Source organism: Flavobacterium galactosi (assembly GCF_048158585.1).
Lineage (GTDB): Bacteria > Bacteroidota > Bacteroidia > Flavobacteriales > Flavobacteriaceae > Flavobacterium > Flavobacterium galactosi.
The window spans coordinates 173,015-230,685 of sequence record NZ_JBLNKV010000004.1; the positions used below are offsets into that span (position 1 = coordinate 173,015).

At 34.2% G+C, this 57,671-nt stretch carries 52 protein-coding genes (2 of these 52 running past the window's edge); 43 read left to right on the top strand and 9 right to left on the bottom strand.

Annotated features, from left to right (window positions below; genetic code table 11):
- The 3 genes in view from ACM55M_RS09895 to ACM55M_RS09905 are tightly spaced (at most 18 nt apart) and all read left to right on the top strand, a layout consistent with a single transcriptional unit that may run on beyond the window.
- A protein-coding gene (locus ACM55M_RS09895) for a SusC/RagA family TonB-linked outer membrane protein (protein WP_416857427.1) crosses the window boundary here: on the top strand, positions 1-840 show its final stretch. Its footprint begins 2,193 nt before the window's first position; 840 of the gene's 3,033 nt are visible here — the last part of the coding sequence; its start codon lies off the left edge, out of view; it ends in the stop codon at positions 838-840.
- A gap of 18 nt (positions 841-858) precedes the next feature.
- A complete protein-coding gene (locus tag ACM55M_RS09900; RefSeq protein ID WP_416857429.1) occupies positions 859-2,271 on the top strand; it encodes a RagB/SusD family nutrient uptake outer membrane protein in 1,413 nt (470 codons plus the stop codon).
- 1 nt (position 2,272) lies between these two features.
- Positions 2,273-4,888: a S9 family peptidase gene (locus ACM55M_RS09905; protein ID WP_416857430.1), complete on the top strand. Its 2,616-nt coding sequence runs from the start codon at positions 2,273-2,275 to the stop codon at positions 4,886-4,888.
- Positions 4,889-4,945: 57 nt separating this feature from the next.
- Here ACM55M_RS09905 and ACM55M_RS09910 read toward each other — a convergent pair whose 3' ends face one another.
- The 3 genes from ACM55M_RS09910 to ACM55M_RS09920 all read right to left on the bottom strand — a co-directional run bounded on the left by ACM55M_RS09910 (position 4,946) and on the right by ACM55M_RS09920 (position 7,720).
- Positions 4,946-5,209 carry a DUF6520 family protein gene (locus ACM55M_RS09910; protein ID WP_416857431.1) on the bottom strand — a complete coding sequence of 88 codons (264 nt, stop codon included), beginning with the start codon at positions 5,207-5,209 and terminating at the stop codon, positions 4,946-4,948.
- Positions 5,210-5,295: 86 nt separating this feature from the next.
- A complete protein-coding gene (locus tag ACM55M_RS09915; protein ID WP_416857432.1) occupies positions 5,296-6,768 on the bottom strand; it encodes a MauE/DoxX family redox-associated membrane protein in 1,473 nt (490 codons plus the stop codon).
- A gap of 112 nt (positions 6,769-6,880) precedes the next feature.
- Positions 6,881-7,720, bottom strand: a complete 840-nt coding sequence (locus tag ACM55M_RS09920) for a helix-turn-helix transcriptional regulator (RefSeq protein WP_416857433.1) — start codon at positions 7,718-7,720, stop codon at positions 6,881-6,883.
- Positions 7,721-8,651: 931 nt separating this feature from the next.
- Here ACM55M_RS09920 and ACM55M_RS09925 point away from each other — a divergent pair.
- The 37 genes from ACM55M_RS09925 (at position 8,652) to ACM55M_RS10105 (ending at position 49,283) form a co-directional block, all read left to right on the top strand.
- Positions 8,652-9,521, top strand: coding sequence for an ABC transporter permease (locus ACM55M_RS09925; protein WP_416857434.1), 870 nt, complete (start codon positions 8,652-8,654; stop codon positions 9,519-9,521).
- 81 nt (positions 9,522-9,602) lie between these two features.
- Positions 9,603-10,487: an FkbM family methyltransferase gene (locus ACM55M_RS09930; protein ID WP_416857436.1), complete on the top strand. Its 885-nt coding sequence runs from the start codon at positions 9,603-9,605 to the stop codon at positions 10,485-10,487.
- Between the two features lie 27 nt (positions 10,488-10,514).
- Positions 10,515-11,360, top strand: coding sequence for a glycosyltransferase family 2 protein (locus ACM55M_RS09935; protein ID WP_416857437.1), 846 nt, complete (start codon positions 10,515-10,517; stop codon positions 11,358-11,360).
- 168 nt (positions 11,361-11,528) lie between these two features.
- The gene (locus ACM55M_RS09940) at positions 11,529-12,800 is read left to right on the top strand and encodes an ABC transporter ATP-binding protein (protein WP_416857438.1); all 1,272 of its coding nucleotides are present in this window, start codon (positions 11,529-11,531) and stop codon (positions 12,798-12,800) included.
- Positions 12,801-12,807: 7 nt separating this feature from the next.
- Positions 12,808-13,773: an FkbM family methyltransferase gene (locus ACM55M_RS09945; RefSeq protein WP_416857440.1), complete on the top strand. Its 966-nt coding sequence runs from the start codon at positions 12,808-12,810 to the stop codon at positions 13,771-13,773.
- A 28-nt stretch (positions 13,774-13,801) separates the two neighbouring features.
- On the top strand, positions 13,802-15,037 hold the full coding sequence (locus tag ACM55M_RS09950) for a glycosyltransferase family 4 protein (RefSeq protein ID WP_416857441.1): 1,236 nt from the start codon (positions 13,802-13,804) through the stop codon (positions 15,035-15,037).
- Between the two features lies 1 nt (position 15,038).
- Positions 15,039-16,175 (top strand): glycosyltransferase WbsX family protein, encoded by a 1,137-nt coding sequence (locus ACM55M_RS09955; RefSeq protein ID WP_416857442.1) that lies wholly within the window; start codon positions 15,039-15,041, stop codon positions 16,173-16,175.
- A gap of 62 nt (positions 16,176-16,237) precedes the next feature.
- Positions 16,238-17,236 (top strand): hypothetical protein, encoded by a 999-nt coding sequence (locus ACM55M_RS09960; protein ID WP_416857443.1) that lies wholly within the window; start codon positions 16,238-16,240, stop codon positions 17,234-17,236.
- Between the two features lie 43 nt (positions 17,237-17,279).
- On the top strand, positions 17,280-18,095 hold the full coding sequence (locus ACM55M_RS09965) for a DUF5672 family protein (protein WP_416857444.1): 816 nt from the start codon (positions 17,280-17,282) through the stop codon (positions 18,093-18,095).
- 148 nt (positions 18,096-18,243) lie between these two features.
- Positions 18,244-19,077 (top strand): glycosyltransferase family 2 protein, encoded by an 834-nt coding sequence (locus ACM55M_RS09970; protein WP_416857445.1) that lies wholly within the window; start codon positions 18,244-18,246, stop codon positions 19,075-19,077.
- Between the two features lie 10 nt (positions 19,078-19,087).
- Positions 19,088-20,146 (top strand): glycosyltransferase family 4 protein, encoded by a 1,059-nt coding sequence (locus ACM55M_RS09975; RefSeq protein WP_416857446.1) that lies wholly within the window; start codon positions 19,088-19,090, stop codon positions 20,144-20,146.
- On the top strand, positions 20,139-20,987 hold the full coding sequence (locus ACM55M_RS09980; RefSeq protein WP_416857448.1) for a glycosyltransferase family 2 protein: 849 nt from the start codon (positions 20,139-20,141) through the stop codon (positions 20,985-20,987). Before ACM55M_RS09975 ends, ACM55M_RS09980 begins: the two co-directional genes overlap by 8 nt.
- Positions 20,987-21,868: a glycosyltransferase family 2 protein gene (locus tag ACM55M_RS09985; RefSeq protein WP_416857449.1), complete on the top strand. Its 882-nt coding sequence runs from the start codon at positions 20,987-20,989 to the stop codon at positions 21,866-21,868. The genes ACM55M_RS09980 and ACM55M_RS09985 overlap by 1 nt, the downstream gene beginning before the upstream one ends.
- A 121-nt stretch (positions 21,869-21,989) precedes the next feature.
- Positions 21,990-22,730, top strand: coding sequence for a class I SAM-dependent methyltransferase (locus ACM55M_RS09990; RefSeq protein WP_416857450.1), 741 nt, complete (start codon positions 21,990-21,992; stop codon positions 22,728-22,730).
- On the top strand, positions 22,727-23,668 hold the full coding sequence (locus tag ACM55M_RS09995) for a glycosyltransferase family 2 protein (protein ID WP_416857451.1): 942 nt from the start codon (positions 22,727-22,729) through the stop codon (positions 23,666-23,668). The genes ACM55M_RS09990 and ACM55M_RS09995 overlap by 4 nt, the downstream gene beginning before the upstream one ends.
- Before the next feature lie 43 nt (positions 23,669-23,711).
- Positions 23,712-24,923: a glycosyltransferase family protein gene (locus ACM55M_RS10000; RefSeq protein WP_416857452.1), complete on the top strand. Its 1,212-nt coding sequence runs from the start codon at positions 23,712-23,714 to the stop codon at positions 24,921-24,923.
- A 59-nt stretch (positions 24,924-24,982) separates the two neighbouring features.
- Positions 24,983-25,894: a glycosyltransferase family 2 protein gene (locus tag ACM55M_RS10005; protein ID WP_416857453.1), complete on the top strand. Its 912-nt coding sequence runs from the start codon at positions 24,983-24,985 to the stop codon at positions 25,892-25,894.
- A 26-nt stretch (positions 25,895-25,920) separates the two neighbouring features.
- Positions 25,921-26,595: an acylneuraminate cytidylyltransferase family protein gene (locus ACM55M_RS10010; RefSeq protein WP_416857454.1), complete on the top strand. Its 675-nt coding sequence runs from the start codon at positions 25,921-25,923 to the stop codon at positions 26,593-26,595.
- An 85-nt stretch (positions 26,596-26,680) separates the two neighbouring features.
- Positions 26,681-27,724, top strand: coding sequence for an N-acetylneuraminate synthase family protein (locus ACM55M_RS10015; protein WP_416857455.1), 1,044 nt, complete (start codon positions 26,681-26,683; stop codon positions 27,722-27,724).
- Between the two features lie 66 nt (positions 27,725-27,790).
- The gene (neuC, locus tag ACM55M_RS10020; protein WP_416857456.1) at positions 27,791-28,912 is read left to right on the top strand and encodes a UDP-N-acetylglucosamine 2-epimerase; all 1,122 of its coding nucleotides are present in this window, start codon (positions 27,791-27,793) and stop codon (positions 28,910-28,912) included.
- Entirely contained in the window at positions 28,912-30,348 is a 1,437-nt protein-coding gene (locus ACM55M_RS10025) for an MBOAT family O-acyltransferase (protein ID WP_416857457.1), read from the top strand. Before neuC ends, ACM55M_RS10025 begins: the two co-directional genes overlap by 1 nt.
- A 147-nt stretch (positions 30,349-30,495) precedes the next feature.
- Entirely contained in the window at positions 30,496-31,239 is a 744-nt protein-coding gene (locus ACM55M_RS10030) for a hypothetical protein (RefSeq protein ID WP_416857458.1), read from the top strand.
- 39 nt (positions 31,240-31,278) lie between these two features.
- Positions 31,279-32,676: a hypothetical protein gene (locus tag ACM55M_RS10035; RefSeq protein WP_416857459.1), complete on the top strand. Its 1,398-nt coding sequence runs from the start codon at positions 31,279-31,281 to the stop codon at positions 32,674-32,676.
- On the top strand, positions 32,669-33,748 hold the full coding sequence (locus ACM55M_RS10040; RefSeq protein WP_416857460.1) for a glycosyltransferase family 4 protein: 1,080 nt from the start codon (positions 32,669-32,671) through the stop codon (positions 33,746-33,748). The genes ACM55M_RS10035 and ACM55M_RS10040 overlap by 8 nt, the downstream gene beginning before the upstream one ends.
- A 31-nt stretch (positions 33,749-33,779) precedes the next feature.
- A complete protein-coding gene (locus tag ACM55M_RS10045; RefSeq protein ID WP_416857462.1) occupies positions 33,780-35,213 on the top strand; it encodes an MBOAT family O-acyltransferase in 1,434 nt (477 codons plus the stop codon).
- 96 nt (positions 35,214-35,309) lie between these two features.
- Positions 35,310-36,188, top strand: coding sequence for a hypothetical protein (locus tag ACM55M_RS10050; RefSeq protein WP_416857464.1), 879 nt, complete (start codon positions 35,310-35,312; stop codon positions 36,186-36,188).
- A gap of 3 nt (positions 36,189-36,191) precedes the next feature.
- On the top strand, positions 36,192-37,370 hold the full coding sequence (locus tag ACM55M_RS10055; RefSeq protein WP_416857466.1) for a glycosyltransferase family 4 protein: 1,179 nt from the start codon (positions 36,192-36,194) through the stop codon (positions 37,368-37,370).
- Positions 37,367-38,176 (top strand): FkbM family methyltransferase, encoded by an 810-nt coding sequence (locus tag ACM55M_RS10060; protein ID WP_416857467.1) that lies wholly within the window; start codon positions 37,367-37,369, stop codon positions 38,174-38,176. The genes ACM55M_RS10055 and ACM55M_RS10060 overlap by 4 nt, the downstream gene beginning before the upstream one ends.
- A 4-nt stretch (positions 38,177-38,180) precedes the next feature.
- A complete protein-coding gene (locus ACM55M_RS10065; RefSeq protein WP_416857469.1) occupies positions 38,181-39,716 on the top strand; it encodes a glycosyltransferase family 2 protein in 1,536 nt (511 codons plus the stop codon).
- Entirely contained in the window at positions 39,713-40,705 is a 993-nt protein-coding gene (locus ACM55M_RS10070; protein WP_416857470.1) for a glycosyltransferase family 2 protein, read from the top strand. The genes ACM55M_RS10065 and ACM55M_RS10070 overlap by 4 nt, the downstream gene beginning before the upstream one ends.
- A gap of 75 nt (positions 40,706-40,780) precedes the next feature.
- On the top strand, positions 40,781-42,142 hold the full coding sequence (locus ACM55M_RS10075) for a hypothetical protein (protein WP_416857471.1): 1,362 nt from the start codon (positions 40,781-40,783) through the stop codon (positions 42,140-42,142).
- Entirely contained in the window at positions 42,139-43,098 is a 960-nt protein-coding gene (locus ACM55M_RS10080) for a glycosyltransferase family 2 protein (protein ID WP_416857472.1), read from the top strand. The genes ACM55M_RS10075 and ACM55M_RS10080 overlap by 4 nt, the downstream gene beginning before the upstream one ends.
- Positions 43,099-43,125: 27 nt before the next feature.
- On the top strand, positions 43,126-43,854 hold the full coding sequence (locus ACM55M_RS10085) for a class I SAM-dependent methyltransferase (RefSeq protein WP_416857473.1): 729 nt from the start codon (positions 43,126-43,128) through the stop codon (positions 43,852-43,854).
- Between the two features lie 74 nt (positions 43,855-43,928).
- The gene (locus ACM55M_RS10090) at positions 43,929-45,068 is read left to right on the top strand and encodes a glycosyltransferase (RefSeq protein WP_416857475.1); all 1,140 of its coding nucleotides are present in this window, start codon (positions 43,929-43,931) and stop codon (positions 45,066-45,068) included.
- A 160-nt stretch (positions 45,069-45,228) separates the two neighbouring features.
- Positions 45,229-46,308, top strand: a complete 1,080-nt coding sequence (locus ACM55M_RS10095) for a glycosyltransferase family 4 protein (RefSeq protein WP_416857476.1) — start codon at positions 45,229-45,231, stop codon at positions 46,306-46,308.
- Complete coding sequence (locus tag ACM55M_RS10100; protein ID WP_416857477.1) at positions 46,305-47,651, top strand: O-antigen ligase family protein; 1,347 nt, start codon at positions 46,305-46,307, stop codon at positions 47,649-47,651. Before ACM55M_RS10095 ends, ACM55M_RS10100 begins: the two co-directional genes overlap by 4 nt.
- A 237-nt stretch (positions 47,652-47,888) precedes the next feature.
- Positions 47,889-49,283, top strand: a complete 1,395-nt coding sequence (locus ACM55M_RS10105) for an exopolysaccharide biosynthesis polyprenyl glycosylphosphotransferase (protein WP_416857478.1) — start codon at positions 47,889-47,891, stop codon at positions 49,281-49,283.
- Between the two features lie 47 nt (positions 49,284-49,330).
- On the opposite strand, the gene ACM55M_RS10110 is transcribed toward ACM55M_RS10105, so the two are convergent.
- Positions 49,331-50,470, bottom strand: a complete 1,140-nt coding sequence (locus ACM55M_RS10110) for a lipoprotein N-acyltransferase Lnb domain-containing protein (RefSeq protein ID WP_416857479.1) — start codon at positions 50,468-50,470, stop codon at positions 49,331-49,333.
- Between the two features lie 110 nt (positions 50,471-50,580).
- The gene (locus ACM55M_RS10115) at positions 50,581-51,651 is read right to left on the bottom strand and encodes a putative type IX sorting system protein PorV2 (protein ID WP_465245430.1); all 1,071 of its coding nucleotides are present in this window, start codon (positions 51,649-51,651) and stop codon (positions 50,581-50,583) included.
- Positions 51,652-51,843: 192 nt separating this feature from the next.
- Between ACM55M_RS10115 and ACM55M_RS10120 the strand changes: the two genes are divergently transcribed.
- Positions 51,844-52,560: a CDP-alcohol phosphatidyltransferase family protein gene (locus ACM55M_RS10120; protein ID WP_416857480.1), complete on the top strand. Its 717-nt coding sequence runs from the start codon at positions 51,844-51,846 to the stop codon at positions 52,558-52,560.
- Between the two features lie 8 nt (positions 52,561-52,568).
- Positions 52,569-53,432 (top strand): glycoside hydrolase family 25 protein, encoded by an 864-nt coding sequence (locus tag ACM55M_RS10125; protein WP_416857481.1) that lies wholly within the window; start codon positions 52,569-52,571, stop codon positions 53,430-53,432.
- Positions 53,433-53,503: 71 nt separating this feature from the next.
- Here the strand turns inward: ACM55M_RS10125 and lptB are convergent, their stop codons facing one another.
- The 4 genes from lptB to ACM55M_RS10145 all read right to left on the bottom strand — a co-directional run bounded on the left by lptB (position 53,504) and on the right by ACM55M_RS10145 (position 56,458).
- Positions 53,504-54,244 (bottom strand): LPS export ABC transporter ATP-binding protein, encoded by a 741-nt coding sequence (gene lptB, locus ACM55M_RS10130; RefSeq protein WP_416857482.1) that lies wholly within the window; start codon positions 54,242-54,244, stop codon positions 53,504-53,506.
- 87 nt (positions 54,245-54,331) lie between these two features.
- Positions 54,332-54,685, bottom strand: coding sequence for a carboxymuconolactone decarboxylase family protein (locus ACM55M_RS10135; RefSeq protein ID WP_416857484.1), 354 nt, complete (start codon positions 54,683-54,685; stop codon positions 54,332-54,334).
- Positions 54,678-55,493, bottom strand: a complete 816-nt coding sequence (tatC, locus tag ACM55M_RS10140) for a twin-arginine translocase subunit TatC (protein WP_416857486.1) — start codon at positions 55,491-55,493, stop codon at positions 54,678-54,680. Before tatC ends, ACM55M_RS10135 begins: the two co-directional genes overlap by 8 nt.
- Complete coding sequence (locus ACM55M_RS10145; RefSeq protein WP_416857487.1) at positions 55,493-56,458, bottom strand: KpsF/GutQ family sugar-phosphate isomerase; 966 nt, start codon at positions 56,456-56,458, stop codon at positions 55,493-55,495. Before ACM55M_RS10145 ends, tatC begins: the two co-directional genes overlap by 1 nt.
- Before the next feature lie 84 nt (positions 56,459-56,542).
- Between ACM55M_RS10145 and recQ the strand changes: the two genes are divergently transcribed.
- On the top strand, positions 56,543-57,671 hold the 5' portion of the coding sequence (gene recQ, locus ACM55M_RS10150; RefSeq protein ID WP_416857489.1) for a DNA helicase RecQ. The gene runs 1,067 nt beyond the window's last position; only the first 1,129 of its 2,196 coding nucleotides appear in the window; the start codon lies at positions 56,543-56,545; its stop codon lies off the right edge, out of view.

Below are 57,671 nucleotides of genomic sequence, written 5' to 3' on the forward strand. Positions count from 1 at the left end.
TCCAACCAGTTGGTCGGTATCCCACTGCCGGGTAGCACAGGTTTTACTTCTATACAAGCCAACCTTGATGCAACCGTAGCCAACTCTGGTACTGAACTGAGTTTGCGCACCGTCAATCTGCAAAAGAAGGATTTCTCCTGGACGACCGATTTCAATATTTCCTTTATGAAAAACAAATTGGTTTCGTTCCCAAACCTTGCCGCTTCCACCTATAGAAATCAGTTCGTCATAGGTAATCCGATAAACATAAAACTGTTGTACCACTATACCGGGGTCAATCCTGCAACAGGTGCTTATACTTTTGAAGATGTAAATGGCGACGGGGTGCTAACGGCAGAGCAGGATAAGAAAACTGTAGCCGACTTTAATCCGTCCTTTTACGGAGGGCTGCAAAACCAGTTGCGCTATCAACGCCTGCGGCTGGATTTTCTGTTCCAGTTTGTTAAGCAGCAAAATTACAGCAGCGATTACTTCTTTTCACGTCCGGGATTGTTGTCGAATCAACCGGTATCGGTGGCAGACCGCTGGCAGCAGGCAGGGGATGCCACATTATACCAGATGTATTCGACCAATTCCAATTCTGATGCCGGCAAGGCTTTCAATAACTTCCAGGCGAGTGACGGCGTGGTGACTGATGCCTCCTACATCAGGTTGAAAAACGTATCGCTCTCGTATGAGCTCCCGCAAAACTGGACCGGACAACTGCAGTGCCGCTTGTATGTAGAAGGGCAGAACCTGCTGACTTTTACGCCCTACAAAGGAACCGACCCCGAGTTTAAAACGACAGGATTTCTCCCACCGTTGCGGATGCTGAGTGCGGGACTACAGCTTACTTTTTAACCTTTAATGAATCGTATTATGAATCTATCGAATTATATAGCGGCAGGCTTTCAAAAGTCTGTCTCCAAAAGTTTTGTTTTTGTCCTATCGCTTCTGGCGGTTACCAGTTGTGATGATTATGTAACAGTGGATCTGCCTCCCTCACAACTGACTGCCGCTGCGGTTTTTGAGGATAAACTCAGTGCCAACGCTGCCATGATAGAGGTCTATGCTAAGATGCGCAAGGCAGGTATCTTCAGTGGTACTTCTTCGGGCGTTGGTGCCGCGATGGGTGCCTATGCAGATGAACTGAATTATTTTGGTGATGATACCAAAGGGATTTCCTTTTTCTATGGTAATGCGCTGCTACCTTCACTTACCGATATTCCTACGTTGTGGAATAACAGTTACAGTCAAATCTATGGAGCCAATGCGGTAATCGAGGGTGTGCAAAAATCTACTGCACTCTCTCAACCCGACAGGGACCAGTTTCGGGGTGAAGCATTGTTTGTGCGGGCGTTAGTGCATTTTTATCTACAGCAACTTTATGGTGACATTCCCTATATCACTACCACGGATTATAAGATAAACAGCGGAGTGGCAAGGATGTCGGCTATGGATTTATATCCAAAACTTATTGCTGACCTTGAAGAAGCTACCACATTGCTTCCGGAAGTCTATATTAGCGCCGAGCGCGTCCGCCCGAATCGTTTTGCGGCAAAAGCACTTTTGGCACGTATATACCTGTACAATGGTAAGTGGGCGGAAGCGGCCAACGAAGCCTCGGCCGTATTAAACCAAACAGAATTGTATAAACCGGCAGCGAATCTCGCTGCTACCTTTAAAAAGCAGTCCCCTACAACCCTATGGCAGTTTATGCCAGGCGTGGCAGGACAGAATACCGACGAAGCCACGACATTTATTTTTATTGCGGGTCCACCGCCATTGTTGGCACTGACGCCTTCGTTGATGGCTGCGTTTGAACCGGGAGATTTGCGAAAAAGCACTTGGACGAAGGCGGTTACTAATACAAAAGGCACTTGGTACCATGCTGATAAGTATAAGACCAAGGGTAATTCGGGGGCCTCGGTAGAGTATTCCATCGTGCTACGACTTGCTGAGCAGTACCTGATTCGTGCCGAAGCCCGAGCAAGGCAAGGCGACCTGATTGGAGCAAAAGAAGACCTGAACGTAATTCGTACTACCGCAGGTCTTGGTAATACCACTGCGGTAACCGCTACAGCAATTATCGATGCGGTATTGCAAGAACGAAGGGTGGAACTCTTTACCGAATACGGTCACCGTTTTTTCGACCTCAAACGCTCCGAGACTGTTAATGCGATACTATCATTGGTAAAACCCGGATGGGAGGTTACAGACAGTCTGTTGCCATTACCTGAAACCGAATTATTGGTTAACCCCAATCTTTTGCCTCAAAATCCCGGTTACTGATATGTGGCGGGGTGTTATTTTGGATTTCTGCCGCCTAGCGGTTTATTTTTTTTGTTTTAGTAGCTGCCTCGTAACGGGGCAGCATAAACAAAAGCAGGTGCTGCGTGCGGCAGATTATCCGTTTTGGGGGACGCTGTCTGTGGATAAACTTTCGGATAAAGGGGATTGGGTCAGTTTTTACATGCGTTATGAAAACGGTACCGATACCCTGTTTGTGACCAATACCAGCACGCGAAAGCGTTTCGCATTTCCTAAAGGAAAACAGGGGCAGTTTAATAGGGAACAGGTATTTGCCTGTCTTGATGCAGACAAGAACCTTAAATTGATTTACCTCCTAAATGGAGTGCCACAATCTTTTGCGGGAGTGTCCACTTATACGTTTACAGCTAACCAAAAGTACCTGGTTCTGGAACGCTATGATGAAACAAAACATAAGTATTTAGAAATACGGAAACCCACAGGTGAATGGGTGAAAACCATTGACAGGGTTAAACAATGGGAACTTTCTCCGTCGGGAAATAGCTTGCTTTATACCAAGAAAGACGAAAATACCAATTCTGTAGTTCTTCTGAATTTAGAAGATAAACCGATCAGTACCCTAATTACTCAAAGTGCTTCGTCTGTTTTTTTCGGTCTTGTTTGGCACGAAAAATCATTGTCGGCCGCATGGATGGCCGTTGCGCAGGGAAGGGAACCCCAAATTCAATTCTACAGTATCGGTAGTCGTGAACTTTTTACTCTTGAACCGGAAAAGATAGCAGGCTTTCCGAGATCAATGCAGGTCAATAGCAAATTGTTGCGTTCGTTACGGATTGCATCTGAAGGAAAATGTATCTTCTTTAACCTGCAAATGAAGGATATTCAGACAAGTCCTCCTTCAGTACAGGTATGGAATTCCGCTGATACCATGCTATATCCTTCGAGGGAAATGACAGGCGGTAATGATCATGTGGATAGGGTAGCGGTCTGGTTACCGGAGAAGGGGAGGTTTCTCCAGATCACTAACAAAGAACAATCACAATTGCTGTTGGCAGGAAATGGACGGTTCGCCGTCACTAACAACCCATGGGAAGAAGAGCCTCAATTTCGGCAGAATGCTGTTAGTGATTTTTATATCACGGACTTGGAGACCAATACAAAAGAATTGTTGCTGAAGGGACAATTGGGAGCCAACGGTCAGCTTTTGTCGTCTCCTGCTGGAAAACACATTGGTTATTTCAGGGATGGAGATTGGTGGACCTACAATCTGTTTACAAAGAAACATCGAAATGTAACAGGCAGTCTTGGCGTTTCGTTTTATGACAATGCTACAGGAGAACCCTTCGGACATCCGGGATGGGAAGACAAGGATTCTAGTATGCTTGTTTACGACCAATACGATATTTGGAAACTTGATCCCGACGGAAACGCACTTCGGCTGACTAGAGGCAGGGAAAGCGGCACTGTGTTTCGTGTGGTGGAAACTACAGATGAACAGTCCGTAAAATTGTATCAAAATGGATATACGGCAGGAAGATTCGATAGTAACACCGGTTGGGTTCTCAGCTCGCGTCATTTGGAGAGCGGTGCGACGGCATTTTATGAATACGATCAAGACAAAGGGATCCGGCTTCTGGACGGTGGTGCTTTTCGGGTGGTGCAATTGGTAAAGGCTGCAGGAGCGAAGGGATACTCTTATACTATAGAAAGCTACGATTGCTCTCCCTCTTTACATTATAAGAAAGTGGGTCGTGCAAAATCGGTTCCCTTGTTTGAAAGTAATCTTCAGCAAAAACATTTTGAATGGGGAAGTGAAAAATTGATATCCTATGATGCGCCCGATGGTCAGCAGTTACAGGGAATACTTTATTATCCAGCCGGATATGAGTCCACAAAGAAATATCCCATGGTTGTATCTATCTACCAAAAGCAGTCACACCACTTCCACCAGTATCTTAATCCTTCCCAAAAGAACAATAGGGGCTTTAATTTCACGGATTATACGGCACGTGGTTATTTCGTTTTGTTAGCCGATATTGTTTATCAAAAAGGAAAAGTGGGAATGTCGGCGGTTGCATGCGTCAGTTCAGCAGTGAAAGCTGCCCTAACAGAAAAAGCGATAGATACCAACCGTCTGGGGCTGATAGGTCATTCGTTCGGGGGCTATGAAACCAACTATATCATCACACAAACGAAACTCTTTGCCGCTGCAGTTTCGGGAGCAGGGATCAGTGACCTAGTGAGCAGTTACCTCTATTATAATCCCGACAGTGTTATGTCTAATATGTGGCGTCTGGAAAATTTTCCCTACTATATGGGTGGTTCGCTTCATGAAATTACCAACGTTTATTTGGAAAATTCACCTGTACTGCATGCCAAGGATATTACAACACCTTTGTTATCCTGGGCTGGCGAAGAAGACAGACAGGTAAGTGTATTTCAAAGTATCGAATTTTATAATGCGTTAAGAAGACTGGGGAAAAAACACATCATGCTCCTCTATCCCAAAGAAGGGCATGTACTAATGAATGCAGCCAATAAAAGGGATTTGAACACCAAAATAAGGGAATGGTTCGATTTTTACTTAAAAGCTGCTCCGGCTATCGACTGGATGAAGCCTGATTTTACAATCCGATAAACATAAAAAACAATGCAGTCCAAGTGGACTGCATTGCATTGCTCTAAAAGATACCGATTACTGGTTTTTATACAAACGTATGGTACATTTGTTTGCAGGGTTTTTACCAAAAACCTGTTCTGATCCGGTAGTACAAAGATCGCCTTCAATGTCAGAACACATGATGGATTCATCACAGTCATCTTCTGTCAACACATGAACATAGCCCTGTACCGGTGCGGCAACAGCTTTTTTATTCATTGCACTTGTTGACAAAGCAGAGCCAGTGGCAAGCAATACAACTGCTACTGGCATAATTAATTTTAAAAAATTTGTTTTCATAATAAATAGTATTAAAATTAGCGACCTACTCTTTTTTACAGGTTTTCGGTCTTCCCCTGGCGTCCGGCACGCAAAATTTAAGTTTGTTATTTAGCTTTAGAAATAATTTTATCACTAATCTTGTAACTGACGATATGACTCCCGATCATACCATACAATTTATTGCCTCGTACGATAAAGCTTCGGAGCTTGGATTCCTCTATATTATAGATATAAAAACTAGAAATGTAAGAGCGGTTCTTTACGTTGTACACATCAATAATACTGGCATCATTCCACATCGATTCCGGTTCGTAACGTCCAATAAGACCTGCATTTACATATAAAAGGCCATTGTCTACAGCACTTCCTTTATTGACTATCAGTGGTGGTTTTGACATCTTTTTCTCGCCCCGGCTTTTCACTTCTGCTATGGAAATCTGTGCCTTCGAAATAGTGTCAATGGTATTCCCACGGTATTTAATTTGCATCATGCTGTCGGCAACAGTATATTGGTTGCGGTAGCGATACAGGTATATGAATTCTTTTGTTTTTGGGTCATAATGTAGTGATCCGTCGCTGTCGAAATTTCCGTCTATCTGTTGTTGTAGTATCTTGTGTCCGTAAATGACCGCATCGGTCTTGAAATTAAGTATACCTACCGTGCTTTTTCCGGTATTGGTTTGAGATATGAATGCGATTGTTGCGGAATCTACGATTTGTGGATGTGAAAAATAGGTGTTGCCTTTCCATAGGAGCGAAGCTTTCCAATCAGCAGTATTTCCTTTAAAAATACAAGGAACAGTTCCATCGATAACATAAAAATGTGGGGCACTTATTTTTACGCTTACCGAACGAAAAGGGAGTGTGGTATCTGTTACTGTAATGCGGTTTATTTTACGGATTGTGAGGGTGCTGTCTAAACTAATTATTTTTAATGGATTGGTCGTATTGCCTAAATATATTGTACCATCTTCCTCTCCGGATATGTAATAGGAATTGTAAGTAAGTGGTGTCTCTTTAGTTAAAGATGCAGACTGAAAAAATTGCCGTATAAAACTATTGTGGTGCCGTGAAATATCATCTGAAATAACATAAAGTAGTGCAATGGAGCAGCAGCTAATCATTGTCGTCGTTGCCAATGTTGTATAAATTACTTTCGTTTTTGACAGCAGTCTTATGGATATTCCCGCCATTATTATAAATAGCAGATTAAAAAGGAGGTGTTCCGTCCATCCCAGTTTTTCAAGGATACCGCCACAGGAACAGGGTATATAGGATGAGTAGTTGAGGATAATATAAATGTAAGATGTAAACATTACCATCAGCGTGTATGCAGCCAATAACGCTTTTAACCTGTGCCTTTTGAAAAAAAGTAACCCTGAAATTAATAGTTCAAGGGCTGGTACTGTCCAAACAATTAGAGCTGCAAAAGAACTTAATAATGGGGATTGTCCGAGTTGGATACGGAAATTCTCAAAATCGATGATCTTACTAATTGCAGCATATGTAAATAGAAAAGCGTAGCTGTAGCTTACAAAAATTACAATACCATTTTTTATGTTATCAACGTATTTCATATCACTATCCTTTTATTTGGTTTTGTAAAATTCTCTTATTTGAATTTGTATTATTATGCAAATCAGTCTTTTCGTTATCCTAAAAGGAAAGTTGTATAAAACTATGGTTCTTTTACTCGGATGGGCGGCTTAAGTCGCTTGGTGCATAACCGAAATGATTTTTAAATGCCTTGTAAAAGTTCAGGTAGGCAGTAAAGCCACACATAAATGCAATTTCCTTCAGAAGGATTGATGTTTGCTGGATGAGTAGGTGGGATTTTTTAAGACGTTCCAGATGATAGTAGTTGTAGACGCTAGTATTGAAATGCTTACGGAAACCTATCTTTAGCTTGTGTTCTTCAGAGGCAAACATGGCGGCCAATTCCTTCAGGGTAGGGAGGGGCTCATCCAAATGACTTAAAATATAGGCATGCAGTTTTTGTATGGTCAGTGTTTCGCTTTCATTCTTTGTTTTAATGGGTGAGTATTCGTTATTCAAATTGACCATGTCTTCCAGAATAGTTGTTATTGAGGTAACCAATATTTTGTTGCTATACATAAGCCTTGAAACGGTGCAGAAGGAAGGAATCAGGTGCCGACTTGCTGTAGTAAAAAAAAATTGAACAGTTGCGTTTGCTTTTGCGTCAGCTAATGCTTCCGCTTTAATAATTTCCCATAAGGGCATGGATTGTTTGGCGAGTATTTCGTTGAAACTTAATTTGAGAAGTTTGTCCGGGGTGTACCCTAAAAGCGCAGGTACTTCAGTGCTGAAGCTCTTGATTGTGGAATTTTTGTCCAGAATAATTGTAGTTTGAACTAAACTTTGGTAGGTGTAATGTGGATTTATATAACCCAACTGTGAGACTAGCAGTTCCATTTTTTCTGCAGTAGTGTTGAGCATGACTACCAGTTCGTCCAATTGATTACTGTGAATATCCCGCTGCATCCTGTATGTAAGGTTTCCAGTTGCCATTTCGAATAGCATCTGATATATGTTTTTTACCTTTTGTTGGACCGACTGATTGTTCATGTTATTCTAGTAATGGGAGTATCGAATCATGTGCGAAGAGGAACAAAATTATATCATATAATTTTTTGAAACTAAAAGTGTAGTGTTCAATTCGGGAATTGAATAGGGTTTTTGTGAATGTAATTGAGGGTGATTTTCGTTTTTCCCAGCCCTAAAAGGGAGCCGAAAATTTAGAACTTTACTTTTAAATAGGACTTTTAAAAACACTCGTTCTCGATACGATTGTTTAGAAATGGGGTCGCTATTTTAAGTCAAAAATGTATTGAGAAGTTGTTTAAGGAGTTCGCGATATAATTTTAAAATCTATTTGTGTCGTTTAATTAGGGATATTTATCTTAGCTTTAAAAACCACTCGAACTCACGGGCACTTTAGCTTTGATATGGTTCTCGATACAATATTATAAAAACGCTCTAGTTAATTTATGAAATTGAACTGACTCTTCCATAAAACTTAGGGTAGACTATTAATGGATTAAGCCAAAAATAGATGGATAAGCTTTCCAAGTATTAATATGTCGATAGATTGCTAATTATTGCTGTTATTTATAAATGAATAGTATATTCGCTGAAAAACAACTCTTATTAATAAATAGGCTTTGGCTCCATACTGTTAGTTAGAGCAGCCAAGCATATCCAGAACTTTACTTTTTTATATTGGTTCTGATTCTACGTAGTAATTAAGTAGACGATAATACTCGAAAATAAATAGGATATGATGCTGTTTTTTAATGCAATACCAAGAGCAAATTATTTATATTTGCTTCGTAATGATGCTGTTTAGTTAATAGTTAAGAAATTCTCTCGTCTCTCGACTGCGCTTGAGAAGACACGCTTGAGAAAATAAAATCAATAATTAGGATTTTAGCATAAACCCATGAGTCACACCGAACATACAAATACCACTTGGCTGTTTGAAATAACACCAAAAAATAAATTCTTCTCACTTAATTTGAAGGAAGTCTGGCAATACAGGGATTTGCTTATGCTTTTCGTAAAAAGAGATGTGGTGACCGTTTACAAGCAAACTATCCTGGGGCCACTTTGGTACTTGATACAGCCCTTGTTTACCGCGATTACCTTTACCATTATTTTTAATAATGTAGCAGGAATTGATACCGGAACTGTTCCGCCGTTTTTGTTTAACTTAGCTGGAATTACCGTTTGGAATTATTTTACCTCTAGTCTTACGGGAACTTCGAATACCTTTGGCAGTAATGCAGGAATTTTTGGGAAAGTCTATTTTCCAAGAATTATTGTTCCGCTGTCAATAGTGATTTCTAATTTGATTAAATTTGGAATTCAGTTTTTTATTTTTATTTGTTTTTATGCCTATTACTATATTCAGGGTGCATCAATAGGAATAAATGGAGCAACTTTATTTTTTCCATTGCTAATTGTACTGATGGGTGTTTTAGGATTGGGATTGGGAATGTTTATTTCCTCTTTGGTAACCAAATATAGGGATTTTAGTAATTTGATTGGTTTTGGAGTACAATTGCTGATGTATTTGTCGGCAGTAATGTATCCTATGGCATTAATTAAAGAAAAATTGCCTACTTATGGGTGGCTCGTACAGTATAATCCATTGGCGTATGTCATAGAAACCACACGTTATATGTTGTTGAATGTAGGGCATATTTCTTATTTGGGATTGGGTTATACTTTCTTAGTCACGGTGATTGTGTTTTTTATAGGAGTCCTAATTTTTAATAAGACGGAGAAGAGTTTCATTGATACGGTTTAGTGAATAGTACTAAGTGGTTAGTCGCAGTTATTCAGTTTTAAATGGAATTTCGAATAAAAAGTAAAGATTTAATAAAAAGTAATGAAAAAATACATCCATAGCGTATTAAAAAAATTGGGTTACAAAATTTCAAATATAGCAAAGAAAGAAAAGGATTTAAAAAATCTAGTGCGAAGTTTTACAGTTCTAAATGATCCTCATAATTTAGTTTTTAGATCAGCTCCTTATTTATTTGAAATTAAAAAATATTTTCCGGAGCTTGTTCTGGAGCGTCATGAGGATGGCGTTTTAGCCAGTTTTAATGATTTGAAATTATACATAGAATCTCCTGAAGAGTTTTTTATAGTGAAGGAGGTATTCGTCGAAAAAGATTACAATTTACTGTCTAATGAAAGCTTCGTTGTTTTTGATATAGGAATGAATATAGGGATTAGCTCCTTGTTTTTTGCGTTAAACAAAAATGTAGCTAAAATATATTCTTTTGAGCCTGTTAATACAACCTATACTCAAGCATTGTATAATCTTGAATTGAATCAAGCCTATTCCAATAAAATCGAAGCATTCCATTTTGGATTGGGCGGTTCTACCCGAGTGGAGAAAGTGCTGTATAATTCACAAGCAAAAGGTAACTGTGGTATACGATTAGATTCAAGTCTTGTCATTGACAGGAATAATGCCAAAGAAATTGAAATAGATATCAAGAACATTAGCGATATACTTCCTGATTTGATTGGAAAACACTCCAAACAGAAAATGGTCTTAAAAATAGATTGTGAAGGTGCTGAATATGAGATACTTCAAAAACTGAATGATGCCAATTTGTTGAAAGATATTGATGTATTGTTAATCGAATGGCATGATAAGGGGGGGGCTATTCTGGAAGATATATTAATAAAAAATAATTTCAGAATAATTTCAAGGTTTTTGACTCCAATTACCGGGATGATTTATGCTTTTAAAAAATAAAACCAAATAGTTTTAAAGCTTATGCAAATGCCTGAAGTTTCTATCATTGTTCCTTGCTATAACCAAGCCCAATACTTGGACGAAGCTTTACAATCCTTATATGACCAAACCTATACTAAGTGGGAATGTATTATTGTAAATGATGGCAGTCAGGATGATACAGAAGCAATTGCACAAAAATGGGAGGTTAAAGACTCTCGTTTCAGGTATGTAGACAAGAAAAATGGAGGTGTTAGCAGTGCCAGAAATCTAGGGATTAAAAACGCAAAAGGAGAATTCATTGTAACATTGGATTCCGATGACATGTACGAAGCTACCTTTATTGAAAAAGCGCTTACCGTCATACAAAATAATGACGAAATAGGCATCGTGAGCAGTTGGGGAAGATATTTCACAAACGATATGCAATTGCAAGTATATAAATCAATAGGCAAAACAACTGTTGATTTTTTGTTTCATAATGCTGCAATTGGAACATCATTGTTCCGAAAAACATGTTGGGAGCAAGTGCGTGGATACGATGAAAACCCGGAAAATGGATATGAAGATTGGGAGTTTTATTTGCGAGTGTGTTCATTAGGCTGGAAAGTACATATTGTTGAAGAGGTCTTGTTTTTTTACAGGCAAAGTATCAGTTCCAGAAGTGCAGGAATAAATCAAGTTAATAAAGAGGCCAAGAAATATATTTACATCAAGAACAAGGATATTTATTGTGCCCATTATGAAGAGTTGATAGAGCAGTTTTTAATGGCCTCTGATTTAGAAAAAGGAGAGATCTATAAATTTAGAAACACTATTGATTATAAATTAGGGGCTTCAGTATTAAAACCACTAAGGAGCATAAAATGGTTTTTCTTGAATTTTTTTAAGTAGTCCCAATTTCAAAAGCCTATATGCATAATCCATTGCCAAAAACCTTATATTGCCTTAAATACTTATATGGTTTGAAAAAGTTTAGCATATAAGGCATATAAGATTCATATAAGAAAAAATAAAATAACTTTGTGCTTCAGTGCTTAGCGACAAAAAAAAACAATCCAATTGAAAGACATTATCCTTAAAGCCGAAAACATCTCCAAGCAATACCGCCTCGGGCAAGTGGGTACGGGTACGTTGACACATGACCTGAACCGCTGGTGGCACGAAATACGGGGCAAGGAAAATCCTTATCTCAAAATTGGCGACACTAACGACCGAAGCACTAAAGGAGAAAGCGATTATGTTTGGGCTTTGCAAGATATTAATTTTGAAGTGGAGCGTGGCGAAGTCTTGGGCATCATAGGCAAAAACGGGGCGGGAAAATCCACCTTGTTAAAGATTTTATCGAGAGTGACAGCACCTACCACTGGAAGCATAAAATTTGGTGGACGAGTTGCCTCTTTGCTCGAAGTGGGCACGGGATTTAACGGAGAAATGACGGGGCGCGAAAACATCTTTCTCAACGGTGCCATTCTGGGGATGACCAAAAAAGAAATCAACTCAAAGATTGTCGAAATTATTGAGTTCTCAGGTTGCGAGCGTTACATAGACACGCCCGTAAAACGCTACAGCAGCGGAATGTATGTGCGTTTGGCTTTTGCCGTGGCCGCATTTCTCGAGCCTGATATTTTAATCATTGATGAGGTTTTGGCCGTAGGTGATGCCGAGTTCCAGAAAAAAGCCATTGGGAAGATGCAGGATATTTCTAAAGGTCAAGGAAGAACCGTTTTGTTCGTGAGTCATAATATGGCAGCGGTAAAGAGTTTGTGTACTAGGGGAATTTTACTGGAAAACGGGAAGATAAAAGAGATAAATAACATTAATAGTATAATCTCTAATTATTTATTATTGAATTCCGATTTAAGTGCTGAATGGAAAAGAGAAATTAAAACTGATAGTGATTTATTTTTTGATAAAATTTATGTTTCAAATTCTGATTTGCAGATTACAAATCAAATTGCCTCTGGTGAGGATTTTACAATAAATATTTTTTTAAATGCTATTAATAGTATTAGAAATTCTACAGTTTCAATTAAGTTTGTAAATACTGAGGGTATTGCTGTTTTTACAACTTCGTTACATGATTATGATAATGATTTTGAAGTCATTAAAAAAGGTAGGTATAAATTAATTGCTGACATATCAAAAAATATTCTTATACCGGGTAGTTATAATTTGGTTATTGCTTGTTTCGTTTCAAGAACTAAACTTTTTGACATTTTAGAAGATAAAATATCAATTAAAATTGAGGATTTAGGTGTTAATAAAAGAGATTTAGACAGAGAAGGATTTGTTGTGCCAAATTATAAATGGGATTTTTTAAAATTAGAATAATTTCGAAATGAAAATTAATATCTATCATAGTGTAATTTATAATTTTTTATTAAAGACTTATAAATTAAGAGACAAGCAAGGTTTTTTGGGAGAATGTTGGTTGCTACTTTGGAATTATTCATCTAAAATCTTTTCTGGGGCTGTATCAACTACTATTCATGGTTATAAAGTTAAAGTTAATAATGGCAATTCATATGCTCTTTATGCCAGGCTGTTTCCAAATTATAACAATCCATTATTGCAACTTGTCGATTCGGTTTATGAGTTATATAATCGAGAACTTTGTATAATAGATATTGGTTCAGCTGTTGGTGATACTAATTTATTTTTGATAAAGAATTTGCCTGACAAAATTGGAAAAATTTATTGCATAGAAGGTGATTTTGAGTTTTTTAAATATTTAAAAGAAAATAAAAAATACTTTCCAGAAAGTCACTTGTTTAATGTGATGCTAAGTGAATCTGACAATAACAAAATCAGTAGTTTGATAAAAACTCATTTAGGAACAGCAAGTGCTATTGGAGAAGAAAAAGTTAAAACAATAAGTTTAGATACACTTTTGTTTGATAAATTAAAAGGAAGAGTTGATATAATAAAAATAGATGTTGATGGCTATGATGGTAAAATATTAAAAGGGAGTGGTAAAATATTACAGCTTTATAAACCTTTTGTTATTTTCGAATGGCATCCCATTATGATAAAAAAAACTCAAAATGATTTTAATGAGCATTTTGAAATACTTAACAAATTTGGATATAATAGATTTTTATGGTTTAATAAATACGGCGAGTTTAGTCATTTTGAATTAAAAGAAGGTTATTTAAATCGTGAAGAGTTGATTAAATTGTGTTTAAGAGATATACATGATTATGATTGGCATTATGATGTAATTGCAATACACTCAGAATCAGAAGTCGATATTTTGAAAATTGCAGAGTTGAAAAAAGCAAAATTAAGAGAATCAAGTTTCTAGTATAAGTTTTAAAATTATAAAATTTGATATGAATGTATTGTTCGACGGTACTTGGATTGGTACTCATTTGAAGCAAAATGTAATGCATGGAGGTTTGAGAGTAATTTATGAGCTTACCAAACGGCTTGAAAATTCTAATGAAGTTGATTTATTTTATTCTTCAAACAAATACGATAGAGCTATAATTAATAATTTAGCTGCATTTATCGAAAAAAATAAATATTCAAGCCCTCAAAATAAAATAGCAAATAATCAAACTGAAATATTCAAGATACTCCATTATTTGAATTCAAAAGCTGATTCCTATTTAATTAAAAATTGGAGTACTAAGCAATTTTTAAAATTAAATCATTTTGATAAAAACATGATAAAAAGGATGGATATTTACCATTCCCCACTTGAAGCTATACCTAATGAGATAAAAAAGTATAAAAACATTAAAAGAGTTTTTACCTCTCATGATTTAATGCCTTTTACTAGACCTGATTTGGCACCTCCAAGTTTTGTAGAGCTTTTAAAACCGGCTTATGATTCAATAGATCGAGAAACAAAAGTTATATGTGTATCTGAATTTACTAAATCCGAATTATTGAATTACAGGAAGGATTTAGAAGAAAGTCAAATAGAAACTGTTTATTTAGGAGCTAATAAAAATATATTTTTCCCGAATTTAGATGAAACAAAATTTTCAGTACTATCTGAAAAATATAACTTAAAGTTTGAAAAATATTTATTGTGTTTAAATAGAAATCAAAAATATAAGAATACGGAACATGTTATTGAGGCTTATATTAGAGTCGTTAATGATAGTAAAAATTCTGATTTAGGATTAGTTTTAATAGGAACATTTGATAGTATAGAAATGAAAAAATGTAGTATAGATAAGTATAAAGGATTTAAACATATTCATTTTATAGAGTATGTTCCTGATGCTGACTTATCAGTTTTTTATTCAAATGCGTTGAGTTTTGTGTATATGTCTCTTTACGAAGGTTTCGGTTTGCCTATAATTGAAGCAATGCAATGTGGAACTCCCGTAATTTCATCAAATCAAGCATCGTTACCTGAAGTTGTTAAGGGATTTGGGATTTGTATTGATCCTTTTGATGTGGAATTATTAAGTGATCAAATATGTTCAATTTTAGATGATTCTGAATTGCGAAAAAAATTAGCGAACAAATCTCTTGAACGATCTAAATTTTTTTCTTGGGAAAAGAATTTAGAAGAGACTGTTCAAGTTTATAAAAAAGCAATTAATAATTAAGATGCCAAACAAAATAAAGCCTATTGCTATATATCTTCCACAATTTCACCCTATCCCTGAAAATGACCAGTGGTGGGGAAAAGGTTTTACGGAATGGACTAATGTTGTAAAAGCCAAGCCTCGTTTTGAAGGACATTATCAACCCCATTTGCCTGCCGATTTGGGTTTTTATGATTTGCGATTGCAAGAAGCAAGATTAGCCCAAGAGCAATTGGCAAAAGCTTACGGAATACATGGGTTTTGCTATTATCATTATTGGTTTAATGGTAAGTGTATGTTATACGAACCATTGGATAGAAAACTAAAAGACCCAAAGGAAGATTTGCCTTTTATGATGTGTTGGGCCAATGAAAATTGGACCCGAACTTGGGATGGGTTAGATAAACAAGTTTTGATGGAGCAAAGCTATTCTACCCAAGACGATATTGATCATTTAAAGTATCTGATTCCGTTTTTTAAAGATTCAAGATATATTAAGGTTAATGAGAAACCAGTATTTATTGTTTACAAACCATTTTTATTTCCAAATGTAACAGAAACTGTAAAAAGATGGAGAGAATTGGCTGCTGAGAATGGACTAGAATTATATCTATGTCATGCCGTTTTTAGTTATCATAAAGGATGGGATACTTTATTAAAAGGATTTGATGCGGCAATTGATTTTGAACCTTTTGGAATTAGAAGGCAAAGTGTTTTCAATGAAATTGAACGAATGAACCAAAGTGACTCGAAAGTTAGTTTGTCAAAAAGAATTGTAAAAAAAATAAAACGTAATTTAGGATATAAGGATGAAAGTTTAAAACCAGCACTAAATAAATTGGATTATGAGTTTATGGTCAGTAATATAAAGTCATTAAAAGAATTTTCATTCAAAATGTTTCCAAATATAGTTGCTGGTTGGGACAATAGCGCACGAAGAAAAAATAATCCGACATTAATTTTAGATAATGCAACGCCAGAATTATTTGAAAAATGGCTGACAGAACTTGTCACTGATTTTATTCCATATTCTGAAGAAGAAAATTTTATTTTTATAAATGCATGGAATGAATGGGCAGAAGGAAATTATTTAGAGCCTAGCCAAAAATGGGGGACTGCTTATTTAGAGAAAGTAAAAAAAGTATTTGATAAGTATTAAATAGGTTCCAAGAGAATGTTGAATCTTTAGATAAAAATGGAGTATTATAAAATATATATATTATGAATATTGCTTTTACCATTTGTTCCAATAATTATTTGGCACATGCCAAAACCTTGGGAGATTCTTTTTTAGAATTTCATCCTAACTGGAAATTTATAATTGGTCTAGTAGATGAGTTGGACTCATCATTCGATTATAGTTTGTTCAATAATTTTGAAATAATTAAAGTAGTAGACATTAAAGTTCCAGAATTTGAAAATATTGTAAAAAAATATGATATTATTGAACTGAATACGGCAGTAAAACCAACATTCATTAAACATATTTTTACAAATTACAATGCGAATAAACTCATTTATATAGATCCCGATATTTTAGTTACTAGCTATTTTGAAGAAGTCATCACAATTCTTGATTTGAGAGATATCGTAATAACACCACATATTTGTTCACCAATTGACGATGATTATGCGCCTACTGATTATCATACTTTAAGAGGAGGCGTTTATAATCTTGGTTTTATTGCTTTGGCTAGGTACGATAAAATAAAAGATTTTATAAAATGGTGGGATGAGAGGGTGTTGAAATATGGTTTTTGTGATTTTAGCAAAAATATGTTTTATGATCAAATTTGGATTAATTATGTTCCGGCAATGTGGGGTAATTATCATATAATAAGGCATTTGGGATATAATATGGCTAATTGGAATTTGCATGAAAGAATATTGACAAATACTGAGAAAGAGATTTTTTGTGTTAATCAGCAATATCCTTTACGTTTTTTTCATTTTAGTGGCTATAAATATGATAATCCCAGTAGTATAGCTTCTTATTTAACTCGATATGATTTTGAAAGTAGGCCTGATTTAAAACATTTGTTTTCTTTATACAATGATTTGTTGAAAAATAATAAGATAGAACACATTAGTAAACTTAGAGTTTATTATCAATTGGGAAATAAAAATGCTATAAATCCAAGTGTTAAAAAGTCATTGCTATCTAAGATTATGAATAGATTGAAAATTACTTTTAAAGTGTTTCTAACAGGACATAAGTAAGAAAAAGGATTTGGATATTTTAAAAGTAAATAAATTTAATAAAATGAAACACAATAATCTTTGTGTAGTAGTCATTCCAGTTCATAGTGAAAACCCATCTAATGATGAGCTAATTTCTTTTAAACAGTGTTTTGATATTTTAAATAATCATGCCATAAAAGTTGTTATTCCTAAAGGTCTTAAAATGGAAGCATATAAAAAGGTTGTTTCAAGTTTTGAAATAATTGAAATTAATCCTCGATGGCAAAGTAGTCTTGTAATGTATAATAAATTAAAGTTGAGTGATTTTTTTTACAGTTTGTTTGAAGAATTTGATTATTTATTGACTTATGAATTAGATGCTTTCGTTTTTAGAGATGAATTAGACTTTTGGTGTGGAAAAAAATATGATTATATAGGTGCGCCATGGTTTTTAGGTTATTCAGAACCGCTTTCCAATGTTTTGATTGGTATAGGTAATTCTGGTTTTTCTTTGAGAAAAATAAGTTCCATGAGAAATGCAATTCAGAAAATTTATTTTAAGGAGCATGATTTTTTTGTAATATCTAGAAAACAACGATTTCTAAATAAAATTCGAATGCCTTTAGATTATTTTAATATATGGAGAAACAAAAATAATACGATTCAAATTGCGAGGCATTTTAATGAAGATTGGTTTGTTTCCTTTGTAATTCCAAAACATATTATTGGCTTTAATATTGCACCTCTAGATGATGCCATTAAATTTAGTTTTGAAGTTAAGCCAGAATATTTGTTTGATATTAATAATCAAAAATTACCAATGGGTTGTCATGCCTGGCAAAGATATAATTTTGAATTTTGGAAACCTTACATTGAAAGTTTTGGATATTGTTTTTAAATTAAGATTGATTTAGTCTTTTATTTTTATATGTTTATACAAAGTTTTAAATGTAATTAATTGTCCTTGAAGTCTTCAATATAAATACGAATGAGGGAATAGTAACTACAGAGATACGAAGTTTTCTTTTAATAATTAAAAACTAACAATGCCTAAACTCTCCATCATAACCATTAACTACAACAATCTAGAAGGGCTAAAAAGGACCGTGGAGAGCGTTATCAATCAAACTTGGCAAGAGTTGGAGTTCGTCGTTATTGATGGCGGTTCCACAGATGGCAGTGCGGCTTATATTGCAAGTCAAAGTGCAAACATAAATTATTGGGTCAGCGAACCGGACAAAGGAATTTACAATGCTATGAACAAAGGGATTGCGAAAGCCACTGGCGAATATTTATTGTTTCTGAATAGTGGAGATCATTTGTACAATAATACGGTGCTTCAAGAAAATAAAAGGTATTTGGACAATTATGATTTGATTTACTTTAATTTGCAAATTAGGAATGATACTAATTCCAAAATAGTAATTTATCCTGATAAATTGTGTTTTTCAGATTTGTATGATGGATATTTGCCACATCCCTCCACTTTTATAAAAAAAGCTTTATTTGAAATTGTTGGATTATACGATGAAAATTTAAAAATTGTATCTGATTGGAAGTTTTTTATTTTAGCAATTTTTAAATATCAATGTAGTTATGTGAAAATATCTGAGACTATTTCGACTTATTATTTAGATGGAATTAGTTCAATAACGGACAGTTCTGAAGAAAGAAATCAAGTTTTGAACGAATATTTTTCAGAATATATTAACGATTATGAAGAGTTGTTGAATATTAGAAATAAATTAAATCTTAATGCAAAAATATTAAGTTCAAATAGAGTTAAAATGTTACTTGAGATTGAAAAATCAATAATAGGCAAAAAGCTGATTTCCATTTTTTTTAGATCCTACCTAATTTTGTTTTCAAAAAAAAGATAAATGACATATTGTGAATTATAAAATATTTAAATTAATATTTTTTTTTATTCCACACCACCATATTGGAGGTGCGGAACGTGTGCATCTTAATATAATCAAAGCATTAAAATATAAACCAATTGTTTTTTTTGATTACCCGAATTCTGATATAATATCCGAAGAGTTTTCTAAAAACGCCTATTGTTTTTTAATAACCAGTAATAAAAGAAAAGAATTTGCAATTCGTTTTCTTCAAATAAGCTCTTGTTTTTTGCCAGTTGTCCTTTTTGGTTGCAACAGTGGTCTTTTTTATAATTTTGTATCTAAATTAAAAGGAAAAATTAAAGCTATCGATTTAACCCATGCTTTTTCTTTTCCGGAACATGGTATGGAAATTTCTTCATTGCCATTTGTAAATTTGCTAGATAAAAGAATAGTGATAAACAGTAAAACGTTCAATGATTATAAAGCATTATATAAAAAAAATGCAATTGAAAAATCATTATTGAATAGATTTAAAATTATTTCCAATGGAATTGCAATCAGGGATTTTGATGATTGTCAAATAGATTCACGTTTTGCTAATTTTACCATTGGTTTTGTAGGGAGGAATTCTTCCGAAAAACGTCCCGAGTTATTTTTTGAAGTTGTAGGACAAACAAAAATTAAAGCCAAAGTAATTGGAGATAATTTTGATAATTTTAAAATTGATTTCCCTGAAGTTGATTATTTTGAAAACTGCAATGACCCAGAGATAATTAGAAACCAATTTTCAAGAATTTCGCTCTTGATAGTGTCTTCAAGCCGAGAAGGATTTCCTCTTGTGATTATGGAAGCGATGGAGATGGGTATTCCTGTGATAGCTACAGATGTTGGGAGTATTGCAGAACATGTAATCAATGATGAAAATGGTTTTTTGAGTGTCGTAGATAAAGATTTTTTTTTAAGTTTTGCTACACTAAAAATTAGGGCAATCATCGAAGATAAAGAACTGTATCGTAGTTTGTCTCTAAAAGCGAGAGAACACGCAGAGCAAAATTTTGATATTAAAAATTTTAACAAGCAATATGGTGAATTATTTTATGAATAACTCTTTAGTTTCCATTATAGTTCCCTGTTACAACCAAGTCCAATATTTGAATGAGGCATTGCAATCAGTATTAGAACAGACCTATATTCGGTGGGAATGTATTATTGTAGATGACGGAAGTCCCGACAACACACAAGCAGTTGCAAAACAATGGGTCGAAAAGGATAGTCGTTTTGTTTATTTAAAAAAGGAAAATGGAGGTCTGAGTAGCGCAAGAAATTATGGTATTGAACACGCAACTGGAGAGTTTATACTTCCATTAGATGCTGATGATAAAATTGCTGCCAATTATGTTGCTTTGGCAGTGCAATCTTTTCAAGAGGATACTTCGTTAAAGGTGGTATATTGTAAGGCAGATAGATTTGGAGATGTTACTGGGATTTGGCAACTACAACCATTTTCTCTTTTAAATTTATGTAGTAACAATATGATTTTTTGTTCGGCAATGTTTAGAAAACGAGATTGGAAATTGGTTGGAGGTTATGATGTGAAGATGTTATACGGATGGGAAGATTGGGAATTTTGGATTGCCATTTTGAAAAATGGAGGGGGAGTAAAGTGTTTGGATGAAGTTGGGTTTTATTACAGAATTAAATCAAGTTCGATGGTAAAACAATTAAATGAAGAAAAGAGAATGTATTTACTTGAATATATGAGTATAAAGCACGTCGATTTTTTTATTAGACAATTAGGTTCGTTCACTCAATTAAATGAAACTCTAGAACAGACAAGAAAAAAACATGTAGAAAATTTAAAAAGTGAGAAGTTTGTTATTGATGCCTTTTGCACTATTTTTTTTGGATTTTCTATATTTGGATTGTATAAAAATAAAAAACAGTAATGCTTGCGATAGTAATTCCATTTTATAAACTGACTTTTTTTGAAGAGACTTTACAATCTTTATCTAATCAAACAGATAAGCGCTTTAAAGTATATATAGGTGATGACTTTAGTCCTGAAAATGCAACTGATTTATTAAGTAAATACAACGGCAGATTTGATTTTGTATACCATAGGTTTAAAACTAATTTAGGAAGCATTTCGTTAACACAACAATGGGAGCGTTGTATTGCCCTTGCAGCTAACGAAGAATGGATCATGATTTTGGGAGATGATGACTATTTGAGTGATACTGTGGTAGAACAATTTTATTTTAATATGCCGGAATTCCTGTCTAAAACAAATTTGGTGCGTTTTGCATCGCGAACGATAGTCCAAGAGGAAAATTATAAAGCAAGTATTTGTGAAAATCCAGTCTGGGAAACAGCTACGGATTCTTTTTATAGAAAATTCAAAAGGATTTCCAGAAGCTCACTGTCGGAATATGTTTTTTATAAAACAGCATATAAAAAATATGGTTTCCATAACTATCCATTGGCTTGGAATAGTGATGATAGGGCTTGGTTAGACTTTTCAGAAAACAAACCTATTTATTCCATCAATGAGAGTTTGGTTTGTGTGAGACTGTCCAATTTCAATATTACAGGAAAAAGCGATAATTTCGAATTAAAAAACAAGTCATCGGTTGCTTTTTATCATTTTTTAATTCAATACAAATTAAGTCAGTATACAAGATATGAAAGCATAAAAATAATTCGGCAATATTATTTTGAATTAAAAAAAGTGAAAAGATTGGATAGTAAAGATTGGATATTTATAATCAAGCATTATGGAAAAAACTTAAATATTCAGGCGATTAAAGATTTCATAAAAAGAAATTGATGAAAAAAACACTTTACTTCCCATAGTTTATTTATGTTTTTAAAATTAATATAAAACATTAACTATTTGGTAATTAATGCTTTTGTTGTAATCAATATAACATTTCAATCTAAATTCAAAAATGAAAAAAAAAATTAAAAATTTATTGAGCTATTCTCCTTACAATCTCTATGAAACTGTAAGAAATAAAATGAATCAAGCTAAAAAAAATAAAAAAGAAATCTCTAAAATCAATTTTTATTTAGAAAATAATGAAATTAAAAAAATCCAAATTGGATGTGGAACAAACTTTCTTGAAGGTTGGCTTAATACTGATATAAAAAACAATGATAAAATAATATATTTAGATGCAGGAGAAAAATTTCCCCTGGAATCGGATAGTTTTGATTTTGTATATTCAGAGCATCTATTTGAGCATCTTAAAACAGGACAGCAACTTAATATGTTGACAGAAAGTTTTCGAATTTTAAAAAAAGGAGGGGTTATGAGAATTGCTACTCCTAATATAAGTTTTTTGTTCAGATTGTTTGAAAATCCTAATACTCCAGAAATGATTGATTATGTTAATTGGGCAGTTAAAAACATACCTCATTTGTTTGAGGCAAACAATATGGTTGTTGATCAAGAGGAACATTATGTTTATGTAATCAATAATTTTTTTAAAGCATGGGGACATCAAGTAATACATAATATTTCTAGTCTAAGTAAATTAGCATTACAATGTAATTTTGCTCAAGTCCGAGAATGTACTGTTGGAGAAAGCAATGTTTTGGACTTAAAAAATATTGAAAGACACGGAACAATAATACCTGAGAGAATTAATTTTCTTGAGACTATGGTAGTAGAGTTGGTAAAATTATGATAGTATCAAAACCAAAAGTAACCATAATAATGGCGACCTATAATAGGGCGCATTTTATATTTGAGACACTATTGTCGATTCAAAAACAAACATTTTTAGAATGGGAATGCCTTATTGTTGATGATGCAGGAACCGACAACACAGTAGAAGTAATCACTTCAATTTTAGAGGGGGATAATCGGTTTCACTATGTAAAACGTCCGAATACCTATCTAAAAGGTTTGCCGGGTTGTCGCAATTATGGATTGGATATAGCCAAAGGTGAGTATATTATTATTATTGACGATGATGACATTCCACATCCCCAAAACTTGGAGCTGTGTGTGTTAGAATTACTCGATTCCAATATTTCCTTTTGCAGGTACATACGTGAAGTTTTTATGGGGGATTTTGATTATGCATTCGATTATTCAAAAACATATACCTCTTTTTATATTGATGAAAACGACATAGAGAAAATGTTAAACAACCAGCTTCAGTTTAATTCTTGTGCCATAATGTGGAGAAGGGAATGTTTTGAAAACAAACGATTTGCTGAAAATTTGATGTATGCAGAGGATTGGGAATTGTATTCCAGAATTGTTTCTTCTGGAGTTAGGGGGATTTCGATAGAAAAATGTTTGTTTTATGGCAGGAAGCATCCCCATTCCAATACGGGGGAATATGACCGCAAAAACCCAGTTAGGAGAGCGGCGTATTCGCAAGCCATTTTATTGGTGGTGCAAAACCTGAAAGGAAAGCAGTTGCTTACTTATTCTTTAAAGCGGTATTTCATCGCTTTTTCGATAGATTTCGAGGAATATCATTTATTCAAAAACATTTTAAATCTCCTCGAATTAACTACATTTGAAAAACTGAAATGGCAGATTTTCTATACTGTATTGCCTTTAAGGTTGAAACTGTACCGAATGAAAAAAGCGATTAAAAAGAAGATTTAATGAGTGAAAGCTTTTCGAATTAGAAATAATTATAAATTAGACAATGAAATTTTTAGTAATAGAACAAGATTTAAGAGTATGGGGGACAAGTCAAGGGATTATTTCGCGTTCTTTTTTGGCTAAATTAAGAATCGCCTATCCAGAATCAATTATTCATGTGGTTTATTTAAAACAGGATGCTAGCGAAGACCGGTTGGATTTATTGCCAGTTGATTCTATCGAGGCTCATATTCTAAATCTAAAAACGCCTTTTTTTACCAAATGGTTGAATAAAATCTATTGGAGATTATTTCATGTTTCATTAGTTAAAAGACACATCCATAAAGTGTATGGGTCTTATATTGGAAAGATTGACTACCAAAAATACGATCATATTTTTATACGAAGTGCAGGAATAGACCATGAAACTATTTTAGGAGCCAAAGATCTACCTATTCTCAAAAAAGCTATCGTCAATTTTCATGATCCATATCCTTTATTTTGGTATGTGGGTTCAAAAAGTCCATTGACTAATTTGGAACTTTTCAAATTAAAAGAAATGTATGAGGTGGTTACGCAATCCAAAAGCTGTATGAGTTCCGCAAGTTTAATGTCGGATGACCTACAATCCTTATACGGTTGCAGAAAGAAATTTTACAACTTGCCACATCAATACGACGAAAGCGTTTTTGATTTATCTGATGTCAGCAACGTTTTGAAAAAGAACAAAAAAGTAATGATTTCTTATCACGGAGCAATCCAGTTTGGTAGAAATGTCGAGATTCTTTTAGATGCTTATCAAGAATTGGTGGAAAATAATCCTTTGTATAAAGAAAATACAGAGTTTGTTCTGCGATTAAAAGGGATAGATGTAAAGGAATTGGCTGTAAAATATTCAAAGACTCCGAACATTATAATCTTGAATATGTCAAGTTTTTCCAATTCCTGCAGTGAACAAATGCAAGAAGCCGACATTAACATCATCTTGGAAAATGGACCGCTGTATTGTAATATTCTGGTGGGTAAAGCGCCATTTCTCGCGGCATCAAAGAAACCAATGTTGTCCATTTCACCCGAACGAAGCGAAATGCGAAGGATAGTAAGAGACAATCAATATATTGCCAGTTGTAATGACAAGTCGGAAATTAAACAAAAACTAGAAAACCTGATCGATAATAGAATGAATTCTGACGAAGTCGTTTATCCATTTGGAAATTATTTTAGCGATGAAAATTTTAAATTAATGTTAGATAAAGTATTATTCGAATCGAATTAGTAATAGTTTAAATAAATAAGAGAATTTAACTGTTTTTTGATTAAACAAAAGATCTGACTATGATGTTTAAACCTATTTTCTCTATACTCATTACTACCAAAAATCGTAAAGCCGATTTGGTTTTTACGCTAAATAAAATCAGTTATCTCTTAGAAGATATTAATGTGGAATGTGTAGTTTATGATGATGGTTCCGTTGATGGTACTTATGAATATGTAAAGCATCATTTTCCTACTATAAAAATCCAAAGAAATGCGATTTCAAAAGGCTACCTTTTTTGCAGGAATAAAATGCTGAATGAAACCGAAGCTTCTTATGCTATTTCATTGGACGATGATGCCCATTTTGTCACCGAGAATCCATTGGAAACTATAAAAAAACATTTTGATAAAAATGACAATTGTGGCTTAATTGCCTTGCGTATTTTTTGGGGGTTGGAATTACCAAGTTTGACGTCTTCCACCGAACAGCCCCATCAAGTGAAAGGCTTTGTGGGTTGTGCCCATGTGTGGCGTATGAAAGCTTGGCGTGCTATTCCTAATTATCCGGAATGGTTTGTTTTTTATGGAGAAGAAGATTTTGCATCTTATCACTTGTTTAAAAAGAACTGGAAGGTGAGCTATTTGCCAGACGTTTTAGTCCATCACAGAGTTGATTTTAAATCCAGAAAAAACGATTTCGATTATGATATTCGACAGCGTAGATCGTTACGTTCAGGCTGGTATTTGTTTTTTTTGTTTTATCCCATTCGTAGTATTCCTAATAAAATGGGGTATTCTATTTGGATGCAATTCAAACTAAAGGTTTTTAAACGTGATTTTAGCGCTTTAAAAGCTATTGTTCTGGCGATATTAGATTTAGTATTGGCTATTCCTAAAATTGTAAGAAACAGCAATAGATTGACTTCAGCAGAGTATGATGATTATCTTAAAATTGCTGATACAAAAATATATTGGCAGCCAAAAAAATAACTATTTTTAGCAAATACTTTTTTTAAATGAAGAATATAGCAATAATTCCAGCGCGTAGGGGGTCTAAAAGGCTGCCAAATAAAAACAATCTTCTTTTTGGAGGCATTCCGCTTATTGCTCACAGTATTTTATTAGCCCAAAAGAATAAAGATATTATAGATGAAGTTTATGTATCTACGAATGATGAAGTAATAAAAAAAATCGCACTTGAATATGGGGTAAAAGTGATTGACAGACCGGAACATTTGTCAGGGGAATTTGAACCTACATTGACGGCATTACAGCATGCGCTTGAAGTAATCGGAGATAGCACTGTCGATAGTGTGATTTTATTACAGCCGACAAATCCTTTGCGTCCTGAAAACCTGCTTCGGGAAGCTTTTGAAAGGTATCGAATAAGTGATTCGGATAGTTTATTTACAGTTACCAGAAATCATCAAAAATTAGGGAAGATAACAAGCAATTGTTTTGAAGCGTATAATTATACGATAGGACAACGCAGTCAGGATTTGGAACCGCTTTATTTTGAAAATGGTTTGTTGTATATCAGTAAATCAAAATTGATAATAGAGGGCAAAATTATTTCTGAAAATAGTATCCCTTATGTAGTAAATCATATTTTTGCCAGTATTGATATTGATACTCAAGATGATTTTGATTATGCGGAGTATTTATTAAAAAAAGCAGCCCGACTGCGCTAGACTTGACAAAATAAAATTAATTGTCACTTTCGATTGAAGCCGAGAAAGAGCACATTCGAGATACATATAACAGATAACTCATTTTATGAATCCATATATTACAATAGCAGGAAGAAAAATAGGTCTGGATTACCCCCCTTTGGTTATTGCAGAGATTGGCATTAATCACGAAGGGTCTTTACAAATAGCCAAGGAAATGGTCGATGCAGCCCATAGGGCAGGTGTTGAGATGGTCAAACATCAAACTCATATTGTGGAAGATGAGATGAGCGGTGCCGCTAAAAAAGTGATTCCGGGAAATGCCGATGTTTCCATTTATGAGATAATGGAAAGGTGTTCGTTAAACGAAGCTGATGAATTAGAGTTAAAAAACTATGTAGAAAGTAAGGGTATGATTTTTATTTCTACCCCTTTTTCAAGAGCTGCTGCCGAACGATTGCGAAAATTTGATGTGCCAGCTTATAAAATTGGTTCCGGGGAATGTAATAATTATCCTTTGTTGGAACATATTGCGTCTTTTGGCAAACCAGTTATTCTAAGTACCGGGATGAATACTATAGAAAGTATTCGTAAAGCAGTTGCCATTTTTGAAAAGCATACTGTACCTGTGGCGCTTTTACATACCACTAATTTGTATCCAACTCCAATTCATTTAGTGCGTTTTGGGGCTATGACCGCCATGCATGACGCCTTTCCCGATAAAGTATTTGGGTTGTCAGACCATACACTTAATAATAATGCCTGTTTGGGAGCTGTGGCATTAGGCGCATCTATTCTGGAACGTCATTTTACAGATCATATGAATCGAACCGGTCCGGATATTATATGCAGTATGGACGAGAATACTTGCAGCGCACTCCTCGTAAATAGTGCAGAAATGGCCCAAATGCGAGGAGGAACGAAACAGCCCGCATTAGAGGAACAAGTTACCATCGATTTTGCTTTTGCAACTGTTTGTACTATTGCTGCGATTAAAAAAGGAGGGCTGCTTACCAAAGAAAATATTTGGGTAAAACGTCCCGGAACAGGGGAAATCCTGGCAGAGCATTTTGATAGCCTTTTAGGGAAAACGGCACTAAGGGATATAGATAACGATGAACAATTAATGTGGGAGCAGATTGAAAAATAAAGTGTCTCACTTGAATGTGCCTCGATTGCGCTCGACTTGACAAAATAAGAAATATCAAGTATTAAAATGAAAAAAATCTTATTCCTAACGGGAACCCGTGCTGATTTTGGAAAAATAAAATCATTAATTTCTGTTCTTGATACCCATCAAGATTTTGAAGTTTATGTTTTTGTTACCGGTATGCATTTGCAAAAAGAATACGGATATACACTTTTAGAAATAGAACGTTGCGATTTTAAAAACATCCATAGGTTTGAAAATCACACCGATGAAACTACAATGGATTTAACATTAGCCAAAACTATAGAGGGTTTATCGGGCTATTGTAAACAAGTACAACCGGATTTGATTGTGGTTCATGGCGATCGTGTAGAAACTTTAGCAGGAGCTATCGTTGGTTCTTTAAATAATATTTTAGTAGCACACATTGAAGGTGGAGAATTATCAGGAACGGTTGATGAATTAATTCGTCACAGTGTAAGTAAATTAGGTCATATTCATTTTGTTTCTAATAGTGATGCAGCAAAACGATTGGTCCAAATGGGTGAAATGGAATCTTCCATTTACACGATTGGTTCTCCCGATATTGATATTATGTTTTCAGATTCGCTTCCAGATTTAGAAACGGTGAAACGGTATTACGAAATAGATTTTGAGGACTATGCCATAGTTATGTTTCATCCCGTAACTACAGAAGCCAAAGAAATGAAGTTGTATGCCAATAATTTTGTAGAAGCTGTATTAAAAGACACGCATAATTATATTGTAATTTATCCAAATAATGATCTAGGAAGTAAATGCATTATTGAGGAATATGAAAGATTAAAGAATAACCCAAGATTTAGAGTTTTTCCGTCCCTTCGTTTTGAATATTTTTTGAGTTTATTAAAAACCAGCCAGTTCATCATAGGAAACAGCAGTGCCGGGATTAGAGAGGCACCCTATTATGGAATTCCAATTATCAATATCGGGACGCGTCAACAAAACAGGACAGTGCTTTCAGCTATTATTAATGTTGATTATAAGCCTGAAAATATTGTTGCCGCTTTGAAAAACATACATGGTCACAAAGTTAAAAAAATGGAGGCTGATTTTGGACATGGAAATAGTGCCCAATTGTTTCTGGAATCAATGGAAAATGGAAATATTTGGGCAACCAATCATCAGAAACAATTTAGGGATATATAATGCTGTTTAACTCCCTCCCATTTTTATTATTTCTCCCGATTGTTTTTACCATTTATTGGTCGGTAAATAATAAAAGTTTGCAACTGCAAAATTTTGTGCTGTTAGTGGCCAGTTATTTCTTTTATGGGTGTTGGGATTGGCGTTTTTTGTTTCTATTGCTGTTTTCTACTGCACTTGATTATTTCACTGGTTTGAAAATGCGTGAAGCAAAAAATCAAAGAAATAAGAAATTCTGGTTTTGGATAAGTATTATTATAAATATTGGCTTTCTGGGTGTTTTTAAATATTACAATTTCTTTGCCGATTCTTTTGCCGAAGTACTATTTGGAATAGGAATTCAAGCTAATTTTTGGACATTGAAAGTTATTTTACCTGTAGGAATTTCTTTTTATACCTTCCATGGGTTGTCTTATGTTATAGATGTTTACAAAGGGAGAATAGAACCGGAAAGGAATATTATAACGTATTCCCTTTTTGTTAGCTATTTTCCGCTACTCGTGGCAGGTCCAATAGAAAGAGCTACTCATCTGCTACCCCAAATAAAAAAGAAAAGACTTTTTGATTACAGCAAAGCTATAGATGGGGTGCATCAAATTATCTGGGGATTGTTTAAAAAAGTGGTCATAGCCGATAATTGCGCTTTATACGCAAATGATATTTTTGATAATTATCAGACCATGAATTCGCTTTCATTAGTATTGGGAGCTGTTTATTTTTCTTTTCAAATTTATGGGGATTTTAGCGGCTACTCTGATATTGCGTTGGGAACTTCAAAACTATTTGGAATTGATTTGCTCCGTAATTTTAACTATCCTTATTTTTCAAGAGATATAGCTGAGTTTTGGCGTAGGTGGCATATTTCTTTGTCGTCATGGTTTCGGGACTATCTGTATATTCCATTAGGCGGAAGTCAGGGTGGAATGCTAACGAAAATTCGAAATACATTTATTATTTTCTTGGTAAGTGGGTTGTGGCATGGGGCCAATTGGACTTTTATTGTTTGGGGTGCATTGCATGCAGTTTATTTTTTGCCGCTTTTGATAACACAAAACAACAGAAATAATATAGATAGTGTTGCAAAAGGAAAATCCCTTCCGACACTTAAAGAATTTTTTAGCATGCTATTGACGTTTAGTTTGACGACTTTTGCCTGGATATTTTTTAGGGCAAAAACAGTATCGGAAGCGTGCGCTTATATAAAAGATATTTCTAAATTTGATCTTAAAGGAGGAATTCAATTTTTAGGATTCGAACGCTATTCAATTGAATTACTTTTGCTGCTGTTATTTTTTATGATAATTGAATGGAATTCAAGAGAAAATGAGCATCCTTTTTATGGGAAATATATAAATTTAAAAGTCATTATTATCGTGTTATTAATCTTAGTTTTGGGTGTTTTTTCCAGTCCTAGTGATTTTATTTATTTTCAATTTTAGATGAGAAAATTTAGTGTTTACATAATTTGGAGCGTTTTGGGGATGCTGTTATTCATGACAGTGTTGGATGTTGTATATACTAAAATATATGAGAACTCTTATCCCCGAACAAAATTTCAGTACCTGAGAAGTTTAAAAAACAGGAAAGTGGATTATATTTTTCTGGGTTCATCAAGGGTAGAAAATGGAATTGTACCGTCAGTAATATTTAATAAAACAAATAAAACAGCTGTCAATTTGGGATTTCAGGCCGCTAAATTAGCGGATGTTTATACTGTTTTGCAATTAATTAAAGAATACAACATTCATTGTGAAAAAATTTTAATACAAGTGGATTATATTTACAATTTTGTTGAGGGAAACTCCACTATTTTTCAATACGAAATGATTCCTTTTATTAGAGAAAATGCGATAACAAAAGAGTATTGTGAGCGTTATATTGAAAATCCTAATGCTAATTATTACATTCCTTTTTACAGGTATTGCACTAATGATTTGAAAATAGGATTTAGAGAGGTTTTTGCCAATATAATTGATAAAAAAACCAATACTGTTAACAACAGCGGATATGGTGGCAGATATGGAAATTCAAGACAACTTCAGGGTTCATTGCCCAATGTGATTTTAGAGAGGAATACAATTTTAGATAATATCCAGTCTTTTTCAAAACAAAATAATATTAATGTTGTGTATTTTTGTGCTCCGTTTTGTAAGAATATTAATAGCATAGATTTCATATCAAAATTAAAAAATAAAATACCGAAATTTAAAGATTTTTCAGGTGTAATACAGGATGATAAAATGTTTTTTAATTGTAATCATTTAAATGACAGAGGAGCAAAACGATTTACTGAAATCCTTACTGAGGATTTGTTGATGAAGAAATTTTGAATTATTAAAATTTTTTTGGAGTTAAAGAATTATAAAAAAATGAAAAAATTAGGAATAGTTATAACGGATGGTGTAGGTTACCGCAATTTCATCATGAGTGATTTCTTGACGGAAGGAGCACAGCAATTTGATGCAGTTACCATCTATTCCGGGTTGCCGATAAGTGCTTTTCCGACTATTCCACAATCCAAGATTACAATAAAGGAACTCGAAGTTTTCGTGGAAGGAAAACTGACTTGGTTTTTTAGAAAGTGGAAAGAAGTAGCCCATTTGCAAAAGCACCGTTCTTTCTATGGTATGAAAGATAATTTGGTAACAGGCTATCCAAAAAATAATTCGGCACGCTCCCTATTGGTCAAAGGCATTTATTTTTTTACCCGTTTTATTCATTCTGACGACAGTATTTTGTTTGCCGAAAAATTGCAATTTCTATCCTTTTTCAATCATAAAACAACAAAATCGTATAGTCAATTATTACAAAAAGACCAACCCTCACATGTTTTCTTCACGCACCAAAGACCGCCTTATTTAGCGCCATTCTTACACGCTGTCATTCAATTAAAAATACCTGTTAGCACCTTTATTTTCAGTTGGGATAATCTGGCTTCTAAAGGGAGAATGCTTGGCACTTTTGATTATTTCCTAGTTTGGAGTCATTTAATGAAAGCCGAATTGCTGTATTTTTATCCAAATGTGGAAAAGGAAAATGTAAAAGTGGTTGGAACTCCCCAATTCGAACCTTATGTAATGGAAAAATATGAAACTAAGGCTGTAGATTTTTACCGTAAATTTCATTTGGATGCCGATAAGAAAATTATTTGTTTTAGTTGTGCCGATGTTTCCATTGGACAAAATGATCCCATTGTAATCCAAGTCATAGCCACTGCTATTCGGAATAAAAGTATTTCTACAGATGTACAATTAATTGTGAGAACTTCCCCAGCCGAAGATGATACCCGATTTAAAGCTGTTAGGGATGAATTTCCTGAAATAGTTTGGAATGTACCTAAATGGATTTTGACTCGGGAAAAGCATGCAGAAAGCTGGTCCCAGCGTGTTTCCAGTGAGGAAGATATTAAAGATTTGCGCTCGTTGTTGGAACATGTGGATTTGAACATCAATATGTGTTCGACCATGAGTCTGGATTTCTTATTGTTTGACAAGCCGGTAATCAATACCGTTTTTGGTAACATAGAAAATGGTTTGTATAACGACCAACGATTTTTAAATTATGGCCATTTTAAAAAAGTAGTTGATAGTCAATCCGTAACCATAGCCCAACATGCAACTGAATTAATAGCCCAAATTAATGAAGCTTTGGAGAATCCAAAAGAAAGAACTTTGCAAAGAAAGGCAATGATTGATTTACAAATAAGTGAAAAATTATCCGGTACAAGTGCCCGAATAGCCACGACTTTATCCCAATGGAATGACTGAGCCCAAAAAAATAGCTGTACTCTGTAATTATGAATTGCTACCCGAAAGAGTGGGCGGAATGGACTACTTTTTTTGGCTATTTGACAAACAATGCAAAGAAAAGGATATTCAAGTGGACTGGTTTTTCCCAAATCTATCCCATCACGGGGAGTATTCCAAACTGAGTATTCATCATTGTAATTATAATGTGGAAAACTATTTTTTTACTTTTTGTAAGCAAAATAAAACGGACTTTTCCCATATTATGACTCATTTCTTAGAACTGTGTACACCATCTTTCTATAAAATAAAGCAATTTTCCAAGGCTAAAATTATTGCAATAGATCATAACCCAAGGCCTTTAAACGGTTATCCTTTGAAAAAGAAAATTGAGAAAAGAATCAAAGGGATTTTATTTTCAAGATATATTGATGTTTTGGTCGGGGTTTCAGAATATTCGAAAAGTGAATTAATTAAAGAATTTGGCGCGCAAACTGAGAAGAAATCAATCGTTGTTTTTAATGGTTTAGAGATTTGTAAATTTAAAAAGAAAAAAAACTTCAGTTCTAATAATCAATTTATTGTGGCTTCTCATCTTAGAAAAGAGAAAGGAATTCAAGACCTAATTTTAGCGGTTAAGGATTTAAAATCTTTTGATTTTACAATTGATATTTATGGTGAAGGATATTTTGAAGGAGAATTAAAAAAAATGATTCAGGATTTTTCTCTTCAAAGATTTTTTAATTTTAAAGGAAGTGTTTCCAACCTACCTGAAATTTATTGCGAGTATGATTATTTAATTCATCCTTCTCATGGTGAGACATTCTGTTATTCAGTTGTTGAAAGTTTGATGAGTAATTTACCTGTAATAACAACCCGAAACCAAGGAAATGTGTTGGGTTTAGTAGTTGAAAATAAAAACGGATTTTTATTTGAAGAATGTAATGTAGCGGAGTTGAAAGAAATTTTGCAAAATATTTTAAAGCATAAATTTCTGATAGGCAATTGTTGGGGAAACAGTAAATTGAAAAATTTTTCTTTGACAAAAATGGTTGCCAATCATTTGGCATTGGTATTGAATAATAAACCTTAATTTTACATTCTTAAATTAGTTACAGTAGTCTATGTTTTTTAATTCATTATCCTTTGCTGTTTTCCTGCCCATCGTATTCTTGTTGTATTGGTTTGTATTTAATAAAACGAAGAGTACACAAAATGCAATCCTCATTATTGCCAGTTATTATTTTTATTCCTGTTGGGATTGGCGTTTTTTGTTTCTGTTGGTTTTTTCCACTTTTTTAGATTATTACACCGGAATTCGAATTGAAAAGGCTAAGACAGAAACTGCTCGAAAATTTTGGTTTTGGTTTAGTATAACCATGAATCTGGGTTTTCTGGGTATATTTAAATATTATAATTTTTTTGCTTCTTCTTTTTCGGAATTATTGAACGGTTTCGGATTACAAACGAGTCCGTTATTGTTACAGGTTATTCTTCCTGTTGGTATCTCTTTTTATACTTTTCACGGATTATCGTATGTGATTGATATTTATTTAAAGAGAATTAAAGCCGAATATAATTTTGTGGATTATTCACTGTTTGTCAGCTATTTTCCTCTTTTAGTGGCTGGGCCTATTGAAAGAGCCACTCATTTGCTGCCACAAGTAAAAGTGAAAAGAACCTTTGATTATCAAAAAGCTAAAGAAGGGGTTTATCAAATTATCTGGGGATTAGTCAAGAAAGTCGTAATTGCCGATACTTGTGCTACGTATGCCAATGCTGTTTTTGATAATTACACTTCGATGAATTCCTTGTCGCTGCTATTGGGCGTTTTTTACTTTGCTTTCCAGATTTATGGAGACTTTTCGGGCTATTCGGATATGGCGTTAGGAATGTCCAAATTGTTTGGCTTGGATTTGTTACGAAATTTTAATTATCCTTATTTTTCCAGAGATATCGCCGAGTTTTGGCGTCGTTGGCACATTTCGTTGTCTTCTTGGTTTCGGGATTATGTTTACATTCCACTAGGAGGGAGTAAAGGCAGTAAATTAAAACAAGTTCGTAATGTATTTGTTATTTTTCTATTGAGTGGTTTTTGGCATGGGGCTAATTGGACCTTTATCGCTTGGGGATTTATCAATGCGATGTATTTTTTACCCTTATTGCTTCGAGATAAAAATAGGTCTAATATAGAAACGGTTCAGTTGCAATGGAATTTCAGTTCCCTTAAAGTATTGGGAAGTATGTTTATTACTTTTGCTTTATGCTGCTTGGCTTGGGTATTTTTTAGAGCAAAATCGATAGGCGATGCATTTGATTATATCGGACGTATTTTTACTGACCGAAATTTTCAGGCACAATATCTGGAAAATGAACGATACAGTTACGAAATCCTGTTATTGGTTTTTGCTTTCATTCTCGTTGAATGGAATAGCAGGAGTCAAATAGAACCTATTTCAGGAAGATACAGCGGGTTGAAAGTAGCATTGTGTATCTTGGCTATTATCGCCTTGGGGACTTATTCTGATTACAAAGAATTTATCTATTTTCAATTTTGATTAAGTATGTGTATCTCGATTACTGAGCCTGTGCAAACGTATCGAGTTAAATAAAGCACCTTCAATGGTAAGTACAATAATAATAGAAATTTAAAAATGAAGTATTTTTTACTTTTTACCGCAAAATTACTACTAATTACCTTTTTAGTTTTGGGAGTATTAGATCTGATTTATACCCAAGTTTATAAACAATCTTCCAGTCGGAATAAAATCGCGTATGTTTACAATTCAAAAGCGAGAGATTATGATGTGGTGATTTTAGGTTCCTCCAGAGCTAATAATCATTTTGTAGCGCCACTATTTGAAGAGAAAGGGTTAAAAACGTTTAATTACGGGATGAGTGGAGGCCATTTGTTTGAAGCGTCCTTAGTGTTGAAATTAATGATAGAACGACATTGTAGAATAAAGAATGTGATACTGGAGGCCGATTTGAATTTATCTAATGATAAGGAATCCGAGAGTGTGGCGTCTAAATTTATGCCGTATGTTCACGATTCTAAAACAATTGCAAACCATTTTTCAAAACAAAAGAATTTTTGGGTCAACTATTACATTCCTTTTTATAGGTATATTGTTTTTGAACCCGAAATTGGTTTTCGTGAAATGTATAATACGGCAAAAGAAAAACGAACAAAGCTATTGGATAACCTAGGATATTATCCATTGGGGAAGAATCCGAAGGCGAATATGAAAAACGACTTAACAAATCTAAAGCCTTTGCATAATAAATATTACGAAGAGATTAAGCAAATTTGCAAAGCCCATAACATTAAATTAATTGCCGTGATGACGCCTATGTGTTCTAATACGAAAGGATTGGATTATTTTCAGAAAGTAAATAAAATCTATCCTGAAATCCATAATTATGAGGATATAGTTCAAGGAGATCAGTATTTTTCTTCTTGTGGTCACCTAAATGATGCAGGGGCAAGATTGTTTACAAAGAGAATTTTAAAAGATTTCTTCAAAAAATAAGATATGAAAATTGCCTTTTTAACTCCCGAATATCCACACCCTAAAATTGGTGCTTCTGGTGGCATTGGTACCAGTATCAAGAACTTGGCTTTAGGCCTTTTACGGCAAGGATGTGCCGTTCGGGTTTTAGTCTATGGACAAAAGGAAGAAGGTGTTTTTTCTGACAATGGCATTTGCATCCAGCAAATAAAAAATGTAAAACTAAAAGGGTTATCGTGGTATCTTACTCGAAAAAAACTCCAAAAAATAATCAATACCTTACATCAAGAAAAAGAAATAGATTTGGTAGAAGCACCGGATTGGACAGGGATTACTTCTTTTATATCCCCAAAAAAGTGCCCGATAGTTATTCGATTGAATGGTTCGGATACCTATTTCTGTCATTTGGATCAACGACCCGTAAGATGGATTAATAAATTTCATGAAAAAAGAGCGTTACAAAAAGCCGACGCCTTACTTTCCGTAAGTCAGTTTACGGCTGATCAAACGAATGCTGTTTTTGGTCTAAAGAAGAGATTCACGATCATTCCTAATTGTATTGATACTAATTTATTTAATGCCACTATTTATAGTGATGATGCAAGTTTTTCTAACACCCTTTCTTTAGGAGAGGATACTATTCTTTACTTTGGCAGTTTAATCCGGAAAAAAGGATTGTTGGAATTGCCTTTGATTTTTAATGAAGTGATCAAAATCAAATCAAATGCAAAATTAGTTTTGGTGGGCAGAGATATTTCTGATATACTGTCGGGAACTGATTCAACTTGGCACATGATGCAGCAACTGTTTACTGAACAGGCAAGAGCAAATGTGATTTATTTGGGAAGTGTTCCCTATGAAGTTATAAAAAATCAGATTAAAGCGGCAACAGTATGTGTTTTTCCAACATTTGCGGAAGCACTCCCAGTATCTTGGATAGAGGCTATGGCAATGCAAAAAGCAATTGTTGCTTCCAATATAGGCTGGGCAAAAGAAGTTATTGATGATGGAATAAATGGGTTATTAGTACATCCAACAGATCATATTGTTTATGCAAATAAAATCATTAACTTACTTGAAAATAAAGAATTGCAAAAAGAATTTGGTGTAAAAGCCAGAGAAAAGGTTGTTCAAAAATTCAGCATGGAAATAGTAGCACAACAGAGTTTGTCTTTTTATATTAGTTTAACTGAATCGAAATGAAAAAACAATTAAAAAAAATCATTAGTATGCTTTTTCCTAAAGGCAATTTTAAGGAGAAGATTAAATTATTTTATTACAGTGTCAATACACCAAAACAAACTTCTTATGAGCTAATCCGTGAAAAAGAAAAAAAAACGGTTTATAAAACGACTTTTCAGGATTTGTCACTGATTACTAATGAAGCCTTATATTTTGTAGCTCCTGATTTTAATTACTATCAACATTTTTATCAAGTAAAAAGTAAAGATATCATTATTGATGCCGGAGCAAATTGTGGCCATTTATCTATTTTATTCTCGAAATTAACTGGGGAAAACGGAATTGTTTATGCCTTTGAACCCGATACGTTTAACGTTGCTAGAATTAATAATAATTTAAAATTAAATAAGGGACTGCCAGAAAACATCAAAATCGAGAATTTGTTGTTATGGAATGAAAATAGGTTAGTTGATTTTTACGAGGCTGGAACAGTTGGATCTTCGGCTGTTTGGATTCCAGATAATGATAAATGTGTCAAAAAACAAGCCATACGAATTGATGATTGGGTGTTGAATAACGACATAAAAAAATTGGATTTTGTAAAAATGGATATAGAAGGGGCCGAAATTGAAGCCTTGGAAGGGTGTGTGAAAACCATCGAAAATCTTTCTCCAAATTTTGCTATTGCGTCCTATCATATTGTAAACGGAGCGCCAACCTACATTAAAGTGGAAGCCTTTTTCAAAAAAATGAAGTACCCTTATAAAACAGTACGCTTTAGAAAAAATGAAATTATAACCTTTGCCGGAGCATTAATAAAAAATTAATTCGATGATAATTATTTATCATAATGGAAATAAAGTTGTAGGATTAAGTAATTCTTATAGTATTGATAAAGCTAGTGGGTTATCTATAATTGGCTTTTTGCTACTATTAGCCAAAGAATATCCAGATGCTATTTTGGTATGGTGTCACATCAGTTTAAAGGGGCAGTTGAATGTTTTTGAAATTGAAAAATTATTTCATCATCATAAATTATTGCTTTCTTACCATCCATCGGATATTCTTTTTTTAGACAAAAGTATTGGCTATGTAGAAGAATCCCCATTTATAAAGATTAATAAGTCAGTGACTTTTCCAACTTGGCAAATGAGCGGCATGGTCGGAGGGGTTCATTCTTCCATTTTATTGGCTCTAAAGGATGAAATGGCACCAGACAAAAATTTTGATTATTTTTTATGCTCCTTGGCCAAGCTGGGAATGCGAAAGGGATTACTATGCTATTCTGAACCAAAACTTTTAAAACAAAATCCAGATGCTTTCTTAACAAAAACGAATAGGTACATTCTTTTTCGTTTTGTGAAACAGCATTATAAAACGCAATGGACATTTTTATTATTATTAAATTTATTGTTGTACGAAAGGAAATTTCCAGTAGTACCTTTTATTTGTTCGCTTTTTTATAAGAATAGAAGTGGTATAAACATAGCCTTAGATGGTATTATAATACAATCTTCAAAAAAAGTGATCGATAAAAGAACGATTGATGTTATTATACCTACTATTGGAAGAAGCAACTATTTGTATGATGTATTAATGGATTTAAAAGCACAAATCCATTTGCCTGCCAATGTCATTATAGTGGAACAAAATTCAAACGAAGGGAGTAAATCGGATTTAGATTATTTAACTAATGAAGTTTGGCCATTTGCTATAAAGCATACTTTTACCCATCATGCAGGTGCCTGTAATGCTAGGAATATAGCTTTAGGACAAATAAAAAGCGAATGGGTTTTCTTTGCAGATGATGATATCCGAATGGAAAATAATTTTATCTTAAAAACATTAGAAAATATAGAAAAATTAGGAATTAAAGCAGTTTCAATTAAATGTTTTCAAAAGGAGAAACATCAAAAAGGAGGTGTTGTTTTTCAATGGATGACATTTGGTGCCGGCTGTAGTTTTGTATTTGCTGATAGTTTGAAGAATTGTAAATTTAAGAAGGGATATGAATTTGGCTTTGGTGAAGATGGGGATTTTGGGATGCAATTGCGTAATCTAGGACATGATGTTTTGTTTTTACCCGAACCTGAAATACTGCATTTGAAAGCTCCTGTTGGCGGTTTCAGGACAAAACCCACTTTAAAATGGCAAAATGATGCTATTCAGCCTAAACCTTCACCAACAATAATGTTATATCAAATTTTGCATAATACGCAAGAACAAGTTCGAGGTTACAAAACTACTTTGTTTTTTAAATATTATAAATATCAAACCATAAAAAATCCGGTGCGTTATTTTATGAATTATAGAACACAATGGGAAAGAAGTGTTTTTTGGGCTAATGAATTGAAAAGAGCAGAATGAAATTTACACTAATTATTTGTACGTACATGCGTTCTCAATCCTTGTTGCAATTATTGCAATCGGTTCAGAAACAAACGGTATATCCTGATGAAATCCTGATTATTGACGGTTCAACGAATCCTGAAACTGAAATTGCTTTACAAGAAAATCATTTCGTAAACCTATCCTATTTTCTAGTTCCACCAACTCATCGGGGTTTGACTAAACAAAGAAATTTTGGTTTGGATAAAGTGAAAGCTACAAGCGATATCATTGCTTTTCTGGATGATGATACGGAATTGTTGCCTAATTATTTTGAAGAATTGATTGCAACATTTGCGTGTGATGATGTGATTATCGGTGTTGGTGGTGTAGCCATAAATGAAAACAGCTGGAGCTTGATACACCCGAATGTAACTTATGATTCATATAGGTATATTCAATTTGAAGGTTATGTGTATAAAGAAGGGCAACGCAATGTAGTTCGGAATTATCTGGGTTTACAATCCGACCTTGGTCCAGGAAAGATGCCAGATTACTCCCATGGTAAAACATGTGGATTTCCTCTAAATGGCAGTACCTATGAGGTCGATTTGCTTATAGGCATGTCGTTTGCTTTTCGAAAAAAAGTATTTGATTCTTTGCGATTTTCAACCTATTTTGAAGGCTATGGTTTGTACGAAGATACTGATTTTAGTATTAGAGCTTTACAGTTTGGTAAGAATGTAGTCAATACTAAATTGCAGTTGAAGCATTTTCATCACCCTTCAGGAAGACCCAATCATTATAAATATGGGAAAATGGTAGTTCGAAATGGCTGGTATGTATGGCGTACTAAAAATCCTAAGCCACTTATAGAAGCTCAATTAAAATGGCATGCGATTACAATACTCTTGGCGCTTATAAGATTTAGCAATATATTTACAACAACCAAAAGAAAAGCATCCTTTGCCGAATCCATAGGCAGAGCAGTGGGTTGGTTAACTTTACTGTTTAATAAGCCACACTAAATAATTTAAAAATCTAAATTTAGTCAGGTTTCAATCTGCTGTATTTTTAAAACCTGATATTAAAGGATATATTATATGAATACAATAGGTTTTTCAACTAAAAGAATCAATGGGATTATTGTATTGATTTCATCTTTGATGATGTTGGTCGTTTTAAATCTTCCTTTTAAGGCGAAGCCTTTTGGAGATATTACCTTCCATGAAGAATCTAAGAATTTAGCCTTATTTATTAAAGGAAAAATTCCATATGATCAGGTTGTAATTACGAAAGCGCCCGGGCCCATACTGTTTTATACTCCTGCCTATTTATTAGCGCCGGTAAATGCGACTGACGACCAACTTTGGGTTTACGGGGTAGTATTCACATCAATCATTATTACAATTAGTTTACTTTTGATATTTAGAATTGGAAGTTCTTTTTTTTCTAAAGAGGTAGGGTTTTTAAGTGTCCTGCTTTTTTTTCTTTTCCCGATACATTGTTATTATTCTTTGGGAATAATGGCAGAAGCTCCCGCCTTTTTTTCTTTAACTTTAGCTATTTATGGCTGGTCAATTGCACTTCATCAACCTGATAAGAAATCCGGCTGGATTTTTCTAATACTGGGTATGTGGTTTCTAATTTTGAACAGACCCAATACATTATTACTTTTAGGACTAGGTTTTTTAGTCGTTTTCTATGCCTTTTTTAAGAATAAATCTTTCTTTCTATCGTATGGAAAAAAAATGATGGTATCCTTTGTTTGTGTTGGATTATTAGGGTTTGGTGTTTTACAGCTTGCAAAAATCATAACGGGGACTAAATCCGGAGGAAACCAAGAAACCTTACTTTATTATGTAGCGCATCAAGGAAGATTTCAATTTCGAGAAGAACCAACCGATTTCCGTTTTTGGGAAAGTGATATTCGACCGGACAGTAAAGACTATCAGAACTGGAATAAAAGCGGTGCTGCACTTTCTGCAGTTATGGATCAAACACATCAATCCTATGCAGAAGTTTATAAAAAATTTCTAATTGATGATGCATTGGAACATCCGGGTTTATTTCTCCGACAGTTTTTTGTGAAATGTTTTTACGGCCATGTTTATTTTATCAATAGTGTTCAGCCTGATAAATTTGATTTAGGGCCATTGAAAGGACCTATTGGCTATTGGGCTTTTATTTTGCTTATCAATTCGATTAATTTAATTATTGTTGCCGGTGCTATATTATTTTTATTCCGAGAGAAAAATTTAATTCGGTATTGGATTTTTTGGGGTGTCATTATTTCTTTGCTTATCTTTCACGGATTAACGTATATGGAACCGAGATATATCTTTCCTTCGCGAGTCGCTTTGTATCTTATGAGTGCTGCAGGTTTGTATCGTATTACTTGGATTCAAAAAATAATTCAAAAAACAACTATTTATATATTTCCAATTCCTAACTCCAAATCATGAAGCATGTTACTTTTAAACCTGTTATCGGAATAGTTTCACCCTGTTATAATGAGGAACAGGTCTTAGATGAAACTGAAAAACAACTTCGCAATTTAATCTTTGATTTAGTTGATAGAGAGCTGATTTCAGATAAAAGTTTTATTGTATTTATTGATGATGGGAGCAAAGATGGAACATGGGATGTTATTGAAAAAAAGGCTATAAAGAGTGTTGTTGTAAAAGGATTAAAATTGGCTGGAAATGTCGGCCATCAGAATGCATTATTAGCTGGTTTGCTTACTTATAATGGGGATGCGGATGCACTAATTTCTATTGATGCCGATTTGCAAGATGATGTGCGGATTATTGAAGAAATGATTCAAAAATATAAGTCGGGAGTTGATGTAGTTTACGGGGTTAGAAAAGAGCGACCTACGGATACCTTTTTCAAAAGGAATAGCGCCTTGTTGTTTTATTTTTTGATAAAAAAGATGAAATCTAACATGATTCCTAATCATGCGGATTACAGATTGTGCAGTAACAGAGTTATCACTGCGTTATCTGATTTTAATGAGGTCAATTTGTTTCTCAGGGGAATAATTCCATTGATCGGATTTAATAAAGAAATTATTTATTATGACCGATTGGAACGATTAGCCGGAAATTCGAAATTTCCTTTTCGGAAAATGCTCTCCTTTGCTTGGAACGGAATTACCTCTTTCAGTACTGTTCCTTTAAAATTAGTTTCGGCAATTGGATTTGTTATTTTTATTGTTTGTTTGTTTATGAGTGGTTATGCATTTTTAGCCATATTTACCGGAGATACAGTTCCAGGTTGGTTATCGACTGTTTTGCCGATGTATTTTTTAGGAGGGATTCAACTGTTTTCCATTGGGATTATTGGGGAATATATAGGTAAAATATATGCTGAGGTTAAACAAAGACCGCGTTATATTATAGATAAAAAAATAGATTAAAAACCGGAACAATTTAGATTATATGGAATGGAAGTAGCTTTTGAAAAAAAATATCATGAAGTTGAAATAGAAAATTGGTGGTTTAAATCCAGAAGAAGGTATTTGCTTGACTTATTACGAAACGCACCGAAAGACAGTAAAATATTAGATATCGGGTGTTCCTCAGGTATTTTTTTAAAAGATCTGGAACTTTTAGGATTTAAGACAGCGTATCTTTTTGGAATTGATATTAGTGAAAATGCCATTGCCAATTGTAAAGCAAATGGGATTCCAAATGCTTTTGTGATGGATGCTCAAATGATTACTTTGGCCGAGCAATTTGATATTATTGTGGCATCAGATTGTCTGGAACATCTGGAAGATGACAGGAAGGCTATTAAAAATTGGTATCAATTATTAAAAACAGGTGGAGAAATGTATGTTTTTGTACCTGCTTTTCAATCTTTATGGAGCCAACATGACGTGGTTAATATGCATTACAGAAGGTATACGAATCTAGAATTAAAAACCAAACTGCTTAGCGAAAATCTGACTATTTCCAAATCAAGTTATTGGAATTTTTCTTTATTCCTACCCGTTTATGTTTTTAGAAAACTAAGCGGTGTTTTTTTGAAAAATAAAAATAAAGAGGGGCAGATTATTGAAAACAGTGTATTAAATGTTATGTTGTTTAAATTACTTCTATTAGAGAATAGAATACTTAAGTATGTAGATTTTCCTTTTGGAATCAGCACTTTTTGTATCGCTAAAAAATAATGTTGGAAAGCTGTTTAGATTATAAAACTAATTAATAAGAACATAAATATTTTTTTGAAATTATAACCCTATAAATGAAATTTGCTGTAATCACCCATGTTCCTCATGTAGTAACAGAAAATTACTATTATGCTTATGCACCCTACGTTCGTGAAATGAATGTTTGGTCAAAGTATGTATCCGAATTAATTTTAGTTGCCCCTGAGATTTCTGGGCCGGTTTCACCTATAGATCGTTCTTATGAACACCATGGAATTCAATTTGTAAAGATTGACAGTTTTGATGTATTGCGTTTGAAAAGTATATTTCGTGCCGTTTTAAAAATACCAAGAATCAGTTGGCGCATCTATACTGCGATGAAAAAAGCAGATCATATCCATTTGCGATGCCCCGGTAACATAGGTTTATTGGGTTGTTTGATTCAGATTTTATTTCCCAATACTCCCAAAACTGCCAAATATGCCGGCAACTGGGATCCCAAATCTAAACAATCCTGGACTTACAAATTGCAGCAGCTGATTCTTGAAAATAGATACTTAACACGGAATATGCAGGTTTTGGTATATGGTGAATGGGAAGGGAGTTCAAAAAATATAAAACCGTTTTTTACTGCCACTTATTATGAAATTGATAAATTGCCTATTTCAAAAAAAGACTTAACAGGACGTATTGATTTTGTTTTTGCTGGAACTTTGGTTAAAGGAAAGAACCCTTTGTATGCCATTCAATTGATAGCAATTTTATTTCAAAAAGGATATGATGTCACTTTAGCGCTGTATGGTGAAGGTGTGGAAAGGAACGCATTAGAACAGTATATTGTTCAAAATAATTTAAACAAAATAATTTCACTGAAGGGAAACCAATCGGAAGAAACCGTTAAAAAAGCCTATCAAAATAGTCATTTTGTATTGTTGTCTTCTGACAGCGAAGGTTGGCCGAAAGTTATTGCTGAAGGCATGTTTTGGGGTTGTATTCCGGTTGCTACTTCCGTATCTTGTGTGCCATTTATGTTGGATTATGGGGAAAGAGGGGTTTTGTTGGAAATGAATTTAGAGGAAGATAGTTTACAGATTGAAACTCTTTTACGGAGTCAAATTGATTTTGATACTAAGCGCAATAAAGCCGCACAATGGTCAAGGGGGTATACCTTAGATGTTTTTGAGCAAGAGATTGAAAAATTATTAAAGGGTTCTCAATACAATTTTTTAAACTAAGATATTATTTATTGAAAGCATTAGTTATAGCTTTAAGAATTACTCGAACTGACACCTATTGTTATTATGCGATGAGAAATACTAATGAACTGCCAACAATCACATCTTTCTAAGAGTAACAAACTAAAAGAGAAACTAAAAGAGAAACTAAAAACAAAAAATGCGAATCATACAAATTATAGATTCTCTTGAATCCGGAGGTGCCGAACGAATGGCAGTAAGTTATGCCAATGCTTTGGCAGGACGTATTGAATTCTCTGGATTGGTGGTTACGCGAAAAGAAGGACCGCTACACAATCAGATTGATAAACAGGTCTCGTATTTGTATTTAAACAAGAAAAGTGCGGCTGATCTTAAAGCGATATTGCGATTACGAGCTTATGTAAGACAAAACAACGTAACAGTTATCCATGCTCACAGTACTTCTTTTTTTTTGGCATTTCTTTTAAAACTAAGCTGCCCTGATTTGTCATTAATTTGGCATGATCATTATGGTGACAGCGATTTTTTAGAAAAAAGACCGATGATAGGCTTAAGAGCGATAGTCCCTTTTTTTGATGGAATTATTGTCGTTAATCAAAAATTAAAAATTTGGGCAGAAAAGGAATTAAAATTTAAGAATACTATTTATTTGCCCAATTTTCCAACGGAAGAAAATATTTTTTCAGACGATACTAAACTGAAAGGAGCCAAAGGAAAACGGATTGTTTGTTTAGCCAATTTGAGAGTTCAGAAAGATCATTTTTTATTGTTGGAAGTCGCTAAAAAGATAAAAAACTTTTATCCCGAATGGAGCTTTCACTTAATAGGAAAGGATTTTCACGACGCCTATTCCCAGCAAATTAAGCACTTAATAGTTGCATTTAATTTAGAAGAAAACGTGTTTCTTTACGGTTCTAAACAAGATGTAAAAAATATTCTGGATCAATCAACAATAGCTGTTTTAACATCTCAGTCTGAGGGCTTACCTATAGCGCTTTTGGAATATGGCCTGAATAAAAAACCGATTGTTGTTACCGATGTAGGCGAAATTTCATCTTTGGTGCAAAACGGAAAAAATGGATTTGTTGTTCCAGCTCATCAGAATGAATTGTTTTATGATGCAGTTGTTAAACTTATAGGGAGTGAATCATTACAGACGAATTTCGGTCAGGAATTGTTTCAGATGATCGTAGCAAATCATTCAGAAGAGGCCGTGATACAGCAGTATTTAAATTGGTTAGATAACAGTAACGTATGAAAAAAGAAGAACAATCCTATCTCTATTTAATTTTATTCCATGTTGCTATTGGGACCTTAGTATTTGTTGTGCCTTTTCTTTCAAAAATATATGGCTATTCCATCTTTATTTTTGGGGTTTATTATATCATTAAAAAACAAAATAGGAATAACGAAGCGCTTATGGCTGCGGCTTATGTAGTGGGAAGCGAAGTTTTTTTGAGAATGACAGGGGGTAATCCTTTGTACGAACTATCCAAATACGGAGTAATGTTGTTTGTTTTAATTGGCATGTATTTCAGTGGATTTTCAAGAGGAGCCGTACCGTACTGGTTGTTTTTATTGTTGCTGATTCCCAGTATTGTGCTTTCCACCTTTGTGTTGAATTTCAATACCAATATCAGAACGACTGTAGCCTTTAATATTTCGGGTCCCATCTGTTTGGGAGTCGCTTCTCTATATACTTTTAGGCGTAAAATTCCATTAGACCAAATGAACAACATACTCCTAAGTATGGGTTTGCCAATTATCAGCTGTATGGTATATTTAACGTTCTATACTCCAAACATTCGGGACGTCATTACCAGTACACAATCTAATTTTGAGACTTCTGGTGGTTTTGGTCCCAACCAAGTGGCGACTATTTTAGGTTTAGGTATGTTTATTTTCTTTTCTAGAATCATATTAGAGTCCCGGACAAAATTCTTATTGGTTATCAACATGATTATTGCCCTAAACATTACTTATAGGGGGATAGTCACTTTCTCCCGTGGTGGTATGATCACCGGTTTTTTAATGATTGTCTTGCTATTGTTGTTTCTGTATTATAAATCCAATTTTAAAGGAAGAGTAAAACTGAATTACATTTTTGTATTGGTAACAATTGCCTTAATCGTCACTTGGATTTATACTTCTTTTCAAACAGGGGGGCTAATCGATAAACGGTATGCTAACCAAGACGCAACTGGAAGGGTAAAAGAGAGCAGATTTACGGGACGTGAAGAAGTGGCAAGAGATGAAATTGATCTTTTTATGAAAAATCCCATTTTTGGGGTGGGTGTGGGAAAAGGCGTGGAAGCTCGAAAAGCGGAGACAGGAGATGGCACATTGTCTCACGATGAAATTACTCGAATGTTGGCTGAACATGGATCTTTGGGTATCGTAGCTTTATTGATTTTGTTTTTTACACCGCTTGTTTTGTATTTAGAAAATAAGTTCAATATGTTTTTAATATGTTTTGTTTTATTCTGGTTGCTAACCATTAATCATGCTGCCATGCGAACTGCTGCACCTGCCTTTGTGTACTCTTTATCTTTACTCAATGTGCAATTAGGGGGAACTTCGAAAAAAAAGATATCAAATTAAGTTATTTGGGATAATTTATTTTTATTAATCACGCGGATTCTCGATGCATCTTTTCGCTTGCTTTTATTACCCAAAATCCCGAGGAATTGTGACCAACTGAGTTATTCTTATTAAGTACATTCAAGTTGGCAATAGATTAATCCGTTAAAAAGAGAATTTTGTTAAAAAAAGTTAAGCTTTATTAAATTTACTTCGGTGTAAAAGCGCTAAATTGCGCTAATAATCTAAATACCACCAATGTTTTCAATAGAGAAAATGCATTTTGAAATATCAGAACGGAAGATGATTCTTCGTCTTTTTGATGTTTTTTTTGTTTTGGGTGCGCTGTTCTTTGTAGGTAAGATGTTCAATTTTGGTTATTTCACATTCTCTACCATTAATTTCTACTGGACAATCGTTTTGAGTGTTTATCTCAATCTTTTTGGTACGATATTCGAAATGTACGACCTTCAGGTAGCCAGTAATCAATTTCAGGTGGTGAGAAGTGCCATTCTTACCGCTTCAACGACTGTTTTAATTTATTTATTGACACCGGTTTTTTCTCCGGAATTACCCACCAAAAGAGTTGAAATTCTAGTGTTTTATTTAGTTGTATTTATGGCTTTGTTTTTATGGAGGATGTTTTATGTTAAATTTTTAGCATCTAATCGGTTTCTTCAAAATGCTATTTTAATATGTGATAAGGAGCAAGTTGAAGAGTTAATATCTGGATTAGAGCATATTGACCCACATTATAAAATAATTGCATTTGTCCATGCTGATGCTACAGAAGATGATACGGTTGAATATTACTATGTTTCCAACATTAAAAGAGCCGATTTATTTTCTTTTGTAAAAGAAAATTCCGTATCAGAGATTGTGATTGCCTCCCAAAATACAGAGGGGATTACTGCAGAATTGTACCAGCAATTACTTCATTTGTTGGAGTCGGGAAGTATAATTAGGGAGTATACCCAAGTTTATGAAAGTAAAACGCAACGCATACCTGTACACTATATTTCCAGAGATTTTTATCGCTTTTTCCCTTTTAGCCGCAGTAATCATAATAAGTTGTATTTATTAAGTGTAAGAATTTTTGAAATAGGCACTTCTGTGCTTGGGCTGTTTGTTGCTCTTGTTTTATTTCCTCTGATATTAATTGGGAATGCAATAGGGAACAGAGGGAAGTTATTTTATACCCAGGAACGTGTGGGGAAAGACGGCGTAGTATTTGAAATTTTAAAATTCAGGACGATGATAAGTAATGCCGAATCCAACGGAGCTGTTTTCACGACTGCAAACGATTCGAGAGTTACAGTATTCGGGAAATTTTTAAGAAAAACAAGAATTGATGAATTTCCTCAATTTATAAATATTCTAAAAGGAGACATGGCAGTCATCGGTCCTCGTCCGGAACGTCCTTTTGTCGTCAAAGAAATAGCTGAAATAATGCCTTTTTATGAAACCAGACACATTATCAAGCCAGGCCTGACAGGTTGGGCACAAGTGAATTATGCTTATGGAGTGACGATGGAGGATAGTTTAATAAAGCTGCAATATGATTTGTACTATATCAAACACAGAAGTGTTTTTTTGGATTTGAACATTGCTTTTAAAACGATTACTACCGTATTGTTTTATAGAGGGCAGTAGTAGGCTTATTCGTATTCTCTATTATATTTCTAGTTTAAAGTTGCGTTCTAAATGATAATTGGAATGCGTTTTTTATTTTGAATTACTAATCTGACTAAAATAATCATGCTTGAAATTATTAAAGGAAGCACAATTACTAAATGCGCTTTGTTGATTAGGATGACAACATAAACTAATAGTGAAATGATGTTGAATACAGCCAGATTGTAAGCTCCTTTTTTGTTTTTTGTTGAGTAAAAATACAGCAGTCCTAATAATGTGGGGTTAAACAACAAGATATTATAATTGTATCCCAATTCATGGTGTTCCGAATAAAATCCTACAAATACAAAAAATAGGCCTAACGATGTCATCATAGTAAGGTAAAATAGATTTATGCTTTTCTTATTTATAAGTATAATAAATCCAAGTAATAGTACATAAGTATACCAATTGTTCCACCAAGACCCCGAAGTTTCTTCATCAAATTTGATTATGGTTTTGCTTTCCTGAGCAAGAGGGTGGTTTTGAAAAGAAACTTTTTTTAGGCTTTTTTGTAATTCAAAAGGTAAAAAGATCTGTGTTCCTAAACCATCTACTTTTTTACCGAAGATAATACTTGTCCCTAATTTTTCATAAAAGTGATTGTCAAAATAAGGATATAATATGGTTCTATAGGTAATGTCAGTGTCAGTATTTTTTACAATTGCTGTAGTATCCAGTGTTTTATTGATGATATCGACTACCATCGAAGTACAGTTTTTGTCAATAAATTTATACGTATAATGACTTTCTCCTGAGGCTAAAGAAGTATTCAAATTATCATATAATTTTTGTTTTAGGTTCCCGGGAATATTCAGTTCTTGCTCATGTACCGATCTTTTCTCATACGTATATTCATTAATAAAATCTGCATAGGAATGTGCTACTGCAAAATACTGTAAATCTCCTTTGATGAATTTCAAGACAAAATTAGGTGTGTTAAAGTCAAAAGCCCCATAATTATACACCACATCAATATTGTTGTAAGCGTCGCTGATGCGAATGGCGGTATGGCCAAAAAGGGAATAGGATTCATTACCCGTTCCGCAAGTCAGTACACTGACATGAGCGTCTTTCGATAATAAAAGGTTTTGGGAGAAACTGTAATTTACAGTTAAAAAAAGTAATGTAAAAAAAGAAATTTTTTTTAATAAAGAAATATTCATTTGGTTATTCTTTTATTGTGCGTACTATTACCTAAATTATTTTTTATAAAATTAGTGTAAATCTGTTTAATCTGCGCGCTATTTTAATTGGAGTAGGGTTATTTTTTTTATTAATTTCTAAACATACCCAAATCTACTTTAACCGAAAAAATATTCGAATACAATGCCGTGCTTTGATTGCCTAAATCAGTTAATGCATAATCAATTTGAATGCCTTTGTATTTAAATCCCAATCCAATATTGGGCTGAAACCCTACTTTTTCAGAGCTGTCCAATTGTGCTACATTTTGAAAATTACCTACACCGGCACGCAAGAAGACCAAATCTGTATAACCAAATTCCAAACCTACAGCGGGATCAACGCTTACAAAATCAGTTGAAATTAAATCATTGGTTTTCGCAAATCGCATATTCATATTGGCTGCTGCCAAAATACTGTAATCATAATGAATGATAAACTTCTTTGCTATTCCCAATTGCACTTTTGGAGCTGTGATCTCTGTGCTTTCCGGTAATTCCTGATTTTCTCCAGGAATTGCATTGGCAATTTTTTTGTATTCGGCTTCATCGATATTCCAAACGTTATAAGTAGTGGTGATATCGCGAAGCATCAATCCAAACTGCCAGTCGTTTTTTTCGAACTGTATGCCTACATCAAAACCAAATCCCCAGGAACTGGCAAATTTTCCAATAATTCGTCGGATTACTTTGGTATTTACACCGTATTGAAAACCGGGAACGGGAAGTTTTCGAGCATATGAAAAGGTAAAACCATAATCGGCTGTAGAAAAAAGACTGATGCGGTTGTAGTCAATGTTGCCTTGGCTGTCTATTAATTCAGTAGTATTTAAAATATCATCAACGCCAAAACGAATTAAAGAAATTCCCCAAGCGCTGCGATCATCGATGGAGCTGGCGTACGCTAAGTAATCGTATTGGGCAATATTGGCAAAATAATTGGCATGCATTAAGGAAACCTGATGGTCTTCTAAGTGAATCAGTCCTGCAGGGTTCCAATACCCAGAATTGACGTCTCGGGTTGTGGCAACAACCGCATTTGACATGCCCAAAGCAGCTGCATCAACACCAATATTCATAAACTCATTGGAGTATTTCCTGATAGTCTGACCATAATTTAAGGTAGAAACCAAAAGCAATAAAAACAAGGAGACTTTTTTCAATTGAACTATTTTTACAAACCAAAGCCTGTTTAATTTTTATCAAAAATATAATTTTTTACTGAACTTATTTCTTCCGATGGATAAATATATGGAAACAAGAATCGGTTGTTGAAAAATCTCTACTAAAAAACGTACTTCCTCTTCACTTATTATGCTAAATTTGCCAACTTTGGTACCCTAAACTTTATAACTATGAATATTAAAAAGCATATCCCAAACAGTATTACCCTGCTTAATCTTTTTTGCGGCTGTGTCGCTTTGGTTTTTGCATCTCATCGTAATTTTGAAATGGCTTTTTATTTTGTTTGTATGGGGATATTTTTGGACTTTTTTGATGGGTTTTTCGCCCGATTGTTCAAGGTTTCCAGCCCCTTGGGCTTGCAGTTGGATTCTTTAGCAGATATGGTTACCAGTGGTGTTGTTCCCGGTTTGGTAATGTATCAAATGATGATCGATACTTCGACTACTATGTCAGATAGTTATATGCAAATTTTTCCTTATTTGGGTTTTATTATCACTTTGGGTTCTTGTTATCGCTTGGCGAATTTTAATATTGATACGCGTCAAACGGATTCTTTCATCGGTCTGCCAACGCCCGCCAATGCATTGTTTATTTTAAGTTTGCCTTTGGTTCTAAAGTATTCTGATTCTCTTTTTGTTCTCGAAATTTTTACAAATCCATCGATTTTATTGGCGATTACTTTATTAAGTGCATACATACTAAATGCCGAAATTCCGCTATTCTCATTAAAAATCAAAAAATTTAATTTTAAGGATAATGCACTTCAAATGATCTTTCTGATTATTTCTCTTTTGCTATTGGTTTCCTTCCAATATTTAGGAATTCCTTTGCTGATCATTTTTTATGTTTTACTGTCTGTAGTGAATAATAAAGTTTTAAAAAAGTAGGTTTTTGAATGAGAAAAAAAACGGTCAGAAAAAGAAGCATTGTAGTTCGTAAATCCAAAAAGAAAGCGCCAGTTTTTTCTGGTAAGCTCGTACGGTTTTCAATTATTACTTTTCTTATTTTACTTATTCTTGGAATTGGTTATCATTATCGCAATGGCTTAGCTTATTATTTTAGCTTTAAATCCAATAAGATTCTAAGCGAAGCTACCGAAGCGAAGCGCATATCTGATGTTCGAAATTTTCAGGTTTTAGAAAAGCACGAAGGGAAAAGTATTGGTTTAGATGTTTCGGAATATCAGGGAAAAATTCATTGGTCTTATGTAGATACTTTAGAAAAAAAATATCCGTTAGATTTTGTGTTTATTCGTGCCACGGTAGGAAAAGACAGAAAAGACCGTCAGTTCAATCGGAATTGGCTTGGCGCCAAAGAAAATAAAATGATTCGAGGTGCGTATCATTATTACCGTCCCAACGAAAATTCACTAGAGCAAGCAGCGCTTTTTATTAAAACAGTGACACTTCGAAAAGGGGATTTACCGCCTATTTTAGATATTGAAAGATTACCTAAAAATCAATCGCTGGACAGCCTGAAAGTGGGATTGAAAAGATGGTTAAAAGCAGTGGAATCCCATTATGGAGTAAAGCCGATTATCTATACCGGAGAGAAATATTACGATGATTTTTTGAAAGAGGAGTTCAGTAATTACCTTTTTTGGATTGCCAATTATAATTTTTACAGGGAAGAAATTGAGGACGATTGGTTGTTCTGGCAATTCACCGAAAAAGCATCGATTCCAGGTATAAAAGGAAATGTTGATGTCAATATTTACAATGGTGATTTACAGCAATTGCAATATATTACTGTGGAGTAGTGTTTACAACTCTAAGAGGAAGCAAACGTATTCCTCTTTTTATTGACTATTGTACGCTAATTATAAAGTATTTAAAACTCCAATTTCTTCTTTCTCAACTCAAAATTCTGTCCCAAATAAACACGGCGAACCATTTCATCTTCCACTAATTCTTCCGGAATTCCTGCTTTTAGGATTCCACCTTCAAACATCAGGTAGGTTTTGTCCGTAATGGCCAGTGTTTCCTGAACATTATGATCGGTGATTAGAATACCGATATTTTTATTTTTTAATTGGGCCACAATTCTTTGAATGTCTTCAACGGCAACGGGATCAACACCCGCAAAAGGCTCATCCAATAAGATGAATTTTGGGTCGGTAGCAAGACAACGCGCAATTTCTGTACGACGACGTTCCCCGCCCGAAAGTAAATCCCCACGATTAGTACGAATGTGTTCCAAGCTAAACTCTTCGATTAAACTTTCCATTTTAGCTTCTTGTTCGGCTTTGGAGAGTTTTGTCAATTGTAAAACGCTCAAGATATTGTCTTCGATGCTTAATTTTCTAAAAACAGAAGCTTCTTGCGCTAAATAGCCAATTCCCTGCTGTGCTCTTTTGTACATAGGATAATCGGTGATATCCAAATCATCAAGAAATATATTGCCTGAATTTGGTTTAACTAATCCTACTATCATATAGAAAGAAGTGGTTTTTCCGGCACCGTTAGGTCCTAAAAGCCCTACAATTTCGCCTTGATTCACTTCTACCGAAATGCCTTTTACAACACTGCGACCTTTATAGGTTTTTATAAGATGTTCAGCTCTTAATTTCATTTTTTTAGTTTAATCGTTTAATCTCTTGAAATGGGTATTCGCTACAAATAAACGAATAAACGAATCAACAAATAAACGGATTAACAATTATTTCACAGCGGTTTCTTCCAGTGCTTCCCAGAATTCATAAGCTCTGCGCAAATGAGGTACGACAATAGTTCCGCCAACAAGCGTAGCGATTCCCATAGCTTCCATCATTTCTTCTTTGGTTACACCTTCTTTGAAACTGGTCTCCAAATGGTATTTCACGCAATCATCACAACGTAAAACTGCCGAAGCCACTAATCCTAGTAACTCTTTTGTTTTTACATCTAAAGCTCCCGCTGCATACGCATTGGTATCTAAATTGAAAATACGCTTTACAATTTTATTGTTGTCTGCCAATAATTTTTCGTTCATTTTAGAACGGTACTCGTTGAATTCTTGAATGATATCAGGCATTTTCTTTTTTTTGATTTCGTACTACAATTTTTGAAATTAAGATACTTACTTCATAGATTATTAACATCGGTATGGCTACAATGGTTTGGCTTACCACATCAGGCGGCGTAACAATTGCGGCAACGATAAGTATTATTATTACTGCATATTTCCAATATTTTCTTAAAAATTCCGGGGTTACTAATCCTAGTTTGGTCAAGAAGAAGATAATTATTGGTAATTCAAAAAATAATCCGCTGGCTATAACGCTTGTTTTTACCATGCTAATATAGGAATCAATGCTGAATTGGTTTTTTACTACGGCACTTACTTTAAAAGTGGCGAAAAAGTTAACCGACATCGGTACCACTACAAAATAGCCAAAGAGAACACCTAAAAAGAATAATAAGGAGGAAACAAAAATGAAAAGTTTCGCATGCTTTTTTTCTTTTTCATACAAAGCAGGACTGATGAACTTCCAGATTTCCCATAAAATATAAGGAAAACCAAGAATGAATCCCGCTAATATACACGTCCAAACCAATACATTTACCTGTCCTTCCATATCCGTGTTCTGGATTATAAAAGGCATTTCGGTTACGCAAATACTATCTGCAAAACCTAAGGCATGAGATAAATCGCAAAAAAAACGGTAGGTAATAAAATTAGGACTTGTTGGGCCAAAAATGATTACATCAAAAATATAATCACTGATAAAAAAAGTAACTGTGGCAAGAATCAATATTGCAATAGTACTTCGAACCAATAACCATCTTAATTCTTCAAGATGATCTAAAAACGACATTTCGTTTAAGTTTTTCTTCACCATTATACTATCCCCTCTTTTAAAATGTCATGTAAATGTAAAACGCCTTTGTATTCGCCATTGTCAACCACAATTAATTGTGTGATGGAGAAGTCTTCCAGGATATTCAGTGCCTCTACAACCATTGCTGTAGATGGTATTAGTTTTGGATTTTTAGTCATAATATCTTTTGCGGTCAAATCTGAGAAAGAATCCCTCTCATTTAGCATTCTTCGAATGTCACCATCGGTAATAATTCCGACAATTTTATCCTGATCTACAACGGCAGTTACGCCGAGACGCTTCTCTGAAATTTCGAAAATAACTTTTTTTATCGATGCATCCGGAGTAACCATCGGTTTCAAAGTATGTTCCAGCATATCTTTAACGCGGAGTAATAATTTTTTGCCTAAAGCACCGCCGGGATGATATACGGCAAAATCTTCTGGTTTGAAATCACGCATTTCCATAAGGCAAACGGCAATGGCATCACCCATTACTAATTGCGCGGTAGTACTATTGGTGGGAGCAAGATTGTTAGGGCAAGCCTCTGCTTCTACTGTAGTGTTCAAAATAAAATCGGAACCCTTAGCAAGAAAAGAAGTCATATTTCCTGTAATCGCAATTAAAGTATTTCCAAAACGTTTTAAAAGTGGTACTAAAACTTTTATTTCGGGGCTGTTGCCACTTTTCGATATACAAATAATTATATCGTCATTTTGAACCATCCCTAAATCACCATGAATCGCTTCGGAAGCGTGAAGAAACAGCGAAGGAGTTCCGGTAGAATTAAAGGTGGCTACCATTTTTTGAGCAATAATGGCACTTTTTCCAATACCTGTCACCACTAATCTTCCTTTGGAATTATAGATGTTTTGTGTGGCTTCAATGAAGTTTTCATCAAGAAATTCAGTTAGTTTGGCAATTGCTTTACTTTCAGATAAAATAGTTTTTTTGGCGCTAGCCAATATATTTTCTTTACTTATCAAAACAGAATGGTTAAAATTTGTGTGTTAAAAAGAATTTTGTATCTTTATTGATGCAAATTTATACAAAATACCACATAATCAAGAATGAATTCAAACGAAATTGATATCCACAAAGAATTAAAAAAATATTTTGGCTTTAGCCAATTTAAAGGATTACAAGAACAAGTGATTAAAAGTCTCCTGAATAAGGAAAACACATTTGTGATTATGCCTACAGGGGGAGGGAAGTCGCTCTGTTACCAATTGCCTGCTTTGATTCAGGAGGGAACTGCTATCGTAGTTTCGCCTTTAATCGCTTTGATGAAAAATCAAGTTGATGCCATTCGTAGTTTGTCTTCTGAAAATGGTGTCGCCCATGTTTTAAACTCTTCACTTACCAAAACCGAAATTACCCAAGTTAAAAAGGATATTACTTCCGGTTTAACCAAATTATTATATGTTGCCCCTGAATCCTTGACCAAAGAAGAGTATGTTACCTTTCTTCAAACGGTGCCTATTTCCTTTGTGGCTATCGATGAAGCCCATTGCATCTCTGAGTGGGGGCATGATTTTAGACCAGAATACAGAAATCTAAAACACATCATTAAGCAATTAGGGGATGTTCCTATTATTGGCTTGACCGCTACGGCCACGCCAAAAGTTCAGGAAGATATTCTGAAAAATTTAGATATGACGGATGCTACTACTTTTAAAGCATCTTTTAACAGACCCAATTTATATTACGAAGTACGTACCAAAACAAAAAATGTTGAATCGGATATTATTCGTTTTATCAAACAACATAAAGGCAAATCTGGAATAATTTATTGCTTAAGCCGTAAAAAAGTGGAGGCTGTTGCCGAAGTTTTACAGGTAAACGGAATAAGCGCCGTGCCTTATCATGCAGGATTAGATGCTAAAACCCGTGCCAAACACCAGGATATGTTTCTTATGGAAGATGTTGATGTGGTGGTGGCGACTATTGCTTTTGGAATGGGAATTGACAAACCGGATGTCCGTTTTGTAATTCACCACGATATTCCTAAATCATTGGAAAGTTATTATCAGGAAACCGGTCGCGCAGGTCGTGACGGTGGTGAAGGACATTGCCTTGCCTATTATTCCTATAAAGATGTGGAGAAATTAGAAAAATTCATGTCAGGTAAACCCGTAGCCGAACAGGAAATAGGTTTTGCCTTATTGCAAGAAGTGGTAGCTTATGCTGAAACTTCCA

Bases quoted from the DNA above. Each gene is read 5' to 3' on its own strand.
- ACM55M_RS10105 (WP_416857478.1), top strand. From the start codon at position 47,889: ATGTTTTCAATAGAGAAAATGCATTTTGAAATATCAGAACGGAAGATG.
- ACM55M_RS10055 (WP_416857466.1), top strand. From the start codon at position 36,192: ATGAAAATTGCCTTTTTAACTCCCGAATATCCACACCCTAAAATTGGT.
- ACM55M_RS09905 (WP_416857430.1), top strand. From the start codon at position 2,273: ATGTGGCGGGGTGTTATTTTGGATTTCTGCCGCCTAGCGGTTTATTTT.
- neuC (WP_416857456.1), top strand. From the start codon at position 27,791: ATGAAAAAAATCTTATTCCTAACGGGAACCCGTGCTGATTTTGGAAAA.
- ACM55M_RS09935 (WP_416857437.1), top strand. From the start codon at position 10,515: ATGCCTGAAGTTTCTATCATTGTTCCTTGCTATAACCAAGCCCAATAC.
- ACM55M_RS10060 (WP_416857467.1), top strand. From the start codon at position 37,367: ATGAAAAAACAATTAAAAAAAATCATTAGTATGCTTTTTCCTAAAGGC.
- ACM55M_RS10065 (WP_416857469.1), top strand. From the start codon at position 38,181: ATGATAATTATTTATCATAATGGAAATAAAGTTGTAGGATTAAGTAAT.
- ACM55M_RS09960 (WP_416857443.1), top strand. From the start codon at position 16,238: ATGAATATTGCTTTTACCATTTGTTCCAATAATTATTTGGCACATGCC.
- ACM55M_RS09970 (WP_416857445.1), top strand. From the start codon at position 18,244: ATGCCTAAACTCTCCATCATAACCATTAACTACAACAATCTAGAAGGG.
- ACM55M_RS10010 (WP_416857454.1), top strand. From the start codon at position 25,921: ATGAAGAATATAGCAATAATTCCAGCGCGTAGGGGGTCTAAAAGGCTG.
- ACM55M_RS10050 (WP_416857464.1), top strand. From the start codon at position 35,310: ATGAAGTATTTTTTACTTTTTACCGCAAAATTACTACTAATTACCTTT.
- ACM55M_RS09995 (WP_416857451.1), top strand. From the start codon at position 22,727: ATGATAGTATCAAAACCAAAAGTAACCATAATAATGGCGACCTATAAT.
- ACM55M_RS10045 (WP_416857462.1), top strand. From the start codon at position 33,780: ATGTTTTTTAATTCATTATCCTTTGCTGTTTTCCTGCCCATCGTATTC.
- ACM55M_RS09900 (WP_416857429.1), top strand. From the start codon at position 859: ATGAATCTATCGAATTATATAGCGGCAGGCTTTCAAAAGTCTGTCTCC.
- ACM55M_RS10075 (WP_416857471.1), top strand. From the start codon at position 40,781: ATGAATACAATAGGTTTTTCAACTAAAAGAATCAATGGGATTATTGTA.
- ACM55M_RS10135 (WP_416857484.1), bottom strand. From the start codon at position 54,685: ATGCCTGATATCATTCAAGAATTCAACGAGTACCGTTCTAAAATGAAC.
- ACM55M_RS10095 (WP_416857476.1), top strand. From the start codon at position 45,229: ATGCGAATCATACAAATTATAGATTCTCTTGAATCCGGAGGTGCCGAA.
- ACM55M_RS09920 (WP_416857433.1), bottom strand. From the start codon at position 7,720: ATGGCAACTGGAAACCTTACATACAGGATGCAGCGGGATATTCACAGT.
- ACM55M_RS10080 (WP_416857472.1), top strand. From the start codon at position 42,139: ATGAAGCATGTTACTTTTAAACCTGTTATCGGAATAGTTTCACCCTGT.
- ACM55M_RS10035 (WP_416857459.1), top strand. From the start codon at position 31,279: ATGAAAAAATTAGGAATAGTTATAACGGATGGTGTAGGTTACCGCAAT.
- ACM55M_RS10025 (WP_416857457.1), top strand. From the start codon at position 28,912: ATGCTGTTTAACTCCCTCCCATTTTTATTATTTCTCCCGATTGTTTTT.
- ACM55M_RS09915 (WP_416857432.1), bottom strand. From the start codon at position 6,768: ATGAAATACGTTGATAACATAAAAAATGGTATTGTAATTTTTGTAAGC.
- tatC (WP_416857486.1), bottom strand. From the start codon at position 55,493: ATGGTGAAGAAAAACTTAAACGAAATGTCGTTTTTAGATCATCTTGAA.
- ACM55M_RS09945 (WP_416857440.1), top strand. From the start codon at position 12,808: ATGAAAATTAATATCTATCATAGTGTAATTTATAATTTTTTATTAAAG.
- ACM55M_RS10100 (WP_416857477.1), top strand. From the start codon at position 46,305: ATGAAAAAAGAAGAACAATCCTATCTCTATTTAATTTTATTCCATGTT.
- ACM55M_RS10085 (WP_416857473.1), top strand. From the start codon at position 43,126: ATGGAAGTAGCTTTTGAAAAAAAATATCATGAAGTTGAAATAGAAAAT.
- ACM55M_RS10000 (WP_416857452.1), top strand. From the start codon at position 23,712: ATGAAATTTTTAGTAATAGAACAAGATTTAAGAGTATGGGGGACAAGT.
- ACM55M_RS10125 (WP_416857481.1), top strand. From the start codon at position 52,569: ATGAGAAAAAAAACGGTCAGAAAAAGAAGCATTGTAGTTCGTAAATCC.
- ACM55M_RS09950 (WP_416857441.1), top strand. From the start codon at position 13,802: ATGAATGTATTGTTCGACGGTACTTGGATTGGTACTCATTTGAAGCAA.
- ACM55M_RS10070 (WP_416857470.1), top strand. From the start codon at position 39,713: ATGAAATTTACACTAATTATTTGTACGTACATGCGTTCTCAATCCTTG.
- ACM55M_RS10120 (WP_416857480.1), top strand. From the start codon at position 51,844: ATGAATATTAAAAAGCATATCCCAAACAGTATTACCCTGCTTAATCTT.
- ACM55M_RS10005 (WP_416857453.1), top strand. From the start codon at position 24,983: ATGATGTTTAAACCTATTTTCTCTATACTCATTACTACCAAAAATCGT.
- ACM55M_RS09980 (WP_416857448.1), top strand. From the start codon at position 20,139: ATGAATAACTCTTTAGTTTCCATTATAGTTCCCTGTTACAACCAAGTC.
- ACM55M_RS10110 (WP_416857479.1), bottom strand. From the start codon at position 50,470: ATGAATATTTCTTTATTAAAAAAAATTTCTTTTTTTACATTACTTTTT.
- ACM55M_RS09955 (WP_416857442.1), top strand. From the start codon at position 15,039: ATGCCAAACAAAATAAAGCCTATTGCTATATATCTTCCACAATTTCAC.
- ACM55M_RS09930 (WP_416857436.1), top strand. From the start codon at position 9,603: ATGAAAAAATACATCCATAGCGTATTAAAAAAATTGGGTTACAAAATT.
- ACM55M_RS09910 (WP_416857431.1), bottom strand. From the start codon at position 5,209: ATGAAAACAAATTTTTTAAAATTAATTATGCCAGTAGCAGTTGTATTG.
- ACM55M_RS10090 (WP_416857475.1), top strand. From the start codon at position 43,929: ATGAAATTTGCTGTAATCACCCATGTTCCTCATGTAGTAACAGAAAAT.
- ACM55M_RS09925 (WP_416857434.1), top strand. From the start codon at position 8,652: ATGAGTCACACCGAACATACAAATACCACTTGGCTGTTTGAAATAACA.
- ACM55M_RS09990 (WP_416857450.1), top strand. From the start codon at position 21,990: ATGAAAAAAAAAATTAAAAATTTATTGAGCTATTCTCCTTACAATCTC.
- ACM55M_RS10015 (WP_416857455.1), top strand. From the start codon at position 26,681: ATGAATCCATATATTACAATAGCAGGAAGAAAAATAGGTCTGGATTAC.
- ACM55M_RS09985 (WP_416857449.1), top strand. From the start codon at position 20,987: ATGCTTGCGATAGTAATTCCATTTTATAAACTGACTTTTTTTGAAGAG.
- lptB (WP_416857482.1), bottom strand. From the start codon at position 54,244: ATGAAATTAAGAGCTGAACATCTTATAAAAACCTATAAAGGTCGCAGT.
- ACM55M_RS10040 (WP_416857460.1), top strand. From the start codon at position 32,669: ATGACTGAGCCCAAAAAAATAGCTGTACTCTGTAATTATGAATTGCTA.
- ACM55M_RS09965 (WP_416857444.1), top strand. From the start codon at position 17,280: ATGAAACACAATAATCTTTGTGTAGTAGTCATTCCAGTTCATAGTGAA.